General features: G+C 43.5%; 32 protein-coding genes. 16 read left to right on the forward strand and 16 right to left on the reverse strand.

Annotated elements, in window-relative coordinates:
* A partial coding sequence (locus K5Q73_RS18975; protein WP_220766164.1) for an AAA family ATPase occupies positions 1-2984 on the reverse strand: 2984 nt, incomplete at its 3' end.
* A gap of 191 nt (positions 2985-3175) precedes the next feature.
* Between K5Q73_RS18975 and cysZ the strand changes: the two genes are divergently transcribed.
* Both cysZ and K5Q73_RS18985 read left to right on the forward strand, forming a co-directional pair.
* Positions 3176-3949 (forward strand): sulfate transporter CysZ, encoded by a 774-nt coding sequence (gene cysZ, locus K5Q73_RS18980; protein WP_220759610.1) that lies wholly within the window; start codon positions 3176-3178, stop codon positions 3947-3949.
* 207 nt (positions 3950-4156) lie between these two features.
* The gene (locus K5Q73_RS18985) at positions 4157-6493 is read left to right on the forward strand and encodes a carbohydrate binding family 9 domain-containing protein (RefSeq protein WP_220759608.1); all 2337 of its coding nucleotides are present in this window, start codon (positions 4157-4159) and stop codon (positions 6491-6493) included.
* Positions 6494-6568: 75 nt separating this feature from the next.
* Here the strand turns inward: K5Q73_RS18985 and K5Q73_RS18990 are convergent, their stop codons facing one another.
* Both K5Q73_RS18990 and K5Q73_RS18995 read right to left on the reverse strand, forming a co-directional pair.
* A complete protein-coding gene (locus K5Q73_RS18990) occupies positions 6569-7816 on the reverse strand; it encodes a response regulator (RefSeq protein ID WP_220759606.1) in 1248 nt (415 codons plus the stop codon).
* 196 nt (positions 7817-8012) lie between these two features.
* Positions 8013-9275, reverse strand: a complete 1263-nt coding sequence (locus K5Q73_RS18995; protein WP_220759604.1) for an RDD family protein — start codon at positions 9273-9275, stop codon at positions 8013-8015.
* A gap of 237 nt (positions 9276-9512) precedes the next feature.
* Between K5Q73_RS18995 and cysK the strand changes: the two genes are divergently transcribed.
* On the forward strand, positions 9513-10481 hold the full coding sequence (cysK, locus tag K5Q73_RS19000; RefSeq protein ID WP_220759602.1) for a cysteine synthase A: 969 nt from the start codon (positions 9513-9515) through the stop codon (positions 10479-10481).
* A 30-nt stretch (positions 10482-10511) separates the two neighbouring features.
* On the opposite strand, the gene K5Q73_RS19005 is transcribed toward cysK, so the two are convergent.
* Positions 10512-11189 carry a TetR/AcrR family transcriptional regulator gene (locus tag K5Q73_RS19005; protein WP_220759600.1) on the reverse strand — a complete coding sequence of 226 codons (678 nt, stop codon included), beginning with the start codon at positions 11187-11189 and terminating at the stop codon, positions 10512-10514.
* Positions 11190-11359: 170 nt separating this feature from the next.
* Here K5Q73_RS19005 and K5Q73_RS19010 point away from each other — a divergent pair, with 170 nt between their 5' ends.
* Together K5Q73_RS19010 and K5Q73_RS19015 are read left to right on the forward strand one after the other, a co-directional pair.
* Positions 11360-12433 carry a methyltransferase gene (locus tag K5Q73_RS19010; RefSeq protein ID WP_220759598.1) on the forward strand — a complete coding sequence of 358 codons (1074 nt, stop codon included), beginning with the start codon at positions 11360-11362 and terminating at the stop codon, positions 12431-12433.
* Positions 12434-12624: 191 nt separating this feature from the next.
* On the forward strand, positions 12625-13617 hold the full coding sequence (locus tag K5Q73_RS19015) for a TDT family transporter (protein WP_220759596.1): 993 nt from the start codon (positions 12625-12627) through the stop codon (positions 13615-13617).
* A 72-nt stretch (positions 13618-13689) separates the two neighbouring features.
* On the opposite strand, the gene yfcC is transcribed toward K5Q73_RS19015, so the two are convergent.
* The 4 genes from yfcC to focA all read right to left on the reverse strand — a co-directional run bounded on the left by yfcC (position 13690) and on the right by focA (position 18216).
* Complete coding sequence (gene yfcC, locus K5Q73_RS19020) at positions 13690-15234, reverse strand: putative basic amino acid antiporter YfcC (protein ID WP_220759594.1); 1545 nt, start codon at positions 15232-15234, stop codon at positions 13690-13692.
* 79 nt (positions 15235-15313) lie between these two features.
* A complete protein-coding gene (gene panF, locus K5Q73_RS19025) occupies positions 15314-16756 on the reverse strand; it encodes a sodium/pantothenate symporter (protein ID WP_220759592.1) in 1443 nt (480 codons plus the stop codon).
* Positions 16749-16964: a DUF997 family protein gene (locus tag K5Q73_RS19030; protein ID WP_220759590.1), complete on the reverse strand. Its 216-nt coding sequence runs from the start codon at positions 16962-16964 to the stop codon at positions 16749-16751. Before K5Q73_RS19030 ends, panF begins: the two co-directional genes overlap by 8 nt.
* A gap of 271 nt (positions 16965-17235) precedes the next feature.
* The gene (focA, locus tag K5Q73_RS19035) at positions 17236-18216 is read right to left on the reverse strand and encodes a formate transporter FocA (protein WP_220759588.1); all 981 of its coding nucleotides are present in this window, start codon (positions 18214-18216) and stop codon (positions 17236-17238) included.
* 1389 nt (positions 18217-19605) lie between these two features.
* Here focA and pflB point away from each other — a divergent pair.
* A complete protein-coding gene (gene pflB, locus K5Q73_RS19040) occupies positions 19606-21888 on the forward strand; it encodes a formate C-acetyltransferase (RefSeq protein WP_220759587.1) in 2283 nt (760 codons plus the stop codon).
* Positions 21889-21952: 64 nt separating this feature from the next.
* On the forward strand, positions 21953-22693 hold the full coding sequence (pflA, locus tag K5Q73_RS19045; RefSeq protein WP_220759585.1) for a pyruvate formate lyase 1-activating protein: 741 nt from the start codon (positions 21953-21955) through the stop codon (positions 22691-22693).
* Between the two features lie 24 nt (positions 22694-22717).
* Here the strand turns inward: pflA and yfbV are convergent, their stop codons facing one another.
* Entirely contained in the window at positions 22718-23161 is a 444-nt protein-coding gene (gene yfbV, locus K5Q73_RS19050) for a terminus macrodomain insulation protein YfbV (protein ID WP_220759583.1), read from the reverse strand.
* A gap of 195 nt (positions 23162-23356) precedes the next feature.
* Between yfbV and ackA the strand changes: the two genes are divergently transcribed.
* Both ackA and pta read left to right on the forward strand, forming a co-directional pair.
* Positions 23357-24553 (forward strand): acetate kinase, encoded by a 1197-nt coding sequence (gene ackA / locus K5Q73_RS19055; RefSeq protein ID WP_220759581.1) that lies wholly within the window; start codon positions 23357-23359, stop codon positions 24551-24553.
* A gap of 103 nt (positions 24554-24656) precedes the next feature.
* Positions 24657-26804, forward strand: coding sequence for a phosphate acetyltransferase (gene pta / locus K5Q73_RS19060; protein WP_220759579.1), 2148 nt, complete (start codon positions 24657-24659; stop codon positions 26802-26804).
* 89 nt (positions 26805-26893) lie between these two features.
* On the opposite strand, the gene K5Q73_RS19065 is transcribed toward pta, so the two are convergent.
* Positions 26894-28633 carry a cytochrome c3 family protein gene (locus tag K5Q73_RS19065; RefSeq protein ID WP_220759576.1) on the reverse strand — a complete coding sequence of 580 codons (1740 nt, stop codon included), beginning with the start codon at positions 28631-28633 and terminating at the stop codon, positions 26894-26896.
* A gap of 344 nt (positions 28634-28977) precedes the next feature.
* Positions 28978-29715 carry a LuxR C-terminal-related transcriptional regulator gene (locus tag K5Q73_RS19070; protein WP_220759574.1) on the reverse strand — a complete coding sequence of 246 codons (738 nt, stop codon included), beginning with the start codon at positions 29713-29715 and terminating at the stop codon, positions 28978-28980.
* 709 nt (positions 29716-30424) lie between these two features.
* On the opposite strand from K5Q73_RS19070, the gene K5Q73_RS19075 reads away from it, so the two are divergent.
* Positions 30425-30886, forward strand: coding sequence for a hypothetical protein (locus K5Q73_RS19075; protein WP_374706887.1), 462 nt, complete (start codon positions 30425-30427; stop codon positions 30884-30886).
* Between the two features lie 786 nt (positions 30887-31672).
* Here K5Q73_RS19075 and K5Q73_RS19080 read toward each other — a convergent pair.
* Together K5Q73_RS19080 and K5Q73_RS19085 are read right to left on the reverse strand one after the other, a co-directional pair.
* Positions 31673-32584, reverse strand: a complete 912-nt coding sequence (locus tag K5Q73_RS19080) for a class I SAM-dependent methyltransferase (protein WP_220759570.1) — start codon at positions 32582-32584, stop codon at positions 31673-31675.
* A gap of 22 nt (positions 32585-32606) precedes the next feature.
* Complete coding sequence (locus K5Q73_RS19085) at positions 32607-33740, reverse strand: AI-2E family transporter (protein ID WP_220759568.1); 1134 nt, start codon at positions 33738-33740, stop codon at positions 32607-32609.
* An 88-nt stretch (positions 33741-33828) separates the two neighbouring features.
* Here K5Q73_RS19085 and folX point away from each other — a divergent pair, with 88 nt between their 5' ends.
* Complete coding sequence (folX, locus tag K5Q73_RS19090) at positions 33829-34194, forward strand: dihydroneopterin triphosphate 2'-epimerase (protein ID WP_220759566.1); 366 nt, start codon at positions 33829-33831, stop codon at positions 34192-34194.
* A 65-nt stretch (positions 34195-34259) separates the two neighbouring features.
* Positions 34260-35165 (forward strand): TIGR01777 family oxidoreductase, encoded by a 906-nt coding sequence (locus K5Q73_RS19095; RefSeq protein WP_220759564.1) that lies wholly within the window; start codon positions 34260-34262, stop codon positions 35163-35165.
* Between the two features lie 67 nt (positions 35166-35232).
* Here the strand turns inward: K5Q73_RS19095 and K5Q73_RS19100 are convergent, their stop codons facing one another.
* Together K5Q73_RS19100 and K5Q73_RS19105 are read right to left on the reverse strand one after the other, a co-directional pair.
* Positions 35233-37686, reverse strand: coding sequence for an ABC transporter permease (locus tag K5Q73_RS19100; RefSeq protein WP_220759562.1), 2454 nt, complete (start codon positions 37684-37686; stop codon positions 35233-35235).
* Positions 37677-38414, reverse strand: a complete 738-nt coding sequence (locus tag K5Q73_RS19105) for an ABC transporter ATP-binding protein (RefSeq protein ID WP_220759560.1) — start codon at positions 38412-38414, stop codon at positions 37677-37679. The genes K5Q73_RS19100 and K5Q73_RS19105 overlap by 10 nt, the downstream gene beginning before the upstream one ends.
* On the opposite strand from K5Q73_RS19105, the gene K5Q73_RS19110 reads away from it, so the two are divergent.
* From K5Q73_RS19110 to K5Q73_RS19125, 4 genes are all read left to right on the forward strand, one after another.
* Positions 38395-39024, forward strand: coding sequence for an arylesterase (locus tag K5Q73_RS19110; protein WP_259650710.1), 630 nt, complete (start codon positions 38395-38397; stop codon positions 39022-39024). The genes K5Q73_RS19105 and K5Q73_RS19110 overlap by 20 nt on opposite strands.
* Before the next feature lie 126 nt (positions 39025-39150).
* The gene (locus K5Q73_RS19115; RefSeq protein ID WP_220759558.1) at positions 39151-40269 is read left to right on the forward strand and encodes a DUF481 domain-containing protein; all 1119 of its coding nucleotides are present in this window, start codon (positions 39151-39153) and stop codon (positions 40267-40269) included.
* A gap of 350 nt (positions 40270-40619) precedes the next feature.
* The gene (locus K5Q73_RS19120; RefSeq protein ID WP_220759556.1) at positions 40620-43274 is read left to right on the forward strand and encodes a parallel beta-helix domain-containing protein; all 2655 of its coding nucleotides are present in this window, start codon (positions 40620-40622) and stop codon (positions 43272-43274) included.
* A gap of 110 nt (positions 43275-43384) precedes the next feature.
* The gene (locus K5Q73_RS19125) at positions 43385-44557 is read left to right on the forward strand and encodes an SO2930 family diheme c-type cytochrome (RefSeq protein ID WP_220759554.1); all 1173 of its coding nucleotides are present in this window, start codon (positions 43385-43387) and stop codon (positions 44555-44557) included.
* 17 nt (positions 44558-44574) lie between these two features.
* Here K5Q73_RS19125 and K5Q73_RS19130 read toward each other — a convergent pair whose 3' ends face one another.
* A complete protein-coding gene (locus K5Q73_RS19130; RefSeq protein WP_220759552.1) occupies positions 44575-45603 on the reverse strand; it encodes an AraC family transcriptional regulator in 1029 nt (342 codons plus the stop codon).
* Between the last annotated feature and the right edge of the window lie 59 nt (positions 45604-45662).

Genomic DNA, 45662 nt, shown 5'->3' on the forward strand with positions numbered 1-45662 from the left:
GCATTCACTTTATCAAATGTATCTTTAAAACGAATCTTAGTATCTTTATCAATCTTACGAATCGCTTCCTCTAAAGAAGCGAGTGCAGCGTTAAGATCCTCATCTTGGCTGTCTAAATATAACTTGCGTTGATTTTGTAAATCAAATTCTTCAATCGCCGCTAAGTTAATCGCGCCTAAATGCTCTATCTGTGCCCGTAATCGCTCTAGCTCCTTTTGACGCCAAACTAAGGTTTTATTTCCATCCAATGAGGATAATACCTGTTTAACATCAACGCCTTGTTCAATTAACACCCGCTGTTGACTGTCAATTTGACCTTTTAAGCCTTCACGGCGTAACTTTAACGTGCCAGAGGATTGAGTCAAGTCTTCTAGCTTTGCAAGCTGTTGTTTTTTATTCGTTCCTGCACTATCGCACAGTTCCTGTAGCTCAGCTTGCTGCAGCCTTAATGCTGTCAGTGCATCTTGCTTAAGCTGTTGTGCTTGTAGCGCTTGTTCAAGTTGCTCTTTAAGAGGTTGAGACTCCCCCTCCTGCAACGCGTTATCTTTAGCGTCTAGCTGTAGCTTTAGCAGTGCTTGGCTTTGCTCTAACTCTAACAATCGTTGTTGGTGCTGATTAACTTGCTGCTCAATAAGTATTATCTGAGTGTACAAACTCTGCTCACTCGCAGCCGTTTGCGCCACCTTAGCATCTAGCTGTTGTCGCAACGGTTTAAGCTGAGTGACTTTTTCCATGGCTTGGGCTTTTAATGCCTGTCCATCTGTTTTAGCTGCTTGGGCTTTTTCGAGTGCAGCACTCAAGTGCTGTTGTTGCTGCGCTCTAAGCTCAACACTAAGCTGCAACGCCTGCAACTCTTGTTGCGCTTCACTGAGCTCCTGCTCAACTTTGGCTAGTCTAGACGATGTTTGAGCCACTGACTGCTGCTGCGAATGCAATTGAGAACTCAGAGCCGCAAGTTGGATCTGCTGGGTTTGAATAAACTGCTGCTTTTGCTGAATATGGCTAACAAGAGGCGCCATAGCCTGCTTTAAATCGGCCAATGACTCACTCAAATTCACCAGTGTCGACTGGTTTAAATCGACACTTTCTTGCAAGGCTATCTGTTCATTTTTAAGCTCAACAATAGAACCCGCCGCCTGAGTTTTCTCGATAACAAAATCGACACCAACAAGGTAACCGTCAGCGGTAGCAATTAACTCGTGCTGTTTTAGTGATGCTCTTTGGCTGATAGCCTGCTCTTTGGTCGTTAGCCAAGTCACATGCTCAAGCCAAGGTGCCAGGTTCACCGGCGCCTTAAGTACACTTAGCTCGGTAACGCCATTTTCAAAGCCTAATTGGTCAGGGTCGTTATCATCACTCCCCCCAGCCAATACCTGGGTATTAAGCAGTCCAGATAGCAGCATATCGACGGAGGCTTCCCAACCGGGAGTCACCTCGATAACTTGCCAAAGCTCCTCAGTATTACCTGCTTTATCGGCTGGCAATAGCTGAGTCACAACCGACAGACGGCCCTGTTCATCAGCGAGTTTAACCTTAAGGTTGTCTTGCTCTGCTGATAAATCTTGCTCGGTTAGCTGCTTGGTTTGTAGCTCAAAGCTCAATTCATCGAGTACTTCTTGCTCTTGTTCGATTATGCCGGTTAACTCGCTGACCTGCGCCGCGAAGTCTTGAGCGTTTATCTTTTCAAGCTCTGCAGAAGTGGTAAGTACTTGCTCCTCTAACCGAGCCACCAGCCTTTGCTTGTTACCGATATCAGCCTCATTATGGCTAAGCTGATTGCGATTCATCTCAAATGCGTGATGCGCCTGACTATAAGCTTCGTTCAAGTCGTGTAATTGCTCACTAACCCCGTCAAGTTGCTCATTGGCCAATACTAGCTCGGCCTCATGCTCAGCGAGCTGCTGACGTATCAGTGTGGCATCGGGTAACGCAAGCGCTTGCTGCTGTGTCAGCAAGGTTTGCTTGCCTTGGTCTTCGGCTAACTTGGCACGGTAGGCGCTAACTTGCTCAGAAAGCTCCTGCAGTCGTTGCGTCAGGCTTTCATCTTGCTGTTGACGATGCTTAAGCGATTGCTCAAGCTTGGCAATATGCGTTTTGGTCAGATAGAAGTCTTCTACCTGATGTGCTTCTTGAGTATCTAATTCACTTAACTTCAAATTAAGCTCTGTTAGGCTCAATTCAAGAGTCTGCTTCTTGGCTAACAGCTCGGTTTGCTGCAGTTCAAGTTTACTCAGCTGTTCGTCTAGTTTCGCCGTTTGCTGCTGCAATTCATCAAAGCGCGATACCGACAATTCAGCATCGTATTTACGCTCAGCTTGCTTTAGCTCGCGGTATTTCTTGGCCGTTTCGGCCTGTTCGGCTAACTTCTCTAGCTGCTTGGCTAATTCTGAACGAATGTCACCGAGTCTAGCTAAGTTTTCTCGAGTATGTCGAATTCGGTTTTCAGTCTCGCGGCGACGCTCTTTATAGCGAGAGATCCCTGCCGCCTCCTCAATAAAGACGCGCAGCTCTTGGGGTTTTGATTCGATTAATCTTGAAATTGTCCCCTGCTCAATAATCGCGTAACTACGAGGCCCAAGTCCCGTGCCCATAAACAGATCGGTAATATCTTTACGGCGACACTTTTGGTTATTGAGAAAATAGCTTGAGTCGCCATCACGGCTGACTTGACGTTTAACAGCAATCTCTTGATAACTGGAATACTGCCCTGCTAGGCGGCCATCTTGGTTGTCAAATAACAACTCGACACTGGCCACCGATACCGGGCGTCTGGCCGTCGAGCCATTAAAAATAACATCGGCCATGGAATCACCACGCAGGTGCTTAGCCGAGCTTTCACCTAAAACCCAGCGCACCGCATCGATAACATTCGATTTGCCGCAACCGTTAGGGCCAATAATGGCACTCAAAGGATTAAGTAAAGGTATTTTTGTTGGATCGACGAATGACTTGAATCCGGCAAGTTTAATCTGTTTAAGTCTCATGGTGCCGTTTAGTCATTTCCTCGCTAGGTAAATAGCGACTGAGTTTGAAGGGATTTTATATAGTGTAACTTTACCAAAATTCACTGTATTTTGTAACGCTTTTATCCTTGATTAAGCGCTTTTAACTTGTGATTAAGTACCGACTGACTCACAATCGTACTAATGCGTATTTTTAACAACCTAATATCTCTATGAATAAAACCCAACACGTACAAAAAAAAAGCGGTGTTAATTACTTCTTCGATGGTTTCAGCCTAATTAAACAGCCTGGGCTAAGAAGATTCGTCTTTATTCCGCTATCAATCAATTTATTATTATTTTCTGGCCTGATCTACTTTGCCATTAGCCAGTTAGAGAATGTGTTTAACTGGTTATCAACTCAACTACCTGATTATTTAAGCTGGCTCAACTTTATCCTTTGGCCACTTGCTGTCATCACATTGCTGGTCGTACTGTCATTTGTCTTTAGCTCGGTAATGAACTGGCTAGCCGCGCCTTTTAATGGCCTGCTCGCTGAAAAGGTCGAGCAACAGCTGACAGGTAAGCCTCTTAACACTGGTGGCGGCATCGACCTAATTAAGGATCTGCCGCGAATAATGGGACGAGAGTGGATAAAACTTAAATATTATCTGCCACGCGCCATTGTGTTTTTATTGCTGTTTTGGATCCCTTTTGTCGGCCAAACTGTTGCACCAGTATTGTGGTTTCTATTCAGTGCTTGGATGATGGCGATTCAATATTGTGATTACCCATTTGATAACCATAAAGTCCCCTTTCCCGATATGAAGTTTGCCCTCAATCAGACCAAGGGCACGAGTTTTAGCTTTGGTGCGGCGGTAACCTTGTTCTCTATGATCCCTATCGTGAACTTTGTGGTGATGCCTGTAGCGATTTGTGGTGCAACCGCTATGTGGGTCGATAAATACCGCACGGCCTACAAGAATGATGCGATAGCACCAGAATAAGCTTTAACACCCAGTCGCTTATATTCACCAAGCCATGTCTCGACATGGCTTTTTTGTATCTGAACGAATCTTATCCGATATAAGCAATGGCGCTAAATAGCTTCCACGACAAGCTTTGTAACAATATCCTCCAACGATTACGGTCCAAATAGAGGGCTAAATCTGGCACAATCCTCACAAATAACAGCGCAATAACAATTATAACAAATGATAAAAAAATGCTTTTTACCCTTAGCACTCCTCTTTAGTGCTTTTACCTCTGTCTCAGGCCAAGCTGGACAAACATCTCAGTTCAATATTCAGATCCCTACTGTTGCAGGGGAAATACAAATCGATGGTGAATTTGACGAGCCCCAATGGCAGCAAGCCGCGACAGCAAATTTAAAGTTTGAGACTCGCCCCGGTGAAAACATCGCAGCGCCAGTACAAACAGAAGTAAAAGTCTATGCCACCGAATCGAGCCTATTCCTAGCTTTTAGCGCACAAGATCCCAATCCTGAGCGCATTCGCGCTAACTTAAGCGACCGAGACAGCGTCTGGGGAGATGATCTTGTTGGTATCAAGCTCGATACCTTTAATGATGCCAGATTAGCCTATCAGTTCTTTGTTAATGCCTACGGTGTACAAATGGATTCGATAGAAAACGAGTTAACAGGTAGCGAGAGCGACGCGTGGGACGGCATTTGGTACAGTGCAGCCAAGCGAACTGACACGGGTTACCAGGTTGAAATAGAGCTGCCCTTAAGACTGCTCAACTTTGCTCCCAAAAGCGAGCAGAAATGGGGCATAGAGTTCATTCGTTTTTACCCTAGAAACGAAGAGCACCGTATTTCAAGCCATCAGATAGATAGAGATAATAACTGTCAACTCTGCCAGTTAGGTGTCGCTACAGGCCTTGCCAATATCGAACAGGGTAACGACTTGCAAATTACCCCCTCATTTGTGGTTAATCGTAATAGCAAACGCCCTCATAAAGAGAACAGTGATTGGGACAGTGAAAATGCCATTGAGCCTAGCTTAGATGTGCGTTGGGGGATCACCCCTAGTACCCTGCTTAGCGCAACGATTAATCCTGATTTTTCTCAAGTCGAAGCCGATGCGGGGCAGCTAGATATTAACTCGACCTTCGCGCTATTTTATCCAGAGAAACGCGCCTTCTTTCTCGATAATAAAGACTACTTTGATACTCAGCTAAACTTGCTGCATACCCGCAATATTGTCGCCCCCGATTACGGCCTCAAACTGACCAGCAAAGTCGGCGACCATACGTTTGCAACATTAATCACTGATGACACCAATACCAACTTTTTGGTGCCTGGTAACTTAAGTTCTGATATCGCCAGTATTGATAATAAGAGTCAAAATTTCGCAGGTCGTTATCGCTTAGATCTGGGTAAGCCCTTATCGATTGGCGCGTTAGTGACGGCTAAGAAAAGTGATGACTACCATAACTATGTCACCAGCCTAGATGCTAAATACCAGCCAACGGAACATGATACTTTCGCAGTCCAGTATGTGTTATCGGATACCGAGTACCCCATAGATCTTTATAAAGAGTTTTGCAGTAGTGATGATTGTCTGCCACAAAACAACTGTGATCTAGCTGACTGTGGTATTAATGAGCGCGTGCTACGCACAAAGAAACAAGGTGCTTTCAGTGACGATATGTACTTGCTCAAGTATCAACACGAGACGCGTAGCTGGGATATGTTTGCCCAATATCTATCTGTTGGCGAGGATTTTCGAGCCGATCTCGGTTTTGTCGACAATGTAGATTTTAGCAAATTTGTCACAGGTGGCGGTTACACTTGGTACCCACAGTCAGGTTTCTTTAATCAGGTAGAACTACGTGGCGACTGGGATATTAGTCATAATCAAGCCGGTGAAAAATTAGAACAAGAAGCCGAAGCAAAAATGGAGTTTCAAGGCCAGTGGCAAAGTTATACCGCCTTTGGTCTGGTTAATCGTGACCGCGTTGGCAGACGCCATAACGGTGCCTCACTGGCCATTGACGGTAACACGCAGATGTTCAGCGAAACCATGGGCTGGTTCTACTCTAATATTAAGCCTACTCGAACTCTGTTTTTAGAGCTGGATATTAACTACGGCGATGACATCGATTTTGCCAATGATCAACTCGGCACTAAAGTAATGTTTAACCCAGGCATAAACTGGAAAGTCACTGACTCTATCGCACTCGATGTGTCTCATGTGTACCGCACAATGGATGTGGACGATGGTCGCTTATTTACCGCTAACTTGAGTGATCTTCGCCTAAGCTGGTATATCGATATTCATAACTTCATTCGCATTTCGAGCGTTTACACTGACATCGAACGCGATACCAGCTTGTACAAGTACAGCACACCGAATCAACACTATCAGCAGTTAGGTAATGAGATCCTCTACGGTTACAAACTTAACCCACAGAGCGTATTCTATTTAGGTTACTCCGATGGCATACAAGCCGATGATAGCATCGACTCGTTGATGAAGACTGAAGAAACCTACTTTATGAAAGTCAGCTACGCTTGGTTACTCTAACTTCTGTGAATTAGCCCATAAACAAAAAGCAGCCTATTGGCTGCTTTTTTGCATCTATCAATCTGACTGAAACCATTAACGATCTGCGATACAGACCAGATTACGTCCAGCCGATTTTGCTTCATATAAGCCAATGTCGGCTCGATTAAGCAGCTCATCGACATTTTCAGTATGGCTAAACTCCGCCACGCCACTACTCACGCTGATCCTCAACATGCCTTTAGAGGTTTCAATCGGGCTGGCTTCTAGGTGCATACGAAAGCTATCGAGTAGCGCATAGGCCTTTTCGACGTTAAGGCCTTTAAAGCCGACGACAAATTCTTCACCGCCAATACGTGCCACGGTAAAGTGCTGTGCGAATGATTGCTGTAACCGATTGGAAAATTCAATCAAGACTTCATCGCCCACATCATGGCCATAGGTATCATTCACCTTCTTGAATAAGTCGATATCCAATAATGCCAGTGATAATGTCCCCTGCTTCTGAGCAATAGTCGTTAGCTTTTCTTCGTATAAATTAAAGAAATAACGTCGATTGTAAACATTGGTCAGGTAATCTAAGTTTGCCTGCTGCCAAAGCCGGGTCACCATATCCAGTGCATCGAGCGTATTTAACACACGACAGTGAAATTCTTCATGGACAAAAGGTTTCTGTAGAAAATCATTTGCGCCATTTTTGATAAAACGAGCGGAGAGACTTTCATCACTATCACTGGATAAGCCGATAATCGCCAACTCTTCACGACTGAACTGTTCACGAACTTTAATAATGAGGCCGAATCCATCTAGGCCAGGCATATTATAATCAGTGATCAGTAGTTTGATATCTGGATTATCATTAAGGGTTGCTAACGCTGAAATACCATCGTCGGCCTCGATGACTTGAAAAAGATGCTGCTCTAACAAGCTTCGGATAAACTTGCGGCTCACAAGCGAGTCATCGGCAACTAGCACCTTGACGCTTTGATTACGGCGTAAACGCTTAACCAGCTTTGCAGTATATTCATAGCTAAAACGATTTTCTTTAAAGACGTAATCGACGATCCCTAGTTGCAGAAGGCGCTCTCGTTGCTCAGCATCCCAACTTCCGGTTAAGACAATGCAAGGGATCTGCTTTGCCAGTACATACTTAACAATTTCGCCCTCTTGGGCATCCGGCAAGTTCAGATCCGTTATCGCGACAAAGTACTCATTTTGGGCCAACAACGCTTTTGCACTGGCCATGTCTGGCGCGACATCTACCTCGCAACTCAGCTCTTGAGTAATCAAATGGCGCATCACCCGAGAAACCATCTGGCTATCTTCAACCACTAAAATCCGCAACTTTTTCTCCTTTCTCCTATATTGCTCTCCATGATACTTAGCGAGCCATTTATCAGACTCTTAAAAACAAATAACCAAGTTAATTGCGCTAAGTTCACATGTTGAAATAGGAAATTGATTCCGTCGCATATTGTTTTATGCGCTTCTTATTCGTGGCAAGCTTAATGCTTACTGATTAAAAACGGTATAGTTAATGTCAAATATTTGCACCGTTTTCGATGACTATTTTATCTGATAAGTTATCTGAGATGTTATCAGCTGGTGTATGTTCAAGCGCGGCTTCATGTTTAGTCTTACGCACATCAATTACCACAGTTGCTGAGATCTTATCTTGAATCGCCTGCCTATTGGCATCCCAATAGATCTGAAAGAAACCTAATAAGCCAGTAGTAAATCCTGCTGCATAACCACCATAGCGACCAAAAGCAGCCCAGAGTGAAATTTTAACCCCATCGAGCTGGATGACGCGAATACCAAATAATTTTTTGCCTAAGGTTTGACCATCGAACCATGCAGTGAACACAGTAAAATAGAAAGCAGCCCAACCAAAGCCTAAACCGAGATCGTTAAGCAAGCCTATAATCCATGCCAGTGGACTTGTGCTCTCATTACTCTCTTCACTGGTATTGGGGGAATCCCCCTGTTTAGCTGCATTGCTAGCCTCTATATCTTGCTCCAACTTAGCAGCTATTTGCTCAAGCTCTTGTACCCGAGTTTCCAGTGCTGCAACAACAGGGTTTGCAGCAAGCTCTGCTTTAATCTCGCTACTCTTATCAAGTGGCTGACGGCTTAGGCTTGATTCAGTGCTTGGTTCAGTGCTTGTTTCTGTTTCAATAAAGTCTTCGACCTGTGACTCTATCTTGGTTACATATAGCTGCTGCTTTTCAATTGCCGTTAATGGCAAATCTGCAACTAAATCATTAATAATATTGTTTTGTTCTTGAGCAGTCAGGCTTGAGTACGATAATGCCGTCTCTACCTTGTCGATATTGATTTGCGCACAGGTAAAATCCTCACATTGACTCGCTACAATAACCGCGGGCACGTAACCGGCTATTTCAGCCAAAGTAGCCAAACCACCTTTGCTATTCTCAGGCAGCACTATATGACTATCGCTACCAGCATCACTTGTTTGCAAGTCTGAGGTTACATCGCCAAAGTAACCAACCAGCGCAGAAATCAAGCCGATTAACATCAGTAGGTAAAGCCCCCACTTAAACAATTTACCCACGGTTTTACTCTGCTTTTGGATCAGCAGGGTGCCGAGCACCAACAAGATAAAAATCCAGCCAGCACTTTCGGCGAGTACCGCGACTAAAAGACCGTCAATCATCATGGCTAACCCGCGCTTGAGTGGACTCGCTAACGGCATATAAAGAATATTAGGCGCAAGGTCGAAAGCAAAAGGTGTTACCCATGTCTTAGGATCGTCATATTTACTGATCTGCTGTTGAGTCATCGATTTCCCTCTTTAATCTATATTTCCCGCCTAAAACTCACTCGAACAACAATTAAAATGGCTGCAGCTATTTCAAGTAACATTATGTTAACACGGCATATCCCCCGCTATTCCGCTCTTTATGAATAACAGGAAACGCTTTAATAACTAAATAGAATAACGAAGAACAAACTATCACTTCTATTGCTGCCAAACCCTATTATGATTTAGCTGTGCATATAAAGGAGCAAGCAACCCATGAGCAAAATTTTCGAAGATAATTCACAAACAATTGGTAACACCCCTCTTGTCCGCTTAAATCGTGTAAGTAATGGTCGAGTGCTTGCAAAAGTTGAAGCTCGTAACCCTAGCTTCAGCGTTAAGTGCCGTATCGGTGCCAATATGATTTGGGACGCAGAGAAAAAAGGTCTTCTCACTCTAGAGCAAGAGCTCATTGAGCCTACATCGGGTAACACGGGTATCGCACTCGCTTATGTTGCCGCTGCTCGCGGTTATAAGTTAACTCTAACCATGCCAAACACTATGAGTTTAGAGCGTAGAAAGTTACTGAAAGCCCTTGGTGCAAATCTTGTACTGACCGATGGCGCTAAAGGTATGAAGGGCGCAATTGATAAGGCTGAAGAGATCAGACAGTCGAACCCTGAAAAGTACGTGTTACTTCAGCAGTTCAACAATCCTGCTAACCCAGAAATTCATGAAAAGACGACTGGCCCAGAGATCTGGAATGATACCGACGGAACCGTCGATGTTGTTGTTGCCGGTGTAGGTACTGGTGGCACCATTACCGGTGTTAGCCGTTACATTAAGAACACTCAAGGCAAGGCGATCACATCAGTTGCGGTTGAGCCTACTGACTCACCTGTTATCGCGCAAACGCTAGCAGGTCAGACTGTTCAGCCTGGACCTCACAAAATTCAAGGTATTGGCGCAGGTTTTATTCCTGGCAACTTAGATCTTAATCTTGTAGATCGTGTTGAAGCTGTCACCAACGAAGAGTCTATCGAGATGGCTCAGCGCTTAATGAAAGAAGAAGGAATACTTGTGGGTATTTCATCGGGCGCCGCTGTTGTTGCTGCTAACCGTATCGCTGCTTTGCCTGAATTTGAAGGTAAAAACATTGTGGTAATTTTACCTTCTGCTGCAGAGCGCTACTTATCTTCTGTACTGTTCCAAGGTGAATTTAGCGACGCAGAAAACGTTCAATAAATTGATCTCGCGTTAAATAAAACCCAAGCCTTAGCTTGGGTTTTTTATTGCCATTACAATATGATTGACTGTTGAGCTCACAATATCTAACAAGACGTTATCATCAATATCAGTCCGAATAAGATACTGATACTCTAGGAGTTTAATAATGGCTAATACCTGATGGGCGTCCGCATTTGCCGAACTTGAGCCCATGTCAGCAAAAAATTGCTTAATACTATCTAGAAAGGTTTTATCTAATGCAGTGATAGCCGCCGCAAGTTGCGGATTACGTAACGCTTCTTCATGGAAGGCTACTTCAAGGATCCTATCGTCGCGATGCGTTAACTGATCTTTAATATGCTCACAGATAAATTGACTGAGGTTGTCGATAATAAATGACTTCATCTGCGACTCATCAGCCGTTTGCTGCTCCAGCCTAACACTCTCGACCAAGGCATAACTCTTGAGCTCTAAAGCCTTATTCATCCACAGCGTTTTTTCAGCAAAGTAGGTTAACGAATCACTGATTAGATCTTTAATATCATTAAAATAGTAAGTTGTTGACGACAAAGGTACATTCGCTTCGGTGGCGACTGCACGATGACGAACACCGCGGATCCCTTCTTTGACGATTAAGCGCAACGTTGCTTCTAATATTTCAATACGACGTGCTTGACCATCGCTACGGTTTGACTGATGGCCAACATAGGTCAGAGGTACAAACATAACGCTTCCCTTTCGACTAATAAATATGCTGCTAAGGTCTAACCTCACCTATGAAGCAATTAAAATCATATTTAACCGCGTGAAGTCGGATCAAGTTCAAACAATTAACAAACTGTAACATGTAAAATTTGCCTCCACTAATATTCTCTAAGCTTACCTTGGTTTAACTTATGTCTTTTTACCACTCTCCCCTTTCGATCAGTGCATTTGACGCAAAATTTGAAGCACAAAAAATCGCTTTTGCTCCCATAAGTTTTCAGGTGGCGCGCTGCTTATTAAAATTTAACTTACTACAATTTATTTCCGACAGTGGTAACACAGGCAGCAGCTTAAGCCAATTAGCGCAGCAGTCTAAGTTATCTGAGTATGCAGTAGGTGTACTAGTGGATATGGGGCTCAGCATGGGGTTGCTCTATCTCAATGATGAGAAATATCTGCTCGATAAGATTGGCCACTTCTTGCTACATGATGATATGGCCAAAACAAATCTTAACTTCACCCACGATGTCTGTTACCAGGGCTTATTTGAGCTAGAAGCATCACTTATTGAAGGCAAGCCAAAAGGATTAGCTAGCCTTGGCGATTGGCAAACCATTTACCCTGGGTTGAGCCAATTACCCGATGAAATAAAGAAGAGCTGGTTTGAATTCGATCACTACTACTCAGATCATGCATTTGAGTCTTTACTGCCACTTATCTTTCAATCTAAACCTAAACAGATTGTCGATGTGGGTGGCAATACAGGTAAATGGGCCCTCGCCTGCACAGGCTTCGACAGCCAAGTTCAAGTGACCATCATGGATCTGCCTGGACAACTAAAAGTTGCCATGGAAAATGCGCAAAAAGCGGGTGTCTCTGAAAGAGTAAAACCATTCGTCACCGATCTGCTCGATGAAACTAAGGCATTTTGTGAGAATGGTGATCTTTACTGGATGAGCCAGTTCTTAGATTGTTTCTCAGAGTCTGAAATCCTTAGCATTTTAAAACGCGCGGCAGCAGTTATGAACGCAGGTAGTGAGCTTTGTATCTTAGAAACTTTTTGGGACCGTCAACCGTTTGAAGCTGGCGCCTATTGCGTTAACGCGACCTCGCTCTATTTTACCGCCATCGCCAATGGCAACAGCCGTATGTATCACAGTAAGACCTTGCTAAAATTAATCAGCCAAGCAGGCCTATTCGTCGATGAAGATATCGACAATATCGGCCTTGGACATACCTTGCTGCGCTGTAAGCTCAAGCCTTAATTTCAAACTTGTATCTAAAGCTTGAGTCTCAATCTTAAATCTAAAGCTCAGACTTTAGATTTAAGCCTAGGGATTTTAAACTTAAGAATCAAGATTCAATTAAATTGAACCAAAGGTTAACCTAACTTCAATTTTTATTATCAAGAAACCCGATTATCATAGCTGCATAAAGATTGAATTGAGGAAGCACAATGACAACTAACAATAAACTAAGACACAGAGTGTCACGCCTACCAAGCCCTATGGCAGGATTGGCTTTAGCTATCGGTAGCTTAGGCTGGGCTTGGGAAAGTATGGTACCTAGCTTAGGTGGTAATGGGCAACTAATCGGTGCTTCAATCGCTGCAGTGCTGTTACTTATGTTAGTGGCCAAATTTGTGCTTCACCCAAGAGTACTTATTGAAGAACTCACTCATCCGGTCGTCGGTAGCGTTATTCCCACCTTCGCAATGGGACTAATGGTGGTATCAGCAGCGCTAGGGCAATTTAATCATGCTGTAGGCGTGGCGCTATGGCTAGTAGCTATCGCCATTCATATTGTGTTTTTAAGTATGTTTGTCTACTACCGAGCCATCGATTTTAAACTTGACCACATGGTGCCAAGTTGGTTCGTCCCCCCTATTGGGATCATCGTTGCGGCCGTATCTTTCCCTCACGGTTCTGAAATGCAATATCAATGGCTAGCCGATAGCATTCTTACTTTTGGTATGGTGAGTTACCTTGTCATGCTGCCCGTTATGCTTTATCGATTGATTTTCTGTGAGCCAATTGCCGATGCCGCTAAACCGACTATCGCAATTCTAGCTGCGCCAGCGAGCTTATCATTAGCTGGATACCTAACCATATCCAGTGAACCATCAATCATTGTCGTTGGGGTGTTGCTTACCCTCGCACTTTTGATGACAAGCGTTATATATCTCGCTTTCTTTCACTTACTCAAACTACCATTTTCACCTGGCTATGCAGCTTTTACCTTCCCTATGGTTATCGGTGCCACCGCTTTATTTAAAACTGTACATTGGCTCGTTGCCACTTACGGTATGAGTAACTTATCTGTTGATCTACTGATCACTGCAAAAGTTGAATTAATCATAGCGACACTAGTGGTTAGCTACGTAGCTGTTAGGTATTTGCTCCATTACAAATCAAGTATTGTTGCTAGCACAGCAATGATGAAGAGGTAGCGTAGGCAATAAAAAACGGCATCCAAGATGCCGTTTTTTTATGCGTTAACCACTAACAAGCCTATATTGCTATTAACTGAATCCCATATAGTGCGCGCCAATCACGATAGCACTTGAAACAGTAAATAGCGCTAGCATAAAGCGCCAGATAAACTTAAGCCACTGACCCCAATCAACACGACATACGCCTAACGTCGCCATTAGTGATGCCGAAGTTGGCACCAATACGTTAGTAAAGCCATCCCCGAGTTGGAACGCCAACACTGCAACCTGACGAGTGACCCCTACCAAATCAGCAAGAGGGGCCATCAACGGCATGGTAAGTGCTGCCTGTCCTGAGCCTGAAGTCACGAAGAAGTTAAACACCGACTGAAATACAAACATAAACCAAGCGGACATCACGCTTGGAAGCTGACCGATAAACTCTCCCGCTTTACTGAGTATAGTATTAAGTACACTTGGAGTTGAGGCATCACCGCCTCCAAGCAACAACAAGATCCCCGATGCGCAGCCCACTAATACCGCAGGCTCTAGCATAGTCGCTGCGCCCTGCTTAAAGCTTACTGCCACGGTATTAATGTCCATTTTATTAAGCTTAAAAACAACACCAATGATGCCGACAATAATACCCATAGTGAAAAATTGACTAGCTATCTCTGGGATAAACCAGGCTTTGGCTATCACGCCCCAGATGATCCACCCGACCGTTGCGAAGATGGTGAGTAATACTAAGATATCACCTAAGTTGAAACGACTTTCAAGCTTGCTGTGTTTTAGGTTTTCTCGAAAGTAGTTATCACTTTGGTAACTAAAAGAATGGCTAGGAGTCGCTTTAACTTTAGCGGCATACCGCATGGTAAAGATAAGCCCCATCAAGGTAAAACCAGCCCACATAACAAAACGCATGCCTGAACCAGAAAGCACTGGCACACCGGCGATCCCTTGTGCGATAGCCACACTAAAGGGGTTCATCCAAGACGAAGCGAAGCCTATCTGAGTCGCCACATAGGTCACCATCACGGTAGAAATGCCATCGTACCCTAAGCGGATCATCAATGGGCAGATGATAATCGCAAACGCTATAGCCTCTTCCCCCATACCAAATACGGCTCCACCAAGGGAAAATAGAGTGAAAATCACCGGGATAAACAGGGCTTCATTGCCGCGAGTGCGGTCGATAAGCTTTAAAATACCATTATCTATGGTGCCGGTAGCCATTACGATGCCAAAAGCACCACCAATAACCAGCATAAACATGATGACACCAATGGCGCTGCCCCATTTAGAGCCTGACACGAGTCCTTCAAAAGCAAAGTTAAAGAAGCCGACTCCGCCGTGTCCTTCAAAAATCGCGACAGGCTTTAAGATAGGCTCGCCGCCATCATCAACCTCATAAACGAAAGAGTCAGGATCGATAACACTGCGGCTCTTTTCTACGCCATCGACTACATAACTCACATCTTGGGTTTGAAATGAACCAATAGGAACAAAATAAGTAAGAATGCCCGCCGCAATGGCGACGAAGAAGATAATGACTAAAGTATCAGGCATTTTCCACGTTACTCTAGTAGTAACAGGCTGATCCTCAAGTGTATTAGAAGGGGTAATAGGGTCCATTTCGCCACCATTTTATTATTATATGGCGGCAAATATAAACCAATGGCAGACCGTTGGCTAGCCAAGGTCACCATCAATTTTAACCGGCGGAGACGGTTCTTTTAACAAAGGATTTGCTAATAAAGTGACTTATAACCAACATCAGTAACGAAAATAGCAATGCTGGGACAATTGGCTGGATATTGAAAATCAGTGGTGCTTGTAACTGAAGCACCAAATAGCTAAGCATACCGCTACACATTGAAACTAGAGCAGTATGCCCATTAACACTTGGCCAGAATAATCCCGCAATGATAGGCCATAAAAAAACCGCCTGTAGGGCACCAAAGGCAGCTAAGTTAATCCAAACTATCATATCTGGTGGCTTTATCGCCCAGAAGCATGCAAGTGCGGTAATAAACACCATCACTACCTGGGTCAAACGAACCTGCATTGTCGGCCCCATTTTTGGCCTAGCTTTCACCACGCCATCGCGAACAATACTCACTGCGGATTGAAGCAACATGGAGTCTACTGATGACATCACTGCTGCTATTGGCGCGGCAAGTAAGATCCCAGCCCAAAATGGAGTCATCAATTGAGCGATTAAGGTTGGCATGATCTGATCAGGTACCGTTAGATCAGGAAACAGTGCCCGACCTAAGAAACCACACAAATGTGGCAGCAGCGTCATTAAGAAGCAAATTATGGTGCCCCACAGCATGCCTTTTTTTAACGACTGCCGATCTTTAACCGCCAGTAGTCTAACAATAGTATGCGGCAACCCCATGGTGCCAAAGCAAATCAATACCCAGAATGACAGCATCATAGGCCAGCCTAGAAAATCATCAACGCCATGAGGACTCAATAACTGCGGCGCTTTGGCCGTCTCTTGAGCAAGCTGAGTGCTTAGCTCAGGTTGAGTCAGTATGACAAGTAGTAAGATGATTAACCCTAATAACATCACCATACCTTGCAGAGCGTCAGTCAGCACTACCGCCCTGAAACCACCTGTTAAGGTATAGGCTAAGACCGTGAGCACAAAGACCCCTAAACCTAGTTCATAACTGATCCCTGTTACACCAGAGAGTAAGCGGGCGCCGCCAATGAATTGCACAGAGATCATCGCGATAAACCCCACGACTAAGCTAAGCATGGCAACCGCACTTAAGTAATTATTTTGAAAACGATGATCAAGCCATTCAATAATGGTGCTGTACTGCTGTTTTTGCGCGAGAAACTTAGGCCCTAAAACACCTAAGGTAAGAATGACCACCGGAACCTGGATCACAGCTAACCAGACCCATCCCAAACCGAACTTATAGGCAGCTCCAGGGCCACCAATAAACGAGCCAGCACTGGTGTAGGTAGCAACCAAAGTAAGTGCTAATAATGGCCCGCTAAGAAAGGCCCCACCAATAAAGAATCGCTTAGCTTTATCATCACACAGCTGCTGAGATTGCTTTGATTGACGCGCACTCCATACTCGAGTGATGACCAAACTTAAAGCAAGATAAATTAACACAGGCAACAAACTAGTCATCGTCTTTCTCTACAACCGTGTCAGCAAGCTTAGTAAGCAAAAAGCTAAGACTCACTATCAACAGAACAGGCGCGCCGATACAGGAAAACCAAAACCATAGGGGTAAGCCAAACCAGTTGCCCATCTCATTGAGCCAGAGGGGGCCAAAACACCATAGAGCAAAGTAGCTAAAAGTGAGTATTAATGAGGTTTTGGTCAGCATATTCATGAATGAAAGACCGTCGCAGTAAAGCAGATTTGAGCCGCTAATTTTAATCAATAATATCTGACGATACCAGTAGTCACTAAGCGGCTAAATCACAAAAAATGCTATTTAAAAACAGATTAGATGGCGAAATTGACTCGCAGCATATTAAAGCAAATAAAAAAGCAGTTCATATCAGTGAACTGCTTTTACCATCAAACTCGATGGTCACCTGCTGAGCTAAATGTTTATATCGCGCTATTCAGTTTTCGATAGACTCGAACTATAACCAAGCTTAACCTTCGGCACTGGTTCCAGTCTTAACCTGCTTAGTCTCATCAGCCGGTTTATTTTCAACTAGCTCAGGAGCTGACTGAACTGAAGTGCTATTAGAACTGTTTTCAACCAACCAATAGCCTAAGCCAACAAACACACCACCACCGACTATGTTACCTAAGGTAACTGGTATCAAGTTATTGAAAACAAAATTCATTACGGTCAGGTCTGCATACTGCTCACGGCTGATATTCAGCGCATCAAACCAGGCTGGTTCGGCAAACTGTTGAATAGTGATCCCAAGTGGCACCATGAACATGTTCGCTATACTGTGCTCGAAACCACTGCTAACAAACATAGCAACAGGCAACATCAGTAACACCACCTTAGTCAGTACATCTTTAGTTGCAAATGTCATCCATACACCAAGGCACACCATCATGTTACATAAAATACCGAGCACGAAAGCTTGGGTCCAGCTATGGTGCAGCTTGTGCTGTGCAATATTGAGTGCACTTAAGCCCCAGCGTCCGCCATCAAGCTGATACATGCCAGCAAGGCTAATAAGTAGCACCATCAACATAGCACCAACAAAGTTACCGGCATACACACGTGCCCAACACTTCATTACTGCTAGGGTACTCACCTTTTTCTGAGCCCATGCCACACTGCTTAGCACTGTGCTGGTAAACAACTCACCGCCACAAACTACCACAAGAATCAGACCTAAACTGAAGGCCAGCCCACCAATAAAACGAGTCAGTCCCCATGAACCTTGGCTGCCAGTAGTGACTGTAATGTAAAAAACAAACGCTAGTGCGATAAAGGCACCCGCAAAAATTGCCAGCCCAAAAGATTGACTCTTCGCTTTAACAACTTTATCAGCACCGTAACTCGCAGCTTGTTGAACTAGGCTTAATTTAGCTGGAGTACTATTAATTGGCGCTTGAAGTGGCTTTTCAGCTTGAGCATTTTTGCTAGGTTGATTACTCACTGTCATTTCGCCCACCTAGCGCCACTACTTCTGTCAAAACCGAATACAAATAACATAAACTTTCTCCACAACAACAGTAATCATCAATCACTTACAGTAAAACAAGCTTAGAAAACAGCTCAGTAAAATCAACGAGTATCATTAAGTCAAAATTAACAGGTAAATTGGTCATACCAATTTTACTTTAAGTAAAACAAGATAACATAGCTGTAATCTAAAGGCATTAAAAACGCCTTACTAATATAGTGAAATATGATCATAGTTTAATCTAGATCTAATTATAATGGTTTTTATTGCGCTAGAGCCCAGCTGAACTGGTAAAAATTGACATAATCACATGCATTGAAGCTCTCCCTGCTACTGGCAGGTTAACCTTTGCAGATATGCAGTATTAGGATAGCTTTAACAGAGGTTTTAGCTGGTTTATGTTAGAAAAATTGAACATCTAATTAGCACTCACCCTGCTATATTTATTGAGGTTAACTTTATGTCATGATTTATGCGCTAATCGGCATAAGCTGTTTCTCACAACCCTCACTTGGTTGCTTCATTTGTTGCTAATACTTTCAAGCTGCCAATCCCTTAGCATGAAACTGCGCTAAGCAACAACTCGTCAGCCTAAGTAAGCTAAATACACAATAACCTACACAGAATTTAACGAGGGCAATACAGTTAAACAGCCTATCTGTAACCCAGTGCTGTCAGTACAAACTTCAAAATAACTTCAAAATAGATAAGCTAAACCTTAAAGGCCAGCAGTCATAAAAATGATTTGCAGCGTCGCTTCTAGGCTTTAGCTTAAGAAGGTAAGCCACACACTACCCCCGACAAAGAAACAATGAAAAAAACACCTAGCGCCTACAACTCATCCAGGTGTTTTTTTAATCTATAATTCATACCGCAGTCATACTATTGAATCATGAAGAGGCTCTAATTCTAGTGGTTTTATTTTCTAGAAAGGGACTAAAACACTAGGCTTGCTAACGGGTTTATTCTTACCTATAGCAATCTTGCGAAAATCAGACCAATTTTACGCGCAAGCAATTAAGCTAAGACTGATAAAGCGTCAATTGTTCAAAAACTGCTACCTTGGTAACAGTTTTTGCATTTCTAAAGCAATTGCAAGCTGATTTGGGTGCAGTGCATCCTAGGTTATGCTAATATATTCATGGTTAATTGGTCTTACCAATTTTAATCTTCAGCCAGAGATGAGTGCTGAAGAATACAAGACAATTGAACTGAACAGATTACTGCGAAGTGAAATTACTTCGAAACGCGTCCATATGAATTAGCATATAACGTGTTTAAGAATTTACTATTGGTGTATCGCACGCCTCATTTAGAGCCTATTTCGATACCCCAACAACCTTATCTCAAACAGAAGGTAATTGTACGATGACCGAAAAAACTGAACAGTTTGCAGCCGCGTGGGAAGGTTTCACCGCTGGCGATTGGAAAACTGAAGTCAATGTGCGTGACTTTATTCAAGCTAACTACACTCCTTATGAAGGCGATGAGTCTTTCCTTGCTGGTGCTACTGAAGCAACAACCGAACTTTGGGACAAAGTTATGGTTGGTATTAAGGAAGAGAACCGTACTCACGCTCCTGTAGATTTTGATACTTCACGTGTATCAACTATCACTTCTCACGAAGCTGGTTACATTACTAAAGATCTAGAAACTATCGTTGGTCTACAAACAGAAGCACCGCTTAAGCGCGCTATGTTGCCAAACGGTGGTATTCGTATGGTTGAAAGTTCTTGCGCTGCATACGGCCGTGAACTAGACGCTGACGTAAAATACGTATACTCAGAGCTACGTAAGACACACAACCAAGGTGTGTTTGATATCTACACTCCAGAAATCATGCGTTGTCGTAAGTCTGGCGTATTGACTGGTTTACCAGATGCATACGGCCGTGGTCGTATCATTGGTGATTACCGTCGTATCGCGCTTTACGGTATTGATTTCCTAATGGCAGAAAAATTTGCTCAATTCGGATCACTACAGTCTGATTTCGAAACTGGCGTAGACTTGTCTTACACCATGCAACTTCGTGAAGAAATTGCAGAGCAGCACAAAGCACTAGGTCAAATGAAGAAGATGGCAGCAAGCTACGGCTTCGACATCTCTCTACCTGCGACTAATGCTAAAGAAGCAATCCAGTGGACTTACTTCGGTTACCTAGCTGCTGTTAAGAGCCAAAATGGCGCGGCTATGTCTTTAGGCCGCACTTCTAGCTTCCTAGATATCTTCATTGAACGCGACATTAAGAATGGCGTGATCACTGAGCAACAAGCTCAAGAAATGGTAGACCATTTCGTAATGAAGCTACGTATGGTTCGTTTCCTACGTACTCCAGAATACGATGAGTTATTCTCTGGCGACCCAATCTGGGCGACTGAGTCTATCGCTGGTATGGGTCTTGACGGCCGTACATTGGTTACTAAGTCTAGCTTCCGTTTCCTACACACATTGTACAACATGGGCCCTAGCCCAGAGCCGAACATCACGGTTCTTTGGTCTGAGCAATTACCGCTAAACTTCAAGAAGTACGCGTCTAAAGTATCTATCGATACTAGCTCTATCCAGTACGAAAACGATGACCTAATGCGTCCAGATTTTGAATCTGACGATTACGCTATCGCTTGTTGTGTGAGCCCAATGGTTGTTGGTAAGCACATGCAGTTCTTCGGCGCACGTGCAAACCTTGCTAAGACTATGCTTTACGCAATCAACGGCGGTGTTGACGAAAAACTTAACGCTCAAATCGGTCCTAAGTCAGCTCCAATCACTGACGAAGTACTAAACTACGATGACGTTATGGGTCGTTTAGACACTATGATGGACTGGTTAGCAACACAATATGTGTCTGCGCTAAACGCTATCCACTTCATGCACGACAAGTACTCTTATGAATCTGCTCTAATGGCTCTTCATGACAGAGACGTACGTCGTACTATGGCTTGTGGTATTGCTGGTCTTTCTATCACTGCTGACTCTCTAGCTGCTATCAAGTACGCTACTGTTAAGCCAATCCGTGATGAAAACGGCATTGCTGTAGACTTCGACATCGAAGGCGACTATCCAAAGTTCGGTAACAACGACCCACGTGTTGATGATATCGCTACTGAATTAGTTGAGCGCTTCATGGCTAAGATCCGTAGCATGAAGATGTACCGTAACGCGATCCCAACTCAGTCTATCTTAACCATTACTTCTAACGTTGTTTACGGTAAGAAGACGGGTAACACACCTGACGGTCGTCGTTCTGGCGCGCCATTTGCTCCAGGTGCTAACCCAATGCACGGTCGTGATGAAAAAGGCGCTATCGCTTCTTTAACATCTGTTGCTAAACTACCATTTGCTCACGCTCAAGACGGTATTTCTTACACATTCTCTATCGTACCTAACGCACTTGGTAAAGATGATGATGCACGTAAGACTAACCTTGCAGCGCTTATGGATGGTTACTTCGCTCACAACGATAACCGTGAAGGTGGTCAACACTTAAACGTTAACGTTATGAACCGCGAAATGCTTGAAGACGCAGTAGTTAACCCAGATAAATACCCACAGTTAACTATCCGTGTTTCTGGTTACGCAGTACGCTTTAACTCGCTAACACCAGAGCAACAGCAAGACGTTATTACCCGTACCTTTACTAAAGGTCTGTAAGTTTAATTAAGTGTCGATTGAGCTGATGCTAGGCTATGCCTGCATCAGCTACACAGGAGTATAGATGGCAGTTATCGGTCGGATTCATTCAATAGAATCTTTTGGAACAGTAGATGGTCCAGGCATTCGGTTTATCACCTTTATGCAAGGCTGCTTAATGCGCTGTCTATACTGCCATAACCGCGACACTTGGGACTTACACGGTGGTAAAGAAATGAAAGTCGATGACTTAATGAGTCAAATCATTAGTTATCGACCTTTTCTTGAAGCCAGTGGCGGTGGTGTGACCGCAAGCGGCGGAGAAGCAATTTTACAAGCTGACTTCGTAGCTGAACTTTTCAAAGCCTGTAAGAAAGAAGGTATTCATACTTGTCTTGATACCAACGGTTTTGTTCGCAAACACACACCTATTATCGATGAGTTACTCGATAACACAGATTTGGTGATGCTAGATATCAAGCAGATTGATGATGCAAAGCATATCGATCTGACAAATGTCAGCAACCAGCGCACGTTGCAGTTTGCAGAATACCTGCACAAGCGTGGGCAAAAAACCTGGATTCGCTATGTGGTTGTCGGTGGCTATACCGACGATATACCTTCAGCTCAAGCGTTAGCTGAATTTATTCAGCCTATGACTAACGTGGAAAAGGTTGAGTTACTCCCTTATCACGAGCTAGGTAAGCATAAGTGGGAAGCAATGGGACAGAAATACGAACTTAATGATATTTCTCCACCAAGCACTGAAACCATGGAACAGATAAAACAGACTTTTACCAATTTAGGTATTAACGCAGTTTATTAATTATTGCGGGGAAAACGGGAAGTGCTAAAGCTCTTCCCAGTAGCTTGCGTCTAAACGCTCGAATGCTGCTTTTAATATTAGCGCCATATCGAAATAACACGCTTTAGCGCCAAGCGGTCGGCAATTAACCCCCAATTGGATTAATTTTGTCGACAATTGGTTGCCCCAATCAAGTAATGAAAGTGGCAATGGATGGCGAGAACGCCAACCTAACCAAAGTAAGCCTTGAATAGGCAAGCTAATAAAGAATAAAGCGATAGTTATCGCCTGGGGTAAATAACTCCAGCCATGCAGATACAACTGGCTTGCAGCCGCTAATAAACCCAAAAGTGGCATTAACGGTAGCGCAAGTTTAGTGGCTCGCATAACGCGATACTCAGGAAAGTAAAAACTGAGTTGTCGAACCATTGGCCAGGTCTTCATATAACGACGACCTTCACCTAAGGTTTTGAGAACTTGAATGCTCAAAGATGGCACCTATAAATAATAATACAGCCTAACTTTAGCATAAACATCCAGCTTGCCCCAAGGGCTAGCGCTGAGTAAGAAACAAATTTTGCTCCTTTAAAGAGCATACTTTACGACTTCGGCTATAGTTGCCATAAGAAGTTTTGTTATTCGGTAAGTCAAACGACTTCACCATTTATTGCGAAAGGTTTAAACATGTCAAACAAACTGGTACTGGTACTTAACTGTGGTAGTTCATCTCTAAAGTTTGCAGTTATTGATGCGCTAACTGGCGATGACCAAATTTCAGGTCTAGCTGAGTGTTTTGGTCTTGAAGATTCAAGAATCAAATGGAAAGTTAACGGCCAGAAAAGTGAAGCTAGCCTAGGTGCTTTCACTGCTCACAGAGAAGCTGTTGAATACATTGTTAACGACATTCTAGGTGCTCACCCAGAAATCGCTGCAGAGATCCAAGCAATTGGTCACCGTGTTGTACACGGCGGTGAGAAATTCACTCGCTCAGTAATCATTGACGAATCAGTTATTCACGGTATCGAAGATTGTGCAACTTTAGCACCGCTTCACAACCCGGCTCACCTGATTGGTATTCGTGCTGCACAAGCATCTTTCCCATCACTACCACAAGTAGCTGTGTTTGATACTGCGTTCCACCAGACTATGCCTGAAAAAGCATACATCTACGCACTTCCATACAAGCTATACCGCGAAAACGCTATTCGTCGTTATGGCATGCACGGTACTAGCCACCTATTCATCAGCCGCGAAGCTGCTGCTGCACTAGGTAAAGACGAAGCTGACACAAACATCATTTGTGCTCACTTAGGTAACGGCGCATCTGTTACTGCTATCAAAGGCGGTAAGAGTGTAGATACTTCTATGGGTCTTACTCCACTAGAAGGTTTGGTAATGGGTACACGTTGTGGTGACGTTGATCCTTCAGTTATCTTCCACCTAGTTAACCGTTTAGGTTACACACTTGATGAAGTTGAGTCTGTACTTAACAAGCAAAGTGGTCTGCTAGGCATTTCAGAACTAACTAACGATTGCCGCGGCATCGAAGAAGGTTTTGAAAGCGGTCATAAAGGCGCAACTTTAGCACTAGAAATCTTCTGCTACCGTCTAGCTAAGTACATCGCTTCTTACACTGTGCCACTAGAGCGTCTAGACGCTGTAGTATTCACTGGTGGTATCGGTGAAAACTCTGACCTAATCCGTGAGAAAGTACTTAACTCTCTAGCAATCTTCAACTTCAACGTTGATAAAGAGCGTAACGCTGCTGCTCGCTTTGGTAACGGTGGTCAGATCACGACTGACGAAGGTACTGTTGCTATGGTTATCCCTACTAATGAAGAGTGGGTTATTGCGCAAGACGCAATCGAGCTAATCAAGTAATAAAGAAAAAAAATACGGCTAATACCTTGTATTAGCCGTAGTTAGCGCAGTAAAAGATTTTAGTCATACTTTGTATGGCATCACCGAGTTTCAAGAGGTCAATATGTCTCGTAACATTATGCTCATTCCAGTGGGTACCGGCGTTGGTTTAACTTCCATCAGCCTAGGTATGGTTCGTGCACTTGAACGCCATGGCGTTAAAGTTCGCTTTTTCAAGCCTATCGCCCAACAGCGTCCAAACGACAATGGTCCAGAGCGCTCTACGACTATTCTGAGCAAGTCTCCAACTGTTAATCCACTCGAGCCATTCGAGATGGAACATGCAGAAAAGCTAATTCGTGCAGACCAAACTGACGTGTTGATGGAGCAGATCATTGCTCGTGCAACAGAATGTGCTGATGATACAGAAACCTTGATCGTTGAAGGTTTGGTACAAACTCGTAATCACCCTTTCTCTAGCGATGTTAACCACGCAATCGCTAAAGCACTTGATGCAGACATCATTTTTGTTGCAACACCTGGCAACGAAAGCGCTACAGCATTAATGAACCGCCTAGAGATTTCTCATAACTCTTGGGGTGGATCTGAAAACAAGCGTCTAATTGGTGCTATCGTCAATAAAATTGGCGCACCAGTTGATGACGAAGGTCGCGCGCGCCCTGACCTATCAGAAGTATTTGATCATGACGAAATGCCGCGTCCAGACGCAGCAAGTATGTTCCAACTTCCAGGTAAGAGCCCACTACGTATTTTAGGTAGCGTGCCTTACAACCTAGATCTTGTTGCCCCACGTGCATCAGATCTTGCTAAGCACTTAAGCGCTAAAATCATCAACGCTGGTGAGATGAACACTCGCCGTATGCGTAAAGTGACTTTCTGTGCACGTAGCATCCCGAATATGGTTACCCATATTAAAACTGACTCACTACTTGTGACTTCAGGCGACCGCTCAGACGTTATCGTATCTGCATGTCTTGCATCTATGAATGGCGTAAAAGTTGGCGCACTACTACTCACAGGCGGTTATGAGCCAGAGCCACAGATCATGGAGCTTTGTGAACAAGCTTTTGAAACTGGCCTACCAGTATTCTTAATCGATACTAACACTTGGCAAACAGCCCTAAACATCCAGCGTTTCGATCACGAAGTGCCTGTAGATGACGCGGTACGTATTGAACAAGTTCAAGAATACGTTGCAAGCCACATCGACCAAAACTGGGTTGAGAGTATCACTAAGAACTCTCCACGTGAGCACCGTTTATCACCACCAGCATTCCGTTACAAGCTAACCGAACTTGCTCGTGCAGCGCGTAAGACTGTTGTGCTACCAGAAGGTGATGAGCCTAGAACAATCGAAGCTGCAGCTATTTGTGCTGAACGTGGTATCGCTCGTTGTGTTCTTTTAGGTAACCGCGAAGAGATCGAACGTATTGCTAGCCAGCAAGGTGTTGTATTAGGTGACGGCGTAGAAATCGTTGATCCTGAAACATCACGTAGCCGTTATGTTGAAGCTATGGTTGAACTACGTCGTGGCAAAGGCCTAACTGAAGTTGTTGCTAAAGAGCAATTAGAAGACAACATGGTACTGGGTACTATGATGCTTGCTCAAGGCGAAGTAGACGGTATTGTTTCTGGTGCGGTTAACACCACAGCTAACACAATTCGTCCACCACTACAGTTGATCAAAACTGCGCCAGGTTCAAACCTAGTATCTTCAATCTTCTTCATGCTTATGCCTGATCAAGTATACATCTACGGTGACTGTGCGATTAACCCAGATCCAACCGCTGAGCAGTTAGCTGATATCGCGATTCAATCTGCAGAATCTGCAATTGCATTCGGTATTGAGCCACGCGTTGCAATGATCAGTTACTCTACCGGTAGTTCAGGTACAGGTTCTGATGTTGATAAAGTACGTGAAGCGACTCGTATTGCTCAAGAAAGACGTCCAGATCTAATGATCGACGGTCCACTACAGTACGATGCGGCAGTTATGCCAAACGTTGCACGTTCTAAAGCGCCTAACAGCCCTGTTGCTGGTCAAGCGACTGTATTCGTATTCCCAGATCTAAACACGGGTAATACAACATACAAAGCGGTACAACGTAGTGCTGACTTGATCTCTATTGGCCCAATGCTGCAAGGCATGCGTAAGCCAGTGAACGATCTTTCACGCGGCGCGCTAGTAGACGATATCGTTTACACTATCGCTCTAACAGCGATTCAAGCGGCACAAAACGAACAAGCTTAATTAGCTGTTTGTTTTAGCACTTGAATAAAAAAGCCTGCATCTGCAGGCTTTTTTGTTTTAGATACTTTTAATTAAACGAAATGAAGCGATTACTTACCGCCAACCAATACATCATGCTCATTTTGATGACAACTCACACATGAGTATGGATCTGACATTGTCTTACTTAGACCACTGCCAAATTCGCCAAATGGATGAACCTGCTTGTTTGTCAGCGCATCACCATGGCCAACAAGATCAATATGACAGCGTACGCACATTGCTTTTTCTAAATGGCCATCACGAGCACCGTTAGCACCATGACACTCAGCGCATTTAGCTGGTTCAAGTAATCCAGGCTCGTCTAGCTGCTTAGTACACTCAAAATCCATATCTGCAGTAGTATGACACTGAGCACAGTCAGCGACCTTCCAACCAAAATGGCTCGCATCAAGTGGCCACTCAGCGGTTTTCACATTATGTCGAGTATTCTTATATGGGTCGTTCAAGTCATAGGCCATGAACTTTTGCCACTCGCCATACGAATCATAGAACGACGCATAACGCCACTTAATCAACTCAGGGCTACCAAGTACCACTTTATCCGGCATTATGTGTGGTGAGTCGAAGTAGAAATGCGAGTTATTCACTTCACCCCAATCAAATAACCAACCATGATTACCTGAAGCATATAGTCCATCGAGTGATTCAAAAGCAAAACTTTCTGGGTTAGATTCCGTTGCCAAAATCGGCCAGAAATTCATCGTTCCACTGTGCTTGCCGTTATGATCTTCATGATCGTTAAGTGATAACAACACGTCTGCCATGGTGATCACGCCATCATAATAAATATCTGGACGAATATTATGAGCCTTCACCTTAAGGTTCTTAATTGTGTAGTCATAACGTTTGTCATTACACTTACCGCCTGTGATACCACAGCTGCTGAAATTGCCCTCTTCATCAACCTTGCCCATATGAGACATAGGCTTACCATTTGCATCAATCATGGCTAAGCTTTCATCAGGCGAGAAACAGTAGTTTGATGGGTTACCAGCGCAGTCTGTTCCAGTGATATACCACTGTTTAAAATCTACATTAGGATCATTACGCCACTTGGTCTGGACATTGATGAGTGGAATAATCACTTGCCCGCCGTTAGCCTCTAAACGAGCCACTTCCGTTTTTTGTGCGGTAATATGTTGCTCAAGATCATCGACTGGATGAATACCAATGTTGATCTTGTCATCAGATCTCGTTTCATCCATGCGAATTTGGCCAAAATATTCTAAATTCTGTAAACCACCATGATCACCATCATCCCCAGACCAATACCAATAACTATGATTCCAGTTATTTTCACCATTAACGACCAAGTCATGAGTTTGGCGTGCAGGGTTCCATGTAAAAGAAAACTCTAAATCACAATCCTTTGTTCCCTTCCATTGATGACAAACCCGCTCAGACAACTCATCAGCAGCATAAGCTGCAACATCAAATGTAGAAAAATTGCCTTTTTTCCATACTTTCTTATGCTGGTTAATGATTGCCTCACCACCATAATTACGGTCAAGCCAATCAATCACCTCTGCACCTGTGATTTGAATAGGTAAATCTGTCGGTGTTGGCTTAGGTATCCCCCAATAAAGGTGGAATGTTGCCTTTTCTAAATTACTATTTTGAACTTTACCAAAAACATGAGGATGCGGATGGTCTTGAGACGCATCCGGGGGCGTTACCGCTCCACTATTGTCTGAATCACTATCTGAATCGCTGCCACAGCCTACGACTAAAGAGCCAAACATCACACTTAATAGTGATGCTAAGCCAAGTTTTCTAAATTTCATCATTCATCTCCAACGTTTTAATATAACGCTTATTGTTGTTTCTCATTCAGAGAACAAGACGCATAATAAGCAACTATTAATTCTGGATATTTAGGAGATCTCATAGAGCTTCAATAAGCATCTATTCTTGTGATTAACAACATAAAATCACAGATGGCGTGACAAACTAGGATAAATTCCAACCAAGTAAAAAAACTATGACATATCACAGTGACAAACATAAAGAAAACAACAATACTTTATTTACACATTACAAATACTGCTTACTATAATAATTTTAATAAAACTCAACCCAAGCTCTGGCGTTGGATTGATAAATCTTATTCACTCTCATTCCCACCTAAATTTTAAATAACTTTAAGCCTTACAGACTTTGCGATTAATGATGTGACATTACTGCAATCAAACGTCAACTTTAACTTGTCAATATGATAATCAACTCCTCGTTCAGACATAAATAACATTTCAGATACTTGAGTTCGCGTATAGCCTTCTGCGATTAATGATAAAACGCTGCGACCTTTCTTTGTCACAACTCCTAGCTCTTGATATGGAAAAACTTGCTCCGAACATAGATCAATTGCTTCAAGGTGAAACTCTTTTAAGCGCCTTTCAATTTGCGACTGGAACCGTAAATACCATTCTTTATTTTCTAATTCAGTGCGGTCAGAAAGCAATATAAACCAACCTCTTACTGAATTATTAGAATACAAAGGGAAACATATTGACAACTTACTTCTGTAGCCAAACACTTGCATCATCTGCAATATTTTTGGCTGAGGCAAGTGACCCGTTTCATATGGCCATAAATAAGAGTGTAACTTTTTAGACTGCAAAAAATATGGATCTTCCTTCACATATTTACGCCAATATTCATCACAATACTGTTTAACTATTTGGTCAGAGTGAACAACAACATTAAGCTTCTTATAGCCACCTTGAACACCACGTTTACTCTCAGTACAAAATGTTCCCGGCTCTAAGTCAACAAAGTATATTGCTGCAAGAAAGCCTAACTCATTTGCTAAATCATTTAGTTCCAAACAAGGTTTAAAGATGCATTTATCTTGTTTTTTATTATCCATCAAAACCATTCACCACATAGAATCAAACCTTACATGTTAATATCGCATATAAAGAGTAAAGACAAAGTAGTGATATAATTATGTGAGGTAAGACTCAAAGATATTAAAACTGATAAACCAGACTGCATGAGAAAATATAATAATAAAAAACACATCTGTTAAACTATATTTAAAATACCTGAATATGAAAATATTCTTTATAAGTTAGCTTTAATGTAATACCGTTCTGTTTAAGCAGTTGCTTTACTCAAAGCATTTTTTGGCAAACTAATTCAAGGAGAATAACTGAAAGAATGCTTGTTCCCTTGTGTGGTTATTCAACGCAGAAGATAGCAGCCAAAAACGCTCCAGAATGACGACCAAATCTTTATACTGATTGGTATGAGTAGCCAGAGAGGATCGCTAGATCTTTACCGAGCATCATACTGAAACAAAATGGGGATAAATTATGGAAGAAACACTATCACGGATAAATGAGTCAAAAAATAACCAGCCAATTTACTTCTTATATTTTATAGGCTTACAGAAGTTGAAAATAGTCATCAACATACTTGTCCACAGATTCTGTGGATAACATAATTTAGTTATTCATACAGATATGCCTTAGATCCTTCTCTAGGTCAAGCTTTTCGTCCGATCAAAATGAAAATCTTGCGTTAATGCACAGGAATCGTAATACTGCACAAAATTCATTATCTTCGATATTATGATTAAATCTGTATTTTTTGCAGCAGCCCTCTTAAGCCTAGCCGCTTGTAGCCCCTCAGAGCAACATAGCGATGATCCTAAGAATTCTGATACAGCAACCCTTCGCACGCCAGAATTAACCTCTCTAGGCTTTTTAAATGCAATTTATGTTGATAGAGATGTCGAAAAAGCCAAACTCTATGTCGATGATTCACTCAAAGAGATCTTAGGCCACTATTATATAGCCGCATCGGTACAACGTTATGTACTCAATCTATCGATGACTGATGTTGAACTTGAAGTAGATGAGGTTGATATCGATTTCTTTCGAAAGTTTACCGATGACGTGACCGTCATTGTCAAAATCAAAGGAAGTCGCGGTGGTCAGGATTGGATAGATGATCGAACCCTACGATTACACAAGCAGAATGGAAATTGGATAATAGTAGAGATCATGCCTGAAAAGCGGCAGGTAAATGGTTAGTAGTTTAAAGTAACGATAAGCTTTAACAGCTTCAATCTATAGCTGCTGACCACTTTTAATGATAAATCGCGATAAATGACAGTGGCTATTGAAGGCTATATCATGCCAGATAACAAAAAATAGCAACCTAGTGGTTGCTATTTTGGTTTTAAAACCAGTATCGACTGCTGGCTTTAAGCGATTTTCCTTAATCTAAAAACGCTTCTTCATCCATTTCAACTGGTAGAGACTCTAACATCTCATCTTGTAGTTGGTAATATGCGCCTTCATATTCCTGAATTTCCATAACGACTCCGGATCTTTGATTAAGGTGTAGGGTACAAAGGCATGCCATCAATAGTGTGACATTTTGCCTTTTTTAAAAACATGCCAATTATGCATTGTCTTTAACGGCGATTATAACAGCTTTGCTTATCGACTTACAAAAAACTTTCACAAATCGATGCAAAAAAAGGCTTAAGCTCACACAAAAGCATTAAAAACGTCCACCAATCGTCACCAAAAGTGAAAGACTTTCAGTTTTTAATTCAAAAAAGTGATTAACAGGGATTTTTTAACGACGAAATAATATACCTATAAGATACGATGATTTTGCTTAATGCCTCTCGTTTTCCCCTCAACTCGCCTCTACTCTCCCTCTAAAATCAAAAGTCATCTCTAAAATGAACTCATCAAGCAATGCATAAAAGTAGAGCAATATAATTATAATTTAATAGTTAAACCAAATAGTTAAGCCATAAAAAAGGCCAAACATCATGTTTGGCCTCAAAACCTCAGCTTAATTGACTAGCACTGCTTTCTATACCGCAGCACCTTAAGGGCTTTGTTAGGATCCACGTCTGCAAACACAGCAGGGTTTTCTAGTTGCTCACAAAACACTAGGCTTGGGCTGTATTCGTTAACCTGATCCATTAAGAATTCGATACTCAGCTCTGGTGCATTTAAACAAAGCAGCATATCGCCGTCATCACTTAATAGCTCTGGAAGCCTTTTTAACAAGCGAGCATAGTCCTTAGTCGCAACAAAGCTGCCCTTTTGGTTGCTTGGCGGATCGGCAATAATCAAATCGTAAGGGCCTAACTTTGTTAGCTTACCCCACGATTTAAAGATGTCATGGCCAAGAAAACGTGCACCGGCTTTGAAATCGTTGAGTATAAGGTTTTGCTTGCCAATAGACAGCGCACCTTTACTCATATCAATATTCACAACTTCATCTGCTTTACCTTGCAAGGCTGCGACCGAAAAACCACAAGTATAGGCAAATAGGTTCAGTACTTTCTTCTGCGCACTGTGTTGACGTACCCATTGACGACCGTTTGCCATATCTAGGAACAAGCCGTGGTTTTGACCGCGCAACAGATGCACCTGAAAACAAGCACCGTTTTCAGTTACGATATGCTTTTCTGGAACTCCACCTTTAAGGATTTCAGTGTGAGTTTCACCGCCACGACGATATTGAAACACAAGATTGAGTGGCTCATCGCCTCTAAGCTCAAGCCAACGTTGTTCAATAGCCGTACACAAGGTATCTAGCTCATCACTTTCTAATACTTTAAAACTGGTTAACAGTAAAACAGGCGAAAACCAATCGAGACAAAGATGCTCACAACCCTGAAAGCGCCCTCCTCGACCATGAAATAATCGCCCTACGTCTTCTGATAACTGAACTTGCTTTACTGCTTCAATAAATAACTGCATCAAACTCACTTTTCACTATTTTTCACGAATTTCTGTCTTGATGTGGATGCTCTAATTCAGAGTTTTCTAGCTGCATATTCTCCACAGGAGCATTAGCGATAACTTTCGCTACTTGTAACTGTTCTTCAGATACATCGTCTCCAAGCAATACAGCTAACCAACGACCGCCAGAGCTAGATTCTAAGGCTATTTTAACGATCATAGTCAATGGCACCGATAACAACATGCCTACAGAGCCCAATAACCAGCCCCAGAAGATTAATGATAAAAATACCACTAAGGTAGACAGGCCTAAACCTTTACCCATATAGCGAGGTTCAACCGCATTGCCCATCACCATATTTGTACCTAAGTACAACAGGGCAACTCCACCAGCAGCACCTGGGCCTAATTGGATAAACGCCAACAGTACCGACGGAATTGCCGCAATAATAGAACCAATATTAGGAATATAGTTAAACAAGAATGCGATAACGCCCCATAACAAGGCATAATCGACACCGATAAAGTAGAGACCGACACCAATAATAAGGCCAGTGGCTAAGCTGACTAACGTCTTAATCACCATATATTGATTAACAGAATTTAAGAACCGGTCAACCTGCTTTAAGCGCATATCAGGATCGTCTAACGCTAAGTGCATCTTGGTCGAAAAGCCATTCGATTCAAATAGGATAAAGACTACGGTCAAAATAATTAAGAATAAGTTCGCCATCACGCTACCCACGCCAGACAACATGTTAGTTGTCATTGACAAGGCTACGCCAGGATCAAAATAAGCCAAGATCTGCTCTTTTGAAATTTGAATATTAAACGCCGCTAGCTTCTCAACCACCCAGGAAAACTGCTCAATTAACTGATCGCGATACAGAGGTAGCTGCTTTGAAAACTCGTTTATCGAGGTTCCCACCACCGAGGCTAGCCATAGCCCCATCAACACGATGAAGACCATCAGCAACAGCACGGCCAAACCACGGGGCGCACGGTGACGCGTCATCCAACTGATCATCGGATTACAGATCACCGCAATAAACACTGACAGTACAAAAGGTACAACTATCGGGCTAGCGGCTTTAATTCCCGCTAAAATAACAACGATGAACGCTGAAATAGCGAAGCCTTTAAAGGCTACGCCTTGACTTTCAAATCGTCTCATTACAATAAAATCCTTCTTGATTCACTATAATATTGATAGGGTTATATAAACTGCTTCTACATACACTGCAATAGGGACATCGTTTTATATGAAACCAGAAATCGCCGTGATCCGTATAAAAAACCTTAGGCTACGCACCTATATTGGGATCAAAGAAGACGAAATACAAAATAAGCAAGATGTCACCATAAATACTGTTATTCATTACTGCGCAGATAAGGCCAGAAACAGTGACAATATGGATGATGCCTTGAATTATCGCACGATTACGAAAAAGATCATTGCTTTAGTTGAAAACAACCGCTTTTCTTTACTTGAGAACCTGACTGGCCAAGTATTGGAGATAGCCAGTGAACACCCTTGGGTTGATTTTGCCAAAGTCGAAATTGACAAGCCACACGCGCTGCGGTTCGCAGATTCTGTATCTTTGGAGCTTTGTTACCAAAAACAGTAGATCTAACCTAGGCACTGTAGCGTATTGATAATCAGCTAATTAATTTTAAAGTCTGAGATTTTACTATGAAAATATTAATGACCGGCGCCAGTGGTTTTATCGGTACGCAATTAGTCAGCGCCTTAGCAGCAAAACATCAATTAACCATTCTCAGCCGTGATCCGCTGCATGCGTCCATCAAACTGGGCGCTAGGCATCACTATCTGAGCTCATTAGATGAACTCAACAACTTAGATAACTTCGATGCGGTTATTAATTTGGCTGGAGAGCCCATAGCTGCAAAACGTTGGACCGGAAAGCAAAGACTTGCTATCTGCGAAAGCCGTTGGTCGATCACCGAGCAACTTTCTTTACTGTTTCTAAAAAGTAACACACCACCTCCTACCCTTATTAGCGCCTCTGCGGTAGGTTATTACGGTAATCAACTGCAAAATACAGTCGATGAAAGCTATCAGCCTAGTCGTGCAAACAAGAGCGAGTTTACGCATCAAGTTTGTCACCGCTGGGAAGATGGAGCATTAAAAGCAAAGAGCGAACATACTCGTGTTTGTATCATTCGTATTGGACTGGTACTTGGCACACATGGCGGAGCCTTAGCTAAGATGCTTCCGGCATTTAAATTGGGGCTCGGCGGCCCCATTGCCGATGGCGACCAGGGCATGAGCTGGATCCATCAATCCGATCTCGTTAACCTTTTCATCCACTTACTCAATCACCCCAGTTGTGAAGGGGTTTATAACGCTTGTGCCCCCAACCCAATTAGCAATAGTCTGTTTACTCAGGCTCTAGGGCATGCGTTAAACCGCCCCGCTTTTATTCCCGTGCCTGCATTTGCCCTAAAGCTTATTCTCGGTGAGCTGTCGAGTCTATTAATCGAGGGGCAATATGTCTTGCCTAAGCGTACTTTAGCATCAGGATTCGAGTTCCAATATCCAGAACTTGAGGCTGCATTCAAACAGCTTCTTGGCTAAATGCCTATCCCCCCTTAATACCCCAAAAAAAGGGATAGCTTAGCTATCCCTTTAAATATAATAAATATTAATGCGATTTCAGTAACTCACCACAAGACTTATTAAGCAATTGCCTACAGCGCCAAATACCTAAAGTAGCAACAACCAAACCGCCACATAACGGGGCGATTCCCCACCACGGCCAATGCATATACACGTTAAGTTCAAACACCTGAGTTTTGAGCAAGTATAAAGTGAACTCAGCCACAACCACAGCCAAAATCCCCGCTATAGTGCCTAACAATGCAAACTCTAGCCCTGTTGCAGCACGCAGCAGCCAACCTGAGGCCCCAAAGGTTCTGAGCACTGCAAGCTCTCTTTGTCTTGTCGCCATCCCCGCTTCTGTTTGCGCTATCATCACGAGCGCACTTGCAAGCAACACTAACACCAACACCAAAGACAGCGATAGTGAGACCTGATCGATTATTTGCCTGAGCTGGCTCACCATAGCCCCAACATCAATAATCGATACCGTTGGGAACTGTTTAATTAAATCTAAAATCAATCCACGCTGCGAGTCATCTAAGTGAAAACTCGACATAGAGGTGTAAGCAAACGGCGCTAATGCTTCTTGAGTAAAGATCATAAAGAAGTTTGGCTGCAGCGTTTCCCAGTGAACAGCACGAATGCTGGCAACATTAACCGTAAGCGATTGGTTATCTATGGTGTAAGTTAAGCTGTCACCAATCGATAACTCTAAACGTTCGGCCACGCCAGACTCTACCGAAACATCAAACTTACCTTGATTGAAAGTCCCCTCTAAGATCTCGTTATTGGGCGGCATGCTGTCACGATAAGTTAGATTTAACTCGCGAGAGATCCCGACTCGCCCCTCGATGCCCTCTTGTTTTTGATCTCTTGAAATCAGTACTTGGTTATTAATTGCCGTTAAACGGCCTCTAATTACCGGATAAATAACCGGTGCAGTCTTTAAATGAGGCGCTAAAAAGTCACTAATAGTTAGCGTTTCTTCTGGTGCAATGTTGACTAAAAAGTAGTTGGGTGAATTTTCAGGAAGCTGCTTTTGCCACTCCAGTAACAAATCTTGTCTTAACGCCAAAATCGTCAGCAGCAATACTAACGCACTGCTAAAGCCCACCAGCTGCACCGCATTTTGCTTAGCTCGGCGTCTCAGCCCCGCTAACGCCAATTGCAAAGGATTGGTGGTTTTCATGCCGACGCTATGACCGAGACGGATCATAAAGAAGCCGAGCACACTCAATAATACGCCCAGTAATAAAACAGCGGCTACAACAGTTAAAGTCAATGCGAGGCTTTGTGAGTACAAATAACCAAGCAATGCCATCGCGCTCAGGCTCAAAATGAGGTGCAACCACATGCCCAGCTGCAATCCCTCAAGCTGACGTTGTAACACTCGTAACGGAGGTATAGCTAACAAGCGCATTAATGGATAGGCCGAGAACATAAACGCACTAATAAAGCCTGTGCCTAAGCCCAGCATAATAGGTCGCATAATCGGTGGCGAATATGCGGCAATTTCTGCAGGTAAAAACGCGGTAATACCTAAATCTAAAGCAAAACCACCGATTAAGCCTAGTACCACGCCTACCGCAGTAACGAGCAGTAGATGCGTGCCAAACAACACTCTTATCTGCTTCGCCGAAGCACCAAAGGTTTTCAGCATGGCCACTACGTCATAGTGACGCTGACAATAACGCTGAGCCGCGATACCAATTGCGGCGCAGGCCAGTGCAATGCCAAGCAAACTGGCTAACAATAAGAAGCGCTCTGCACGCTTTACCGCCTCTGCAATTGGCGAGTCTCCAGATTGCACATCAACCCAGCGCTGGCTTGTATTAAGCAGTGGTTTAGCTTGCGCCTCAAATGCCGTTAGCTGCTGGCTATCACCGGTAAACTGGTATCGATAAGTGACACGACTGCCGGGTTGAATTACCTGAGTTTTCTCCACATCTTCGATGCGCATCAACACTACGGGAGATGATGCAAACGGATTAAAACCAGCATCGGGTAGGCGAATAATCTCCTGAGATAAAGCAAAGTTGGCATTACCCAGTTCAATCTTTTCAGGGTAGCCTAATAATCCTCCTAGGCGAGTCTCGAACCAGATGGTATTGGCCTTGGGTAAGCCCTGTGCTTTGCCGTCACTAAGCTCAATATCGCCTTTAAGCGGATAGCCTTGCTCGACCGCTCTAACTGTGACTAACTGAAACTCATCGCCAGCGTACACCATAGAGTTAAACTGCATACTGCCAACACGCGACAATCCAAGCGTATCGGCCACAGCTAACACTTGCGGATCTATCTTCTCTGGCGAGTCGATGATTCGGTCGGCAGCGATAAACTTTGATGCCTGACCATTTATTGCCAGCTGCAAGCGCTCACTTACACTCGCAAGGCCTGTTACCGATAATACCGCCAAGGTAATAGCTAGAATGATCAATAACAGCTGACCTTGAGATAACTCCCTTTTAAACAGTCGCCAAGCTAAACTTAACTCCATGCGCGAGCCTCTTCTGTTACCTCTTCTTCGGTGTTTGCACTTGTCGCATCGAGTTTTTCGCTCAAACACCCTGAGTCCATAATGAATTGACGCTGGCAGCGACTAGCTAACTCCATATCATGGGTGACCAGCACCAAAGTCGTATCACTTTCACGATTAAGTTCAAACAGCATGTCGGCAATCTTATCGCTATTGGCCGAGTCTAAATTCCCTGTCGGCTCATCGGCAAACAACACTTTAGGCTCGCAAATAAAGGCTCTAGCAATGGCGACCCTTTGCTGCTCTCCGCCTGACAACTGGTTAGGAAAATGGCTGAGTCGGTGGTTTAACCCCACCCGCTCTAGCATAGCTTGAGCCTTTTCTTTTGCCTTAGCTACACCTGCAAGTTCAGCAGGCAACATCACATTCTCAAGTGCATTAAGCGTATCGACTAACATAAAAGACTGAAAGATAAAGCTGACCTTTTGTTTACGCAGCGCAGCCTTCGACTCTTCGTTTAATTGTTCTAACGCAACACCATCGAGCTTTATCGAACCGCTCGATGGCGAGTCAAGTGCAGCAAGTAGTCCAAGCAAGGTCGATTTACCTGAACCGGAAGGCCCAAGGATCGCCACACTCTCTCCCTGCTTGACATCCATATTAATGCCGTTGAGGATAGTCAGTTCTCCCTCTTGAGTAACAACTGATTTAACTAGGTGGCTTACGGTTATGGCGCTATTTTCAGACATAGAATCCTTCTTCAACTTCAAAAACCGACTCGGCGGTTTGGTTTTATTATTGGTTTTCAGCAGTTTTGGGCTGAGTGCTGCCCCTATATTAATCCTAGGTGATAGCCTAAGTGCAAGTTATGGCATGCCAGAAGATCAAGGTTGGGTACAATTATTACGTGAAAAGATGCCTGAGCAGATCATTATTAATGGCTCGGTGAGCGGTGAAACTTCGGCTGGCGGGTTACGTAGACTGCCCGCACTGCTTGATTCGGCGCAGCCTGAGCTATTATTAGTCGAACTTGGAGGCAACGACGGTTTACGTGGTTTCCCGCCAAAACAATTGAAAAACAATCTTACAAAAATTATCCAGCTTGCCAAGGCTCAAAAAGTAAAAGTCTTACTTAGCGAAATCATGGTGCCCCCAAATTACGGCCCAAGATACGCATCGCAAATTAGTAGCGTTTATAAAGAGCTCGCGGCAGAGCATGATGTCACCCTTATGCCATTTTTCATGGAGCAAATCGTCACAGATCCATCTTTAATGCAAAGAGATGGCATCCACCCTAATCAAAAAGCGCAACCGGCAATTGCCGAGTTTATGTTGCCATGGTTTGAGCAGGCTTTATAATCGTCCCCTAAATCATTGTACACTTGTTTAATACTTGACCTCTGAAGAGCAAGTTTCTACCTTAATCAAGCTGATAGGCTCAATAATAAAATCAGCCAATGAAATCGCTTCTTCGGGGAGAGCTAAATGGAATACCACATGCGCTATACTCTTATCGCTGCGAGCTGTCTCGCGGCTGTTTATTCTGGCTCTGCACTCTCAGCAGAAGACATCACGACTACACCAGTCACTCCACAGCAATCAGTAACACCTGCAGATCTTTACCCACCAGTAGATGTAAAATACGATTGGCTACAACTGACTTCACTTGAGCTATTAAAGGGCGAAATTAAAAACCTTTATGACGATAAGCTAGAGTTTGAAAGTGATGAACTCGATACTGTCTATATCGACTGGGAAGACGTAAAAGTACTGCAAAGTAGCCGTTTAGTCAGCATTGGTTTCACCGACCTTACGACCAAAACAGGCCGTCTATTAGTAGAAAATGGTAAATCGTATATCAATGGCGAAGAGTTCGATAACTCCCAGATCATGACGATAATTGCCGGCGACCAATCAGAAGCCAATTACTGGTCGAGTAAAATCACCTTAGGTGCCAACTTTCGCAGTGGTAATACTGATCAAATAGATTACAGCGCACTGGCTAAAACCATTCGTCGAACCACTGAGTCGCGCTTTAACTTAGATTATATCGGTAACTACTCTAAGACTGATGGCGAAAACCGCATCAATAATCACCGTATCAACACTAACTTTGACTGGTTTATCTCCAAACAGTTCTACTTAAGACCTGTGTTTGCCGAGGTCTATAAGGATCCTTTCTCGAACATCGCCTATCGAGCTACACTCGGTTCGGGTCTCGGTTATAACATCATAGATAACTCAAAAACAGAATGGAGTATCAGTGGCGGTCCGGCATACACCTATACGCGTTTTGACGAAGTTGCTGAAGGCGAAAAAACTGATGACGGTAGTGCAGCAATGGTGATAGAAACCGTTTATGACACCGAAATCACCAGCGATATCGATTTCAACACCCTATACCGTATTCAGTATGGTAATGACAAATCCGGTGGCTATACTCACCATGCAATTGCAACACTAGAGATAGAGTTAACCAGCATGTTTGACTTAGACCTTTCTGTCGTTTGGGATCGCATCAATAATCCACAGCCAGACTCTAGCGGCTTTATGCCTAAGCAAGACGATTATCAGTTCATTGTTGGTTTTGGTATCGATCTTTAATTTTGTGGCTTTAGCTCAAATTTAGTCACTGATAAATAAGCTAAACTTTAATCATCGAACAAGATCCCTATCACTAACCATGATAGGGATTTTTTATGTCTACTATACCAGTCACTAGACGGTAAATAGTTCAGACGATTTTTTAATTCAGTGCAATTCCATACAAGCGTTTGAATGTGACCCTGTTCACATTATTTTTCAATACTTAAGCCATTCAGCTTCGTTTAATCCTCTCCAAAAAACCAATTGATAACACAATGTTAATTATTTGTTGTCCACATTTCACATTGCTTATCTTGTACGCCAGTGCAATCTAGTAGTCGCATAATAAAAATAAATTTGGAGACGCTATGCTCAACAAGAAACCTTCATGGCTTATGCCTTCCTTGATAGCCACCGCTGTAGCAATAAGCCTAGGAGCTTGTTCGTCAGACGATGACGACACCAATGTAGTCGAAGAGGACACAGTCGTTGTCACGCCGACACCTGAACCCACCCCCGCCTTCCCTGATGGTGCCATCATGATTGAAGCGGGTGAAAACTTAACCATACGTATTCAAGAAGCCTTGATTAATGCACAAAGTGACGATGTTATTGTACTGCCAAAAGGTAACTTTGAAATTGCATCGACACTGCTATTTGATGGCGATGTTGACGGCGACGGCAGTTACGCAAAAAACGTAACGATCATGGGTTATGGCATGGAAGAGACAGTTCTAGACTTCTCTAACGCTAACTCGGGCGACGGTATTTTTGTTCAGAACGCTCTTAATATTATTATTCAAGACCTGTCGGTCAATGAAGCGAAAAACAACGGTATTAAGCTTAAAAATACCAATGGTATTATTCTTCGCCGTGTAGCCACTGTTTGGGAAGGTGAGCTAGATGAAGGCAACGGTGCATACGGACTCTATCCAGTTGAATGTGAAAACATTCTTATCGAAGATACTTATGTACGTGGTAGTGCCGATGCAGGTATTTACGTAGGTCAATCCGAATATATTGTCGTACGCCGTAATATTGCTAAAGAGAACGTTGCCGGTATTGAGATTGAAAACTCAAAGTATGCCGATGTCTATGACAACGAAGCCATGGGCAACACAGGTGGTATTTTAGTATTCGATTTACCTATTGGTAACCACAGATACGGCTCGAGCGTACGTATCTTCAATAACAAGATCTATGATAACAACACTAAAAACTTTGCTAACGCATCAGCTAACCCCGCTGGTGTACATATCGTTCCACCAGGAACGGGAATGATTATTCTTTCTACTGACGATGTTGAGATCTTCAACAACGAAATCACCGATCACGACACTATGGGCGTGACTATCTCAAGTTTCTTCATCGCCGAACCAGACATCTCGGCCTTTGTTGCCAACTATGGTCAACCCGGCCAACCTATCGAAGATGGCTGGCGACCCACGCCACGCAATATCTATATTCACGATAATGTGATTGAAGGATATGGCAAAAAGCCTAATGGCTACCTGATTGACGACATCATTAAAGGCTACTTGTTTACTCACGGTCAATTCCCTGGAGTGCTGTACGATGGCTTAGGTGAGTTACTGTCGAATAACGGCACGGCGGCATATTTAGGCTTGCAGGAACTTCCATTTGCAGCCGATGGCAGTGATAACATCTGTGCCAGCAATAACGGTGATGTGTCATTTGGTCGCCTGTATGCAAATGACAACACCGATATGGCCAACCCCGAGTTTCTATTAGAGAAGACTCAAAAAGATATCATGGATTGCCAGCAGGTTAGCCTGCCAGTACACACAGTAACCTTTGGAGATCAAATCTTCGGTTGCGGCGTCGATGATGAAACCGAAGGCTGTGATGGTGGCAACCAAGTCGGCGGTGGTGGCAGCATAGGTGAAAACGAAGGTGGTCTAGAAGGTGATGGCGACTTAAGCCTTTGTAAGGCTGAAGGATCTAATGCTTCTTGGGACGCGCTACTTAAAGCCAATTGCCCTAACCTATCTGACTACAATCTATTTGCCGACATGAAGAACCCTGCTGATGCACCAAACTCAGGTGGTATGCCTTACGATATGAATACACAGCTATTTACCGATTACTCAAGTAAATACCGTTATGTATTTCTACCAGAAGGACAGAAGGCAAATTACTCAGAAAACGAGTCGTTTGAGTTCCCTGTCGGTAGCGTTATCGTTAAGTCTTTCGCCCTCCCTGCTGACACCAGCAAACGTGGCATTGCGAACGAGGAACTAGTTGAAACCCGTTTATTGATCAAGCGTGAAACTGGTTGGACTGCATTACCATATGTGTGGAATGCTGAAAAATCTGATGCTGTTTTAGCTAAGGCCGGTGCGATTCAAGGCAAGAGCGTTATGCACAATGGTACAGACATGGACTTTGACTATGTCGTGCCAAGCATGAACCAGTGTAAACAGTGCCATCAGTTAAAACCTGATGCTGATAGCCCAGCTAAGTTCGCACCAATCGGCACTAAGGCTCGTAATCTAAACAAAGATTACACCTATAGTGATGGCACTATGAACCAGCTGCTTAAGTGGCAAGCTGCAGGCATATTGCAAGGCCTACCAGAGCTCGCAAACGTTGATGCAGTTCCAGCCTTTAACGATGGTGATGAAGCTAATATCGCTATGATGTCGGATGCAGATCTGATGAAAACAGCTAAGGGATACTTAGATATTAACTGTGCTCACTGTCACCGCCCTGAAGGTAACGCTTCAAACACAGGCTTAAAGCTTGAGTATTGGAGAGCCTACGATGAAGATGCGGGTCTATCTCACGGTACTTGTAAGTCACCTGTCGCTTACGGCGGCGGTTCACTCGGTTTTGATATCGTACCGGGTAAGCCTGAGGAGTCGATTCTGCACTTTAGAATGGAGTCGAATGATCCAGGTGACAGAATGCCAGAGATCGGACGTAGCTTATCTCATGCAGAAGGTGTAGCCCTTATCAACGAGTGGATTAAGCGTCTACCTCAAGCAAGCTGTTCAAACTAGCAGCAAAAGCTAGTAGAAAAACTCAGAGTCATTAGGGCTCTTATCGATAAAAAAGCCGGGCACTCCCGGCCTTTTTTCTAACACCAAACCAAAATAACTGTAGGTGCTGTATGCGTAAATTAATTCTACTTACCCTACTTATGCCGTTAATCGGTTGTGGTGGCTCTGATGACGTGACTCTAGAGCCAGAAACACCTATCGTTACTCCTGATCCCACTCCTGACCCAGCACCGAGCTCAGCCTGTGAAACAAGTACAAGCGAAGTTAACTGGGACGCGCTTATGAATGAAGACTGTGAGTCATTGTCCCAGTATGCGCTGTTTGTCGACCCAAGCATTCCAACTGACTCACCTATTGCCCCCGGCCTTTCGTATCAGTTATCAACCCAACTCTTTTCTAATTACGCCAGTAAACACAGATTTATCTTTGTACCTGAAGGTAAAACCCTTGGCTATGACGCCACAGGTACTTTCGATATGCCAGTGGGTACGGTATTAGTTAAAACCTTTTCTCTACCTTTTGATACTCAGGTAACGGGTGCAGGCAATGAAGTATTAATTGAAACACGACTGTTAATCCACAGAGAGGCTGGCTGGACAACTTTGCCTTACATCTGGCAAGACGGCGAGGCATTATTGCAAGTGGCAGGTAAAGATATCCCTCATACACTTAACCACAAAGGCGAAAGCCAAAGTTTTGATTACCATGTCCCCAGTCGAGCTGAATGTAAGCTATGCCACCAAACGGGTGGAGATACCAGCAGTAGTATTGAGTCCATTGGCCTAAAGGCTCACCTACTCAATAGACCCATCACCTACCAAGCCAGTGAAATTAATCAGCTAACCTTATGGCAGCAACTCGGTCTACTCTCAGGCTTACCAGAGCTTGAACAAGTTGGCAAAGCCTATGATATTTTCGATGAGTCTGCGCCATTAACGACTAGGGCAAAGGGTTATTTAGATATTAATTGTGCCCACTGTCATAACCCGCAAGGATTTGCCAGCATTTCAGGCTTAAGGCTGGGGTTTTACGTCGACCATACCAGCTTTGAATATGGTATTTGTAAGCAACCCCCAGGCTGGGATGGCGGCGCAAAGGGCCTGTCCTATGACATTATTCCTGCTGATGGAGAGCACTCTATTCTGGTCTACAGACAAGAGCTCAATGAACCTAAAGATAGAATGCCGCCAATCGGCCGTAGCATAGCCCACACCGACGCCGTCGCACTCATAGAGCAATGGATTGACGAAATGGCACCAGAGCTTGGTAATTGTCAGCAATAAAGTAATGACTGCGCCCTTTAATTCGTTAGAGGGCGATTAAGTCGATGAAAATGTCCAGGTGGATGACCAATCCAATGCTTAAAACTCTGCCTAAAATGGCTAACATCGCCAAAACCCATCAGATCTGAAATTTCATCAATTGAATAGTCGCTGGTTAAAATCAAATCAATCGCCATCTGACAACGTACTTGATCCACTAACTTTTGGTAACTGGTATTAGCTGCTGCCAACTTACGCCTTAGGGTTCTCGCGCTAATATTTTGTAATTCCGCCATCTCTTCCATGTTTGGTAATAATGGAGCTTGCTGCCGTAGAATGGCCAATAGCTCTGCAATATAAGATCGTGAATTCTCAATACAACCTTCGGCTTGCTCACCATCAAACTGAAAAGTAACGGGTAAAGCTAGGTAGCGGTGCTCAATCGACCATTCAAAAAACTCCGCATCGAATACAAGTTCAGCCCCCGATTGCAGCGTTAAAAAATTCGCTTCGCGATAAGGCTCAGCAAGGGCGATATGTGAAACGCTTATTACTTCCCCTGTCAGTTCTTTAGCAAAGGCTAACAGTGAACAAACACTATGCTGAAATTGGCTACTGTAGCGCTCAGTATCAACGCGATTGGTGTTTAACCACCTGACGTGTAAGTAGCCATCGCTATTTCTCAGTAGCGTGTCGGAAAAACTCCCCACCAATTCAGGGTGAGAAATGGCAAACTGTAAACATTCACCTAACGTCTTAAATTGAGCTAAGTAAGGTAACAAGGGTTCGAGATCATTAACTCTATACACCGACGCGGCCTTGGCTGCCACTTCAGGATCTTGAGTTAATTGACGAATATAGCTCATGGCATAATCGACCTGCCACACATACACATATTGGCTCAGCATGAGCTCTGCTTCGCCTATACCAATATCGGTATAAAGCTGCTCAACAAGCTCATGGGTAAAATGCGACTTAAGGTAACCCATGAGATTTTTCAATTCATAGGCTGGATAGGATTGGTCGCCGACTCTCATATGCGGTTTATAGCTACAGGCTTGTTGCATTACACTCGATAACTGTTGATAGGTAACAATATTTTTAGCGGATCTAAATAAGAATTAAT

The sequence above is a fragment of the Shewanella sp. MBTL60-112-B2 genome (assembly GCF_019655055.1).
Lineage (GTDB): Bacteria > Pseudomonadota > Gammaproteobacteria > Enterobacterales > Shewanellaceae > Shewanella.

What these genes read in the sequence shown, in the direction of transcription:
- cysK (WP_220759602.1), top strand. Translation starts at nt 9,513, where the DNA reads ATGAGCAAAATTTTCGAAGATAATTCACAAACAATTGGTAACACCCCT.
- ackA (WP_220759581.1), top strand. Translation starts at nt 23,357, where the DNA reads ATGTCAAACAAACTGGTACTGGTACTTAACTGTGGTAGTTCATCTCTA.
- pflA (WP_220759585.1), top strand. Translation starts at nt 21,953, where the DNA reads ATGGCAGTTATCGGTCGGATTCATTCAATAGAATCTTTTGGAACAGTA.
- pta (WP_220759579.1), top strand. Translation starts at nt 24,657, where the DNA reads ATGTCTCGTAACATTATGCTCATTCCAGTGGGTACCGGCGTTGGTTTA.
- K5Q73_RS19080 (WP_220759570.1), bottom strand. Translation starts at nt 32,584, where the DNA reads ATGCAGTTATTTATTGAAGCAGTAAAGCAAGTTCAGTTATCAGAAGAC.
- K5Q73_RS19105 (WP_220759560.1), bottom strand. Translation starts at nt 38,414, where the DNA reads ATGTCTGAAAATAGCGCCATAACCGTAAGCCACCTAGTTAAATCAGTT.
- K5Q73_RS18995 (WP_220759604.1), bottom strand. Translation starts at nt 9,275, where the DNA reads ATGACTCAACAGCAGATCAGTAAATATGACGATCCTAAGACATGGGTA.
- K5Q73_RS19015 (WP_220759596.1), top strand. Translation starts at nt 12,625, where the DNA reads ATGACAACTAACAATAAACTAAGACACAGAGTGTCACGCCTACCAAGC.
- K5Q73_RS19010 (WP_220759598.1), top strand. Translation starts at nt 11,360, where the DNA reads ATGTCTTTTTACCACTCTCCCCTTTCGATCAGTGCATTTGACGCAAAA.
- K5Q73_RS19115 (WP_220759558.1), top strand. Translation starts at nt 39,151, where the DNA reads ATGGAATACCACATGCGCTATACTCTTATCGCTGCGAGCTGTCTCGCG.
- panF (WP_220759592.1), bottom strand. Translation starts at nt 16,756, where the DNA reads ATGACTAGTTTGTTGCCTGTGTTAATTTATCTTGCTTTAAGTTTGGTC.
- K5Q73_RS18985 (WP_220759608.1), top strand. Translation starts at nt 4,157, where the DNA reads ATGATAAAAAAATGCTTTTTACCCTTAGCACTCCTCTTTAGTGCTTTT.
- K5Q73_RS19130 (WP_220759552.1), bottom strand. Translation starts at nt 45,603, where the DNA reads ATGCAACAAGCCTGTAGCTATAAACCGCATATGAGAGTCGGCGACCAA.
- cysZ (WP_220759610.1), top strand. Translation starts at nt 3,176, where the DNA reads ATGAATAAAACCCAACACGTACAAAAAAAAAGCGGTGTTAATTACTTC.
- focA (WP_220759588.1), bottom strand. Translation starts at nt 18,216, where the DNA reads ATGACAGTGAGTAATCAACCTAGCAAAAATGCTCAAGCTGAAAAGCCA.
- pflB (WP_220759587.1), top strand. Translation starts at nt 19,606, where the DNA reads ATGACCGAAAAAACTGAACAGTTTGCAGCCGCGTGGGAAGGTTTCACC.
- folX (WP_220759566.1), top strand. Translation starts at nt 33,829, where the DNA reads ATGAAACCAGAAATCGCCGTGATCCGTATAAAAAACCTTAGGCTACGC.
- K5Q73_RS19065 (WP_220759576.1), bottom strand. Translation starts at nt 28,633, where the DNA reads ATGATGAAATTTAGAAAACTTGGCTTAGCATCACTATTAAGTGTGATG.
- K5Q73_RS19030 (WP_220759590.1), bottom strand. Translation starts at nt 16,964, where the DNA reads ATGAATATGCTGACCAAAACCTCATTAATACTCACTTTTAGCTACTTT.
- K5Q73_RS19100 (WP_220759562.1), bottom strand. Translation starts at nt 37,686, where the DNA reads ATGGAGTTAAGTTTAGCTTGGCGACTGTTTAAAAGGGAGTTATCTCAA.
- K5Q73_RS19085 (WP_220759568.1), bottom strand. Translation starts at nt 33,740, where the DNA reads ATGAGACGATTTGAAAGTCAAGGCGTAGCCTTTAAAGGCTTCGCTATT.
- K5Q73_RS19110 (WP_259650710.1), top strand. Translation starts at nt 38,395, where the DNA reads ATGGCGCTATTTTCAGACATAGAATCCTTCTTCAACTTCAAAAACCGA.
- K5Q73_RS19070 (WP_220759574.1), bottom strand. Translation starts at nt 29,715, where the DNA reads ATGGATAATAAAAAACAAGATAAATGCATCTTTAAACCTTGTTTGGAA.
- K5Q73_RS19125 (WP_220759554.1), top strand. Translation starts at nt 43,385, where the DNA reads ATGCGTAAATTAATTCTACTTACCCTACTTATGCCGTTAATCGGTTGT.
- yfcC (WP_220759594.1), bottom strand. Translation starts at nt 15,234, where the DNA reads ATGGACCCTATTACCCCTTCTAATACACTTGAGGATCAGCCTGTTACT.
- K5Q73_RS19095 (WP_220759564.1), top strand. Translation starts at nt 34,260, where the DNA reads ATGAAAATATTAATGACCGGCGCCAGTGGTTTTATCGGTACGCAATTA.
- K5Q73_RS19005 (WP_220759600.1), bottom strand. Translation starts at nt 11,189, where the DNA reads ATGTTTGTACCTCTGACCTATGTTGGCCATCAGTCAAACCGTAGCGAT.
- K5Q73_RS19120 (WP_220759556.1), top strand. Translation starts at nt 40,620, where the DNA reads ATGCTCAACAAGAAACCTTCATGGCTTATGCCTTCCTTGATAGCCACC.